We start from the raw sequence: 42,093 nt of genomic DNA on the forward strand, positions 1-42,093 counted from the left end.
GGGGCGACGGGTGCGGTCGGCGGCGTCGGCAGCGTGGTGGCGTCGAGTGCGGCGGCCAGCTCGGCGGGTGTCAGGGGAAGGTCCGGCAACGCGACACCGGCCGACCGCAGACGCAGCGCGGCGAGCGTCGCGACGGGGAGCCAGACGCCCATCGCGAGCAGTTCGTCGAGGTGACCGAGCAGGACGTCGCGGGTCGGGCCGTCGAAGGCGAGTCGCCCGTCGCGATCGAGGACGACGACCCGGTCGACGAGGTCGATGGCGGCGTCGAGGTTGTGCTCGACGAGCAGGATCGCGTGCCGCTTCCCGGTGCCGTCCGGTCCGGAGACGAGTGAACGGAGCGCTGCGTAGACCTCCTCGATCCCGGCCGGATCGAGGTTCGCCGTCGGCTCGTCGAGAACGAGGAGGTCGCTCCCCATGGCCAGGGCACAGGCGATCGCGAGTCGCTGTCGGCCGCCGCCCGAGAGTCGGTCGGGGTTCTCGGTCCGGCGCTCCCAGAGCCCGACCTGCCGAAGTGCCCGTTCAGCGCGGGACAGCACCTCCTCGACAGGGAGCAGGAGGTTCTCCGGGCCGAAGCACACCTCGTCGAGGACCGTTCCGGTGACGATCTGCGCGTCGGGGTCCTGGAACACCATCGCCACGTGCTCGCTCAGCTGCGCGACCGTCGAGGTGGACGTGTCGAGCCCGCCGGTGACCACAGCACCCTCGAACTCGGCCGGGACGGCGTGGGGGACGAGGCCGTTGAGGGCCAGCGCGAGCGTCGACTTCCCCGAGCCGCTCGGCCCGAGCAGGAGCACCACCTCACCGGGTGCGACCTCGAACGACACGTCGTCCGGGGTCCACTCCTCGCGCTCGTCATGACGGATGCGCACCCGCCGGACCACGGTGGCGGGGTGCGTCGGCGGTACGGGGTCCACTCAGGCCCGCGTGCCGGCCGAGCCGCGGTCGCGCTGCAGGGGTTTCGCGATGGACCGACCCACACCGGCTCTCGCGAGCGCCGCTGCGACCGCCCGCCCGAGCGCGGTGAAGGCGATCGGGCTGAGCACGAAGAGTGCGATGTAGACCGTCTGGGCGAGGGGCGCGAAGTGCTCGATCCCGAGGACGACGAGCACGGAGCCGCCGAAGACGAGTCCGGCGATGCCGGCTGCCAGGTAGAAGACCCATGCCCTCCAGACGCGGTAACGCGACACGGCGAAGGGGATCTCCTGCAGGAGCCCGATCGCGAGACCGGTGCCGAAGTAGCGGAAGAACCACTGCGGGCTGAACGCCGCGGAGACGAGGCCGGCGGTGAGCCCGGTCATGAGGGCCACACCACCACGTCGGAGGAGCGCCTGCGAGACGACGCCCGGCAGGAAGTACACGCCGATGATGAGGCCGTAGAGCACGGGGGCGGTCGCGGAGATCGTGCCGCCGACGTACCCGGAGACGACGAAGACGAGGCCGCCGCCGACGCCGATGGCGGCGCAGGTCAGCAGCAGTCGCGTACTCAGACGTTGCATGAGCCCACCTTCACGAGCAGCCGATCTCCTGAGGACAGCCTATCCTTTATCAGCCCGTCGAGACGCCGACGGACACCGCTCGGAACGGGGTCCGGAGCGCCCGATCCCGGCGGTCAGATCGAGCGTCGGCGCGGGGTCAGACGGACGCTCGGCAACGGCGGCGCCGGGATGCGGTCCGTACCGTGGCCGGCGACCGAACCGAAGCGCGGCGACCCCGCCTCCCAGTCCTCCCGGGCGGACTCGATGTCCTCGTGAGTGCGACCGACGAAGTTCCACCACATGACCAGCTCCTCCGGGAACGGCGTCCCTCCGAGGAGTACGAAACGGGCACCGGTCGCGCTCCGGAGCTCGAGTCGATCGCACCCGGGCGCCAGGTAGAGCAACGGGCCGGAGCCGAGTTCGACGCCGCCGACCTCGAGCGCCCCGTCGAGCACCAGCACGCCGTGCTCGAAGGACGGATCCACCGGCACCTCGACGACGGTGTCGGCCTCGAGCGTCACGTCGGCACCGAGCAGGGGCGAGTGGACGGTCGCGGTCGACGTCACGCCGCCCAGCGTGCCGACGAGGACGGTCGCCTCCAAGCCTGGAGCGCGGTGGACGGGCAGGTCCGTGTGCTGCTCGAACGCCGCCGACACCGAGGCGGCGGTCTCCGGGAGCGCCACCCACAGCTGGAGGCCGTGCATCGCGGCCGCCTCCTCGCCCACCGAGAACTCGGAGTGCGACACGCCTCGACCGCTCGTCATGAGGTTGAGCTCGCCCGGACGGACGACCACGTCGCTGCCCACGCTGTCGCGGTGGCGGATGTCGCCGACCAGCGGCCACGTCACGGTCTGCAGGCCGGTGTGCGGATGCGGCAGCACGCGCATCAGCGAGCGGTCCTCGTCGAAGCGGTCGAGGAAGCACCAGGCGCCGATCATCGGCAGCTCGCGCTGCGGGAGGGTGCGATGGACGCTCAGGCCGCGGACGCCGCCGAGGGGGACCTCGCGGGCCTCGAGGAGCCTCGTCCCGGATCCATCAGGTGCGTGGCAGACGCTGGGGACCGGGTCGGCGTCGAGTCTCGTCATGAGCGCCTCCTTATCACGGACAACGCTACTCCCGCTCGGCCTGACCTCGGCCCGCACCGACGTGGTTGACTGGGCGCGGGGCCCGTCCGGCTCCGCCGCTGCCGAGATTGGGGATCCCATGGGCCTGTTCGACAAGCATGAGGACGCACCGGAGCCGCTCGCCCGCGGCCTCTGGCACGACCGCATCGGCACGTTCGCGACCCGGAGCATCCAGACGCTCGCCATCGTCGCGGTCGCCGCGCTGATCGTCTTCGCGCTGACCCAGCTCTCGCTCGTGATGATCCCCGTCGTCATCGCGCTCATCCTCGCATCGGCGATCTACCCGCTCATGCGGTGGATGCGGTCGAAGGGGCTCCCGTCGATCCTCGCCACCTGGATCGCCCTCGTCTCGATCCTGGTCGTCCTCGGCGGCATCGGGTGGCTCATCGTCTGGGCCGTCCGCAGCCAGTGGGACGACCTCGTCGACTCCGCCTCGAAGGGCTTCGGCCAGCTGCAGGACTGGCTCGGCACCCTGCCGTTCGACATCGACGAGAAGCAGATCGAGGACGCCAAGCAGACCGCGGTCGACTTCCTCACCTCGAGCCAGTTCGGCAGCGGGGCGCTCGCCGGCGTCTCCGCGACGGCGAGCTTCCTCACCGGCCTGGTGCTCATGGTCGTCGTCCTGTTCTTCTTCCTCAAGGACGGGCCGCGGCTCTGGGAGTTCCTGCTCCGCCCCTTCACCGGAACCGCGTACGACCGTGCCAAGCGCATCGGCGGCAAGACGGTGGACACCCTCGGCGGGTACGTGCGCGGCACCGCCACGATCGCGGCCGTCGACGCGATCGGCATCGGCATCGGCCTCGCGATCATCGGGGTCCCGCTCGCCCTGCCGCTCAGCGTCATCGTGTTCCTGACCGCCTTCATCCCGATCGTCGGTGCGACCGCCGCGGGCATCCTGGCGGCGCTCGTCGCCCTCGTCGCCAACGGTCCGGTCGCCGCCCTGATCGTCGTCGGCATCGTCGTGCTCGTGAACCAGCTCGAGGGCAACTTCCTCCAGCCCGTCGTCATGGCACGCTCGCTCAAGCTGCACGCCCTCGTCGTCCTCCTCGCCCTGACCGCCGGCACCATCCTCGGCGGCATCGTCGGCGCGGTCCTCGCCGTCCCGATCGCCGCGGTCGCGTGGGGCATCATCGGCGTCTGGAACGGTCCGGACCAGCCGGCCGAGCCCATGCGGCAGAAGCGACCCGAGTCCGTCTGAGCGAGGCCGTCCGGGTCGTGGGTCCGCCCGCCGGATAGCATGTGATCGTGGACCCCCACGATCTCCTCGGCCTCGTCTTCGAGGTCTTCACCTGGATCGGCTTCGGCAGCGCCGTCGTCGTGCTGCTCGTCATGCTCATCGCGCGGGCGGCGGACGGCAGCTGGGTGGAGACGCACGGGGTCATCGTGGACCTGCCGGACGACGCGGGCGGCGGGGACGTCGATCGAGGTCCGGGGCGCGAGGTCCGCTGGATGACCGAGGCGGCCGAGCTGTACTCACGACCCGTCACGGATGCGGAGTTCGACGCCCTCCGCGACCCCGAGGAGCCGAACGTCTTCTACGCCCGCCGGGAACCGTCGCGCGCACGCTTCCGCCGGACGGCCGATCATACGAGGGCGCTCCGGCTGCTCTTCGGCGTGACCTTCGGCATCGGCGTCGTCTGCTCCATCGCCTCGATCGTCCTGCTGTTCGTCGCCGACACCGGGGCCTGACCACCTGGTCCTCCTTCCGGTCACTGAGCCTGTCGAAGTGCCCTCCGAGTGAATCTGCTTCCGGTTCCTGAGCACCCCCTCCCCGGTCCCTGAGCCTGTCGAAGGGCCATCCTCCCGGTCATTGAGCCTGTCGAAATGCCCCCGAGTGACCCCTGGTCCGGGCTCCGATCGTCCTGGCCACCCCCTCCCCGGTCCCTGAGCCTGTCGAAGGGCGACGCTCGGGTAGGCTGTCAGCACGAGCGTCGACACCTGGTCCGCTCGCTCTCCCGGAGGCATCGCATGACGGAACGGTGGGCCCGTGTCGCCCGCGGCACCGCCGCAGCCGCGTTCGCCACCTTCGCCGCCGCCCTCTCGCACACCATCGGCGGGGCCGCCGCACCGTCCGCGTTCGTGCTCCTGGTCGGTGGCACCTTCGCCGTCCTGGTCTGCGTCCTCCTCGCCGGCCGCCGCATCACCGCACTCGGGGTCATTGCCTCCGTGCTCGTGAGCCAGCTCGGCTACCACGCGCTCTTCACCCTCGTCCCGAGCACCGTCAGTGCCACGGTCGCATCCGGCGGTACGACCGGCCCCGCCGACTGGCACCGGCACGGGGTCGTCGAACTCGCGACCGGCGGCGTCACCGCGGCGCACACCCACGGCGACACCACGATGTGGGCGGCGCACCTTGTCGCGGCCGTCGCGACCATCGCAGCCATCCTGTTCGCGGAACGCGCGACACTCGCCGCGCTCGCCGCGCTGACCGTCCGGATCCTCGCCCGCCGTGCCGCACCGACGCACCTCGTCCCCGCGCCCCGTCGGGTGCGCTGGGTCCGCGTCAACCGTCGTCCCCGCAACCTCGGGGTGGTCCTGCTCCACCTGCGACACCGCGGTCCGCCGGCGCTCGCCGCCGCCTGACCGACGCACCACCCTCCGACCGGGACGGGTGCCGTGCGTTGCCGGTCGGCCCCGACGCAGCAGCACCCTTCGGCGCGCCATCCGGCGTGACCATCCCCTTTCCGCACGCTCGACGCCGTGCGGAGCAGTCGACAGGACGATCATGAACGCAACCACCCCCCGCCCCACCTTCCGCAAGCCCGCCGTGCTCGGTGCCATCGCCATCGGCGCCGGAGCGCTCCTCGCGGTCGGCGCACCGCTCGCCGCCAGCGCCCACGTCAGCGTCACGCCGACCTCCACCGCCGCCGGCTCCTACACGGTGCTGAGCTTCGCCGTCGGTCACGGCTGCGACGGCTCGCCCACGACGAGCCTCTCCTTCGAGATCCCGGAGGACATCAACGCCGTGACGCCGACGGTCAACCCGAACTGGACCATCGACAAGCAGATGGCCCCGCTCGCGAAGCCCATCACCGACAGTCACGGTGAGCAGCTCGCCGAGCGCGTCGGCACGGTCGTCTACACGGCCAAGACGCCCCTCGCCGACGGCTACCGCGACACCGTCTCCTTCCAGGTCCAGCTGCCGGCCGACGCCGAGGGCAAGACCCTCGTCTTCCCGGTGACGCAGACGTGCGAGGTCGGCCAGACCGACTGGACCGACGTCGCGAAGGACGGTCAGACCGAGGACGACCTCGAGTCGCCGGCGCCCGTCGTCGTCGTGACCGCTGCCGAGGCCGGCGACCACCACGGTGGCGCTGCCATGGACGACGACGGTGACGGCGACCACACCGAGGCCGCCGCCTCGACCGACGCCGGCACCACCGACGTGCTGGGCCGCGTGCTCGGCATCGCCGGTCTCGTCGTCGGTGCCGCCGGCATCGTGATCGCTGCCTCCGCACGCCGCGCAGCGTCCGACGCGAAGCGCCAGGCCTGATGACGGTCTCCCGTCGTCGCCGTCTCGTCGGCACCGCTGCGACCGCGTTCCTCGCGGTCGCAGCGGTGCTCGCCGTGGCCCAGCCGGCCTCAGCGCACAACAGCATCATCTCGACGACGCCGGCCGAGGGTTCGACGATCACGGAGCAGCCGGAGCAGCTCGTCATCACGACGAACGACAACCTGCTCGACCTCGGGGAAGCCGGCCAGTCCAACCAGATCCAGGTGACCGGTCCCGGCGACGAGCGGCTCTACTACGGCACCGCGTGCGCAGCGGTGAACGGACCTGCGCTCGTCATGCCGTTGCAGCTCGGGCAAGCCGGCGAGTACACCGTCGTCTGGCAGCTCGTCTCGACCGACGGCCACCCGCTGTCGGGCAGCTACACCTTCGAGTGGGCGCCGGCCGAGGGCCAGGAACTCGCCGCGGGGAGTGCGAAGCCCGCGTGCGCGACGAGCGGTGCTTCCACCGTCGAGCCCTCGTCGGAGGCGGGCGGTGTCGAGCCGGAGTCGTCCTCTGGCGGGCTCAGTGGCGATGTGTGGTGGATCGTCGGCGCGATCGGCGTCGTCCTGATCGCCGGCATCGGCGTGCTGCTCGTGACCCGGCGGAAGCCGGAGCCCATCTCGGACGACCAGGGCACGGACACCCCCGCGCCCTGAGCCGCTCCCGTTCCGGTCCCTGAGCGACACCCTGTCCGGTCCTGGGCCGGCACCCCGTGCGTTCCCTGAGCGCCACCCCGTTCGGTCCCTGAGCGGCACCCCGTTCGGTCCCTGAGCTTGTCGAAGGGCGGTCCGGTCGATGGTGTCCTCGGATGGCGAGGTGCTTCGTGGGCACTTCGACAGGCTCAGTGACCGGGTGAGGTGACATGCCTCGGTCCCTGAGCTTGTCGAAGGGCGGTCCGGGCGATGGTGCTGTCGGCTGGCGGGGCATCTCGTGGGCACTTCGACAGGCTCAGTGACCGGGTGAGGTGCCATGCCTCGGTCCCTGAGCTTGTCGAAGGGCGGTCCGGTCGATGGTGTCCTCGGATGGCGAGGTGCTTCGTGGGCACGTCGACAGGCTCAGTGACCGGGGGAGGTGACACGCTTCGGTCCCTGAGCTTGTCGAAGGGCGGTCCGGTCGATGGTGTCCTCGGATGGCGAGGTGCTTCGGGGGCACTTCGACAGGCTCAGTGACCGGGGGAGGATCGGGCGAGCGGGTTCCGGTCCCGACACAACGGAACAGCCCCGCCATCCTCGAGAGGATGACGGGGCTGTTCGGTTGTTACCGGTGTAGCGTGCGGGTGAACCCGCGGTCGGCTACTTTGCCGGCGGCATCAGCACCGAGTCGATGAGGTACACGGTCGCGTTGGCGGTCTTGACGCCACCGCAGATGACCTTGGCACCGTTGACGGTGATGTTGTCACCCGAGCCCTCGACCTTGACGGTTCCACCCTCGACGGTGGTCTGCTCACCGTCGATGTCGGACGGAGCGATCTGGCCGGGGATCACGTGGTACGTGAGGATCGAGGTCAGCGTCGCAGCGCCCTCAGGCGTCTTGAGGCTGTCGATCGTCGCGGCGTCGATCTTCTTGAACGCGTCGTCGACCGGGGCGAAGACGGTGAACTCGGAGCCGTTCAGCGTGTCGACGAGGTTGACGTCGGGGTTCAGCTGGCCGGAGACCGCAGCGGTGAGCGTGGTCAGCAGCGGGTTGTTGGACGCGGCGACGGCGACGGGGTCGGCCGACATGCCGGCGACGGAGCCAGCACCGTCCGGGACGGCGTCAGCGTAGGCGGCGCAGCCCGAGCCGACGAGGTCCGCTGCGGGGTCGGCGGTCATGCTCGACTCGGAGGGAGCGGAGCTCGGCTCCATCGAGGAACCGCTGTCGGAGCTGGAGCCGCTGGAACAGGCTGCGAGGCCGAAGGTCGCGACGGCGGCGAGTGCGAGCACTGCCATGTGGTTTCGCTTGATGGTACGCATGTGATTCTCCTTTGATGAGGTTTGGACCGGTTGTCGAGTGCCTCTCAGAACCGGCCCTCGATGACACTTCGGAGCCCCCACGGGGGTGGTTTGGAAAAAGATCCGATCGCGTGTCGGACGGGGTCGCGCATTAAGAGGAGCGAAATTCTTCGGATCCGTTCCTGCGGAGGGGCACCGGGGTGTCAGCCGCTGCGGCTACGATCGACGGATGAGCTGGAGCACCGAACCCGACTGGATCCCGGACGACGCGGACGCTCCCGACGACTTCGACGCCCCACCGCCCGACGACGCGTACCTCGGCGGTGGTGTCGCGTGGGGGAGCGGAGCGGTCGCTTCCACTCCGCCCGCAGCGGCTCCGGTGGCTGCCCGTGCGGCCGGCCAGAAGTTCGCCACGGCGCAGGAGGCACTCCACACCGTCTTCGGGTACGACGCGTTCCGCGGCGAGCAGCAGCAGATCATCGAGCAGGTCGCCGGTGGCGGCGACGCGGTCGTCCTCATGCCGACGGGTGGGGGCAAGAGCCTCTGTTATCAGATCCCCGCCCTGCTCCGACCGGGCACCGGCATCGTCGTCTCCCCGCTCATCGCCCTCATGCAAGACCAGGTCGACGCACTCCTCGCCGTCGGCGTCCGCGCCGCGTTCCTCAACTCGACGCAGGATCCCGCTGAGCGTTCGCGGGTCGAACAGGCCTACCTCGCCGGCGAGCTCGACCTCCTCTACGTCGCGCCCGAGCGCCTGAGCTCCGAGGCGACCCGGCGGTTCCTCGGCCAGGGCACCATCGCCCTGCTCGCGATCGACGAGGCGCACTGTGTGTCGCAGTGGGGGCACGACTTCCGCCCCGACTACCTCATGCTCGGCGAGCTCGCCGAACGCTGGCCCGACGTCCCGCGCATCGCGCTCACCGCGACCGCCACCGATGCGACGCACCAGGAGATCACGCAGCGGCTCCACCTCGGTGAGGCGAAGCACTTCGTCTCGAGCTTCGACCGACCGAACATCCAGTACCGGATCGTCGGCAAGAACGAGGTCCGCAAGCAGCTCGTCGCGTTCGTGAAGGAACAGCCGGCCGGCACCGCCGGGATCGTCTACTGCCTCAGCCGCAAGACGGTGGAGCAGACGGCGCAGCTCCTGCGCGACAACGGGGTGGACGCCGTGGCGTACCACGCCGGACTCGACGCCTCCGTGCGAGCGGCTGCGCAGTCCCGCTTCCTCCGCGAGGACGGTGTCGTGGTCGTCGCGACCATCGCCTTCGGGATGGGCATCGACAAGCCCGACGTCCGGTTCGTCGCCCACGTCGACCTCCCGAAGAGCGTCGAGGGCTACTACCAGGAGACCGGCCGTGCGGGGCGCGACGGCGAGCCGTCGATCGCCTGGCTCGCCTACGGCCTGCAGGACGTCGTCCAGCAGCGGCGCATGATCGCGGAATCACCGGGCGACCTCGCGCACCAGCGCAACCTCAGCGCCCACCTCGACGCGATGCTGGCCCTCTGCGAGACCGTCGACTGCCGCCGGGTCAACCTGCTGCGCTACTTCGGTCAGCCCTCCACGCCGTGCGGCAACTGCGACACCTGCCTCGAACCACCGGTCACCTGGGACGGCACCGTGCCGGCGCAGAAACTCCTCTCGACGATCGTGCGCCTGAAGCGCGAGCGCAACCAGTCCTTCGGCGCGGGGCAGATCATCGACATCCTCCGCGGCAAGCGGACCGACCGCGTCGCCCAGCAGCGGCACGACGAACTCGCGACCTTCGGCATCGGCGAGGACCTCAGCGACCAGGAGTGGCGCGGCGTGGTCCGTCAGTTGCTCGCACGCGACCTCCTGGCCACCGTCGGCGAGTACGGCACGCTCGGCCTCACCGACGGGAGCGCCGAGGTGCTCGCAGGGAACCGACCGGTGGCCATGCGTCGCGAGCCGGAACGTGCCGCCCGCTCCTCGTCGAGGTCGTCCTCCCGCTCGTCGAGTGCGAACGCCGAGCTCGAGCCGGCCGCGGCCGAGCTGTTCCAGGCCCTGCGTGCCTGGCGGGCCGGGGTCGCGAAGGAGCAGGGCGTCCCCGCCTACATCGTCTTCGGCGACGCGACGCTGCGCGAGGTCGCGACGGCGAAGCCCGACTCGCTCGGTGCGCTCGACGGCATCAGCGGCATCGGTGCGAAGAAGCTCGACGCCTACGGGCAGTCGCTCATCGAGGTCGTCGCCGCCAACGCCTGACGCCGCTCCTGGGAGCGAGCTGCGACAGCTGTGGGGGAGGACCAAGTCGATCGACGACGATGGGGCGGGCCCTTGTCCACATCCCACAGGCGCTTTCACCCATCGTTATGACAGTCCTACCATTGTGGGAGGTTTTCATGGGTGAAAGGCAGGACACAGCGATGGTCGACACAGCGATCCGGACGAGCGTCAGCGGTACGACGGCAGCGACGGTCGAGGTGGCGCCGTCCGACGCGAGGATCGACGTCCCCGCGCTCGCGCACCAGCTGCTCGGCACCTGGCCGGAGGCCCGTCTCGCGTCGCGTGCGCTCGCCGCCAAGCCGGAGATGCAGCGGATCGAGGGCCAGTCGATGGACGACCACCGCGACCGCGTCTTCCACCAGCTGAAGCTCCTCGTCGAGAACGGCCAGGTGCTCAAGGCGTTCCCGAAGCGCCTCGGCGGCGCCGACGACCACGGCGGCAACATCGCCGGGTTCGAGGAGCTCGTCCTCGCTGACCCGTCCCTCCAGATCAAGTCCGGTGTCCAGTGGGGCCTCTTCGGTGCGGCGATCCTGCACCTCGGCACCGAGCCGCACCACGACGCGTTCCTGCCCGGCGCGATGAACCTCGACGTCCCCGGTGCATTCGCGATGACGGAGTCCGGTCACGGCTCCGACGTCGCCTCGATCGCGACGACCGCGACGTACGACCCGGAGACCCAGGAGTTCGTCATCGACACCCCGTTCCGCGCGGCGTGGAAGGACTACCTCGGCAACGCGGCCGTGCACGGCAAGGCGGCGACCCTGTTCGCGCAGCTCATCACGAACGGCGTGAACCATGGCGTGCACTGCTTCTACGTGCCCATCCGCGACGACGAGGGCGCATTCCTCCCCGGGATCGGCGGCGAGGACGACGGCCTGAAGGGTGGGCTCAACGGCATCGACAACGGCCGGCTGCACTTCACCGGCGTCCGCGTGCCGCGCACCAACCTCCTCAACCGCTACGGCGACGTCGCCGAGGACGGCACCTACTCGTCGCCCATCAAGAGCCCCGGGCGTCGCTTCTTCACCATGCTCGGCACGCTCGTCCAGGGCCGGGTGTCCCTCGACGGCGCAGCGACGTCGGCCTCCGCCCTCGCCCTGCAGATCGCGATCACCTACGGCAGTGAGCGTCGGCAGTTCAACGCGGGCAGCGACACCCAGGAGGAGGTCATCCTCGACTACCAGCGCCACCAGCGCCGGCTCCTGCCGCGCCTCGCGACGACGTACGCGCAGATCTTCGCCCACGACCGGCTGCTCGTGAAGTTCGACGAGGTCTTCAGCGGCAAGGCCGACTCGGACGACGACCGTCAGGACCTCGAGACCCTCGCGGCGGCCCTCAAGCCGCTGTCGACCTGGCACGCGCTCGACACGCTCCAGGAGGCGCGCGAGGCGTGCGGCGGCAACGGCTTCCTCGCAGAGAACCGCCTCACCGGCCTGCGCGCCGACCTCGACGTCTACGCGACGTTCGAGGGTGACAACAACGTGCTGCTGCAGCTCGTCGCCAAGCGTCTCCTCACCGACTACAGCCGGAAGTTCGCGAAGGTCGACGCCGGTGCGCTCGCCCGCTACGTCGTCGAGCAGGCGACCGACCGCGCCGTGCACAGCAGCGGACTCCGGAGCCTCGCGCAGACCGTGAAGGACTTCGGGTCGACGGCACGCTCGGTGAGCCAGCTGCGCGACACGAACGTCCAGCGCGAGCTGCTGACGGAGCGCGTCGAATCGATGATCGCCGAGGTCGCGACGAAGCTGCGCGGCGCGAACAAGCTCTCGAAGCAGGCCGCGTCCGACCTGTTCAACGCACACCAGAACGAACTCATCGAGGCCGCGCGTGCGCACGGCGAGCTCCTCCAGTGGGAGGCGTTCACCGAGGGTGTCGAGCAGATCCAGGACCCCGGCACCAAGCAGGTGCTGACCTGGGTGCACGACCTCTTCGGGCTCTCGCTCATCGAGAAGCACCTCGCCTGGTACCTCATCCACGGGCGCCTCTCCCCGCAGCGCGGCCAGGCCGTCAGCGCGTACGTCGACCGCCTCATCGCCCGGTTGCGTCCGCACGCCCTCGACCTCGTCGAGGCCTTCGGCTTCGCGCCTGAGCATGTGCGCGCACCCATCGCGACCGGCCAGGAGGCGCAGCGCCAGCAGGAGGCCGCCGACTACTTCGCCGAGCTCCGTGCCTCGGGCGACGCTCCCGTCGACGAGAAGACGCTCACGAAGAAGTCCCGCTGACCGCAGCCGGTTGACAGGAGGCATATCGTCGTCGGCGCAAGGGTCCGGCGACGATATGCCTCACCTCGCGCTGCGCGATAGGGTGCCGACATGACGTTCAACGACAACGCCGACATCAGCGGGAACAAGGTCAAGCGACGGGGCCGCACGACCGGCATCGCCGTCGGTGGCGGCGCGGTCGGCGTCATCGTGATCGCCCTCATCTCGCAGTTCCTCGGGGTCGACGTCTCGGGCATCCTCGGCGGCGGCGGCATCGGCGGGGGCCAGCAGGAAGAGAGCCAGCTCTCCGACGAGTGCCAGACCGGTGCCGACGCGAACGCGAACGTCGACTGCCGCATGGGCGGTGCCTACTCGTCGCTCGACGCCTACTGGGCCGAGGAGCTGCCCGCGCTCGGCGTCGACTACACCTCGCCGGCGGACTTCATCATCTTCGACCAGCAGACGAACACGGGTTGCGGCGCCGCCACGAGCGCCACCGGCCCGTTCTACTGCCCGCCGGACCAGACCATCTACATCGACACCAGCTTCTACGCCGAACTGCGCGACCGCTTCGGTGCCTCGGGCGGACCGCTCGCCGAGATGTACGTCGTCGCCCACGAGTGGGGTCACCACATCCAGGCGCTCACCGGCATCATGGACCGCGCCGACCGCAGTGGTACGGGCCCGGCCTCCGACTCCGTCCGGATCGAAGTGCAGGCCGACTGCTTCGCCGGAGCATGGGTCGCCGCGGCGTCCGACACCGAGGACGCGAAGGGGGTCGCCTTCCTGAAGCCCGTGACCCAGCAGGAGATCGACGACGCCCTGAGCGCCGCGGCCGCCGTCGGTGACGACCGCATCCAGGAAGCCGCGACCGGCCAGGTGAACCCCGAGGCCTGGACCCACGGCTCCGCCGAGCAGCGCCAGCGCTGGTTCATGACCGGCTACCAGTCCGGTCCGTCCGCGTGCGACACCTTCTCGGTGTCCGCCGACCAGCTCTAGCCCGCGAGGGGTCCCGAATGGTCGGTTCCGCGTGTGCCGAGCCGGCCATTCGGGACCCCTCGCGAGCTGTGGGGCGATGGGTGCGGCATGCTAGATGAGACACGTGTCGTGAACACAGGAGGAAGTGGACCGTATGGGTGAGCCGTATCCCGAGATCGAGCCGTACGAGACCGGCATGCTCGACGTCGGCGACGGGCAGTCGCTGTACTGGGAGACCTCCGGCAACCCCGACGGCAAGCCCGTCGTGTTCCTCCACGGCGGCCCGGGCGGCGCGACGAGTCCGATCCACCGTCGGCTCTTCGACCCGAAGCGGTACCGCATCGTCCTCGTCGACCAGCGCGGCTGCGGCAAGAGCACCCCGCACGCGAGCGATCCGGCGGCCGACCTGTCGACGAACACCACCTGGCACCTCGTCGCCGACCTCGAGGTCCTCCGGAAGGCGCTGAAGATCAAGCGCTGGATGGTGTTCGGCGGGTCCTGGGGCTCGACCCTCGCGCTCGCGTACGCGCAGAAGCACACGAAGCGCGTCACCGAGCTCGTGCTCCGCGGTATCTTCACGCTGCGCGACGCCGAGCTCGACTGGTTCTACGAGGGCGGTGCCTCCGCGGTCTTCCCCGACCTGTGGGAGGGGTACCTCGAGCCGATCCCGGTCGGCGAGCGCCGCCACCTCATCGAGGCCTACCACCGCCGCCTGTTCGACGAGGACCCGGCCGTCCACGGTCCGGCGGCCGTCGCCTGGTCGCGGTGGGAGTCCTCGACGATCACCCTGCTCCCGCAGGAGGAGACCGTCGCCCGGTTCACCGACCCGCACTTCGCGGTGGCGTTCGCGCGCATCGAGAACCACTTCTTCACGAACAAGGGCTGGTTCGAACCCGAGCAGCTCATCCGCGATGCCGGCAAGCTCGCCGGAGTGCCCGGCGTGGTCGTCCAAGGCCGCTACGACATGTGCACCCCGGTCTTCACCGCGTGGGACCTGCACCGGGCCTGGCCGGAAGCGGACTTCACGATCGTCCCCGACGCCGGGCACGCCTTCGACGAGCCGGGCATCCTGTCGGCGCTCATCGACGCGACGGACCGCTTCGCGAAGGACTGAGGGACTGCTCCGGTCCCTGACGACGCCCTTCGACAGGCTCAGGGACCGGATTCGGCTCGGGGACCGGGGTCGGTTCAGGGACCGGGGTCGGTTCAGGGACCGGGGATGATCACTCCGTGAAGCGCGCCCGGCGGACGGCCTTGCCCACCCGCAGGGCTTCGCCGAGCGAGCGGCCGACGAGACCCTCGCGGGCGAAGCCGCTCAGCAGCTCGGCTGCGAGCGCGCCGCGGTCGACCTCGGGCTCCGGGCCGTCGTCGACGCCGTCGGCCGGGCCGGCGAAGCCGTCGTGGGCGAGCAGGATCGAGCCCTGGTGGCAGTGCCGGACGGCGTGGGCGACGCGCTCGTGCTCGCCGACGTCCTTGACGTCCCAGGCGGTCGCGGTCCACAGCACGGTCTGCAGGCCGGCTCGCTTGACGGCCTGCCAGGTCTCGATGCTCTGCGCGCCGTAGGGCGGCCGGAACCACTCGATCGGCTGGCCGCTCAACTGCTCAAGCTCCTGTTTCGCCGCGAGGGTGCGCCGGTAGGCGACCTCCTCGGAGAAGTCGGTGAGGCGCACGTGGTCGTCGCCGTGCAGCGCGAGTTCGTGCCCACCGGCGACGATGCGTTCGAGGAGCTCGGGGTGCTTCCGCGCGCGGCCGACGAGGACGAAGAACGTCGCGGTCGCGCCGGCTTCGGCGAGGGCGTCGAGGACCCCTGGTGTGCCGTCGGGACTCGGGCCGTCGCCGTAGGTCATGACGACCGTGCGCTCCTCGGTGGCCACACCGACAATGGAACCGTGGACGGGCAGCGAACCGGTGAGGCGTGCGAGCAGCGCCTGCCGAGCCTTCGTCATGTGTCCACCGCCCTGTGAGTCGATCCGTCCAACAGTACCTCGCTGCCGTGGCGAACGGGAGCGCGGGCGCGGCGGCGGAACGGGCGCAGGGAGGGCGGGTGTCAGGCCTGGACGAGCGTGGTGTCGAGCTCGCGCTGCTCCTCGAGCTGGGCGAGTGCACGGCGGAGTGCCGTGCTCGAGGTGCTCATCGTGTACGGGAAGTAGACGACCTCGACGCCGACCTTGGCGAACTCCGCTTCGAGACGGAGGCCCTCTGCGGTCCCGCGCCAATCGTCGCCCTTGAAGAAGATGTCGAACCGGAGCGCATCCCAGGCCTGGAGCTTGTCGTCCCAGGTCTCCTCGACGGCCTCGTCGACGAAACCGATGTGGCGGACGATCTCGAGACGCTCCGTCAGCGGGACGATGGGTTCGATGCGCTTGCGGGTGCGGAGCAGCTCATCCGAGACGACTCCGGCGATGAGGTAGTCGCACGCGCTCTTGGCGTGGCGCAGGATGTTCAGGTGACCGACGTGGAAGAGGTCGAAGGCCCCTGCGGCGTAGCCGACGCGTCCGACTGCACTGCGATCCGTCATGGTCTGCCCCCTGGCATGCTCGTGGTGGTGTGCGCACGGAGCCGTCGGGATCGACTCCGGCATTCGGCACATCCATCGGGCCTCTTGCGAGCCTATGAGGGTCATCAACGCTTGCCGAGTCCACTTTCGAGTGGCACCCGGACGGGGCGCAGGGGCGATCCCCGCGCAGTGCAGGCCAGCGTCAGGAGGAGAAGATGGCGCTCTTCATCGGGCGCCCCTGCACGAGCGCATCGGCGAGGGACCGACCGACCCAGCCTCGCGCCCGGAACTCGGCGAGCAGGGTCGCGGCGAGCGCCCCTCGGTCGACCTCGGGTTCGGCCCCGTCGTCGACACCGTCGGCCGGGCCGGCGAAGGCGTCGTGCGCCAGCAGGATCGTGCCGGGGCGGCAGTCGGACAGGGCGTGGGCGACGCGCTCCTCGGGGGCCACCGCACGTGCGTCCCAGGTGGTCGCCGACCAGAGGACGGATTCGAGACCGGCCCGACGGATGGCGCGCCAGGTCGCGAGATGTTGCGCGCCGTACGGCGGCCGGAACCATCGGACGGGCGTGCCGGCGAGGTCCTCGAGCTCGTGCTTCGCGTCGACGGTGCGACGGGTGACCTCCTCGGCGGTGAACGCCGTGAGACGACGGTGGTCGACACCGTGCAACGCGATCTCGTGCCCCTCCGCGGTGATCCGCGGGATGAGCTCCGGGTGACGGCGAGCGCTGCTCAGCAGGACGAAGAACGTGGCGGTCGCCTCGGCGTCGGCGAGGGATCGGAGGACGCCGTCCGTGCCGACCGGATGCGGCCCGTCGTCGTAGGTCAACACGACGGTCGGGGTGGAGGTCTCGACCTCGATGATCGAGCCCAGGACCGGCAGCGACCGCTTCACGCGATCCTTGAGCCGTGCTCCGAGGCCGCTCATGACCGCTCATCCCGCGCGTACTCCCGGAAGACCACGCCGAAGGCGCCGACGAACATGCCGCCACCCTTCCGGATGGCTCGCGCGCCGCGCGCCCGGTGATGGAGCGAGCCGGTGAGCGTCCCGAACACGGAACGTGCCACACCGACCGCGGCCCGAGCGGCACCGCCGACCGCCGCGACCACACGGATCCGCGCCCGGTCACGACGTCCTGCCGCGAAGTAACGCTCCACCGTGATCCTGGTGTTGCCATGGCTCCACGCGCGCTGCAACGCCCAGCGCTTCGTCGCGCGGTCCCGTTCGACGAAGTCGTGGGTGACGGACTCGTTGCACCAGACGATCCGTCCACCCCGCCGGACGAGGTGCTTGCTGAAGAGCGTGTCCTCACCACCGCCCAGTTCGAGCTTCGACTCGAACCGCACGCCGAGTGCCCGGACCTGGTCGAGGTCCAGGAGCAGGTTCCCCGCCGCGGCCTCGCCGATGACGGTGCCCGTCGTGCGCTGCACGCGGTCGAAGAACCCACCCGCGACGACCCACGGGTCGGTTCCCTCCGGCAGGTGCGACTGCACGCGGCCCATGACCGCCGCAGCGCCCGTCGCCCGCCACGTCTCGACGATCGGGAGCAGCCAGTGCTCGCCCGGTTCCTCGTCGTCGTCGATGAAGACGAGGAGCTCCGCCTGGTCTGCCTCCGAGAGCGCGCGGTTCCGTGCCGCCGCGATGCCCGGGGTCGGTTCGACCACGTAGCGGACGCCGGGCGTCGAACCGGCGACCTCCCTGGCGCTCGCCGCGGGGTCGTTGTCGATCACGAGGACCTCGGTGCTCACGACGGACGCGTCGGCGTCGCGGAGCCACCGGGTCTGCTCCAGCACCTTCGGCAGGCTCGCGGCGAGGGTCGCCGGGCGTCGGAAGGTGAGGATGCCGACGATGAGGCGGACCTCGGCCGCGCGGGCGTCGGGCCTGCCGGCGGACGACCCGGTCATCGCGCGGCCCCGACCGTGGGCGCTGGAGTCCCGCGTCGCGCGGCGATCGCTCGTCGGTAGGCCTCGACGTGTCGTGCGGCTCCGAGATCCCAATCGCGGTCGACGAACGTCACCGGGCCGCGCGCTGCGGCGCGGACGTGCTCCATCGCCGAGAGCAGTGCCTCGGCGTCGAGCTCACCGGAGAACCGATGCACCCAGCCGGGCCCGACCTCGGCTTCGAGGAGTCGGTTCACCGCGTTGTCCGGCACGAGCACCGGGCGGTCCAGTGACAGGGCAGCGAGGGTGCTGCCGGAGTTGTGCATGAAGCGGTACGGGAGGACCACGAGCTCCGACGAGGTCGCGATGTCCACGAGTTCGTCGTCACCGAGGAAGTGGAGGTCGAGGAGGACGTCGTCTCCCTCGCCCGCGAGCGCGGTCAGGGTGTCGGCGAGTTCGGTGGTCGACGGTTTGCCGCCGACGCGGAGCGAGAGTCCTCGGGTCGTGGCCGCCGCGGATCGGAACGCCTCGATGAGGGTCTCGACACCCTTGTAGCGGCGGATGAGGCCGAAGTAGCCGAACCGACCGTCCTGCTGTGCCGCGCGCGGGTGACGGGCGAACCATTCACGGTAATGGCCGTGGGGGATCAGGATGGACGGTTGGTCCTCGGGCAGGGTCGTCGTCTCGTTGAGCGTGATCCGGAAGTCCGTGCGTCGGTCGATGAGGCGGAGCAGCGCGACCTCGACCCGCGAGATGCCCTGCGGGAGTTCGACGTTGTGCACCGTCCTGACGATCGGGGTCCGGGTGATCGCGAGCCGGATGACGAGCAGCACGGTGAGGCACTGGCGGAGGAACTGCTTCAGCGGGGTGTGCCCCGACACGAGGATCTCGGGCCAGTGGATGTGGAACGCGTCGTACCGCCCGAGGAGCGCGCCCTTCCAGGTGAAGTTCTGCACCGAGACCCCGGGGACCGCGCGGAGGTGGTCGGCCAGCATCACGAGATACGGGTTCGTCGTCGGGCGTGGCACGGGGAACTGCTGCAGGACGGTCAGGTGTCCGCTCATGAACCCTCCAGGGGTCGGTGCTCGGGTGCATCGGTCGCGCTCGGCGTCCGTCGGTGCCTTCCGGCATCCGAGGGTCCGCTGCGAGATCGGGGAGGCGTCGGGTGGTGTGAGCCATTGTGACATGGGCGACGGCCGAGGTCGCGAGCCGGACGAGGCTGCACACGGAGCCGAGGCAGTACACTCGGGGCATCGAGCGCCGGGTGGCCGTCGTCGAGGAGAGGTACGGGCGTGAGCGAGCCGGCAGCAGAGCAGCAGACCCCCACGTCGAGCACACCCGACCCGCGGCGCCGACGCCGGGTGGTCGTCATCTCGGTGCTCGCGGCGGTCGTCGTCGTGGTGGTGGCCGTGGTCGTGGTGTTCGCGGTGAACGCCAACCGCGTCGGCACCGGCGACGTCGTGAACCCGCCGGCCATCACGGGCACCCCCACGCCGAGTCCGATCATCACCGACCCGGCCGAAGCGCTTCCCGAGCGCGACCCGGTCGCCGGCGACGCACCGGTCGAGATCGTCAGCGGCGTGACCGTCAGCCTGGGCACGCTCGAGGCCGTCGACGGTGAGGCGAACGCACCCGGTGAGACCGCGGGACCGGCGGTCCGGTTCACGGTCACGATCGTGAACGACACCGACGCGAGCATCGACCTCAGCACCGTCGTCGTCACCGCGTACTCCGGGGCCGACCGCGTACCCGCGGAGCCCCTCACCGAACCCGGTGCCGTGCCCTTCGAGTCGGAGGTCGCGGCCGGCGATACCGCGACCGCGACGTTCGTGTACACGGTGCCCGTCGAGCAGCGGGACGACGTCACGATCATCGTCGACTACCAGGCCGGCGTCCCCGCCGCCGTGTTCCAGGTCACCGCTCCCCGCTGACCCGATCCGCATCCGCGCTGACCCCCGCAGGATCCCCGGGAAATCGGACCTGTTTTGGGGGTGACGCCCCTGATGCCCCCCGCGTTATGGTTCACGAGCGAGGCACCCCTGCACCTGGCCGGCGATCGTGGATCCGAAACACGATCGCACCCCTCGGCCCGTCCGCGGAGCCCTGTCGCGCCCCGAGCCCGCCTCCAGCGAAACCCGAGAACCCGTGTCCAGATTTCTGCGATCCCAGGATCGACCGAGCGCGCACGCGCCGAGCCGCAACGACGCCCGCGGCGTCCCGTCCAAGCTGAAGAAGCCCCTGGCACTCGGCGTGATCGGTGCGGTGTTCGCCGCGCTGCTCACCTTCACCGCCACGGCGGCCCCGGCGGTGGCCGACACGGTCCCCCAGGGCGCAGGCGAGGCGTCGACCGTCTCGGCGGACGCGCTTCCCACGGTGCAGATCAACAAGACCGTGTGGTCGCAGGTCGTCGTCGGGAACACCGTCTACGCGGGTGGAACCTTCACCAAGGCCCGTCCGGCCGGCAACGCAGCCGGCGTCGGCGAGGTCGACCGCACCTACCTGCTCGCCTACGACCTCACCACCGGCGTGCTCATCAACTCCTTCGCTCCGGTCCTCAACGCCGAGGTCAAGGCCGTGACGGCCTCGCCGGACGGTAAGACCCTCTACGTCGTCGGTAGCTTCACGAAGGTCAACGGACAGGACCGCTCGCGCATCGCCGCGTTCGACACGGCGACCGGTGCCCTCAAGTCCTTCGCTCCGATCCTCAACTACATCGGCTACAGCGTCGCGGCGACGAACAGCACCGTGTACGTCGGTGGCGGCTTCACCAACGCCGCCGGCCAGACCCGCAAGGGAGCGGCGGCGTTCACCAACGCCGGTGCCCTCCTGCCCTGGGCTCCCGTCACCGAGGGCGGCGTCGTCCGCGCCCTCGCGATCGCTCCCGACCAGTCCAAGGTGATCCTCGGCGGAGCGTTCACGACGCTCAACGGCAGCAGCAATCCCGGCTACGGCCTCGGTGCCGTCGACGCGACCGCCGGCGCGCTCCTCCCGTGGAACGTCAACGGCCTCATCCGCAACGGTGGCGCGAACGCCGCGATCTACTCGCTCACGAGCGACGCGAACAACGTCTACGGGACCGGCTACGTCTTCGGTTCGGGCGGCAACCTCGAGGGTGCCTTCAACGCCGGCTGGGCGAACGGTGACATGAACTGGGTCGAGGACTGCCACGGCGACTCCTACTCGGTCGCCTCCCACGGCGACGCCGTCTACATCGCCGGCCACCCGCACTACTGCGGGAACATCGGCGGTTTCCCGCAGACGCAGCCGTGGACCTTCCAGAACGCACTGGCGTTCTCGAAGACCACCACCGGCACGGCCACGGCAGACCCGTACGGCTACTACAACTACGCCGGTCAGCCGACGCCAAGCATCCTGAGCTGGTTCCCGGACTTCACGCCGGGCAACGCGACGAACCAGAACCAGGGTCCGTGGAGCGTCGCCGCGAGCACGAACTACGTCGTCTACGGCGGAGAGTTCCTCGCCGTCAACAACAAGTCGCAGCAGGGACTGGTCCGGTTCGCGACGAAGGCGGTCGCACCGAACCTCGAGGGTCCGAAGCTCAAGGGGAGCGCCTTCCCCATCACCGCGATCTCCCTCGCCAGCGGCACCGTGCGCGTCTCCTGGAAGACGAACAACGACCGCGACAACGAACTCCTGAAGTACGAGCTGATCCGCAACAACCAGACGGCCACGCCGATCATGACGAAGTCCGTCCGCTCGACCTTCTGGAAGGTCAGCAACCTCATGTACACCGACAGCGGCCTCGCACCGGGGACGACCGTCAACTACCGCGTCAAGGTGACCGACCCGCTCGGCAACTCGACGATGAGCGACAACGTCCCGGTGACCGTGTCCGCCGACGGCTCGACGTCCGCGTACGCGCAGGCGGTCCTCGCGTCCGGTCCCACGTCGTTCTGGCCGCTCGGCGAAGCCAGCGGCACCGCCGGCTACGACTGGGCCACGGGCGACGACCTGACGCTCACGAACAACACGACGCGCGGGACGGCAGGCGCCATCATCGGCTCGAACACGACCGCGACGACGTTCGCCGGCACGAGCGACAGCGCCGCCTCGACGACGACGGCGCAGAAGGCGCCGAACACCTTCACCGCTGAGACGTGGATCAAGACGACCACCGACCGCGGCGGCAAGATCCTCGGATTCGGTGGGAACTCCACCGGGACCTCCGGCAACTACGACCGCATGATCTTCATGAACAACGACGGGCGCCTGATGTTCGGCGTCTACCCGGGCTCCGTCCGGACCGTGCAGTCCTCGAAGGCCTACAACGACGGCGAGTGGCACCACGTCGTCGCAACGCTCGGTGCGAACGGCATGCAGCTGTTCGTGGACGGCAAGAAGCTCGACAGCCGCACGGACACGACGAGCGGCCAGGACTTCACCGGCTACTGGCGGGTCGGCGGCGACAACCTCGGTGGTTGGCCGGGCTCGCGCTCGAGCGACTACTTCGCCGGCGCCATCGACGACACCGCGATCTACCCGACGGTCCTCGACCGCGACACGATCGTGAACCACTACGTGGCCTCCGGCCGGACCTCGCCGGTCCCGGCCGCTCCCACCGACGCATACGGTGCCGCGGTGTTCAACCTCGATCCGACGTCCTACTGGCGCTTCGATGAGACGACCGGCACCACGGCGAAGGACTCCGGCCGGAACGACGGCCCGGCGACCTACTACGGTGCCGTCGCGAAGGACCAGAACGGTGCGCTCGCCGGCGTCGCCGGGAACCGCTCCGCACAGTTCGGTCCCGATGGTTCGGGTGTCGCCAGCGACACCGCTTACTCCAACCCGACGAGCTACGCGCTCGAGGCGTGGTTCAACACCACGACCACCAACGGTGGGAAGATCATCGGTTTCGGCGCCAACCAGCAGGGCGGATCGGGCGGCTACGACCGACACGTCTACATGGAGAACGGCGGTCAGCTCACCTTCGGGACCTGGACGGGCCAGACCAACACGATCACGACGCCCGCCGCATACAACGACGGCACCTGGCACCACGTGGTGGCCGAGCAGTCGTCGGCGGGCATGAAGCTCTACGTCGACGGTGTCCTCCAGGGCACCAACCCGCAGACGAGCGCCCAGGACTACACCGGGTATTGGCGTGTGGGCTCCGACACGACGTGGGGCGGGACCGCCGGCACGTTCAGCGGACGCATCGACGAGGTGGCCGTCTACGCACAGCCGCTCACGTCGGCGCAGGTCACCCAGCACCACGACCTCGGCCTGGGCATCCTGCCGAACGTCGCTCCGACCGCCGGTTTCGCCGTCACGAACACCGACCTCACCGCGCACTTCGACGCTTCGAGCTCGGTCGACACCGATGGGACCATCGCGACCTACGCCTGGGACTTCGGCGACGGCACCACCGGCACCGGGGTGACGGCCGACCACGCCTACGCGGCAGCCGGAACCTACACGGTGACCCTCACCGTGACCGACAACCGCGGCGGCACGGGGACACTGCAGCACCCGGCGACCGTCGTCGCACCGAACGTCGCCCCCACGGCGTCGTTCACCGCAGCGGTCAACGCGCTGGGCGTCCAGTTCGACGCCAGCGCCTCCGTCGACACGGACGGCACGATCGCCTCGTACGCCTGGGACTTCGGCGACGGCACGACCGGGACCGGCGTCAACCCGGGCCACACGTACGCCGCCGCCGGCTCGTTCACCGTGCACCTGACGGTGACCGACGACAAGGGGCTCCTCGGAGAGACGAGCCAGGCGGTCGTCACGACCGTCCCCGTGAACCAGCCGCCGGTGGCCGCGTTCACGCCGACCGCGACGGGCCTCACGGTCACGGTCGACGGCTCGGCGTCGAGCGACCCGGACGGCACCATCGCCTCGTACGCCTGGAACTTCGGTGACGGCGCGACCGGCACCGGTGCGACGGCCGCTCACGCCTACGCCGCCGGCGGGACGTACACGCTCGCGCTGACGGTCACCGACAACGGTGGGGCCAGCACGACGACCTCGCAGTCCGTGACCGTCGTCGCTCCGCCCGCGGCGACCGTGCTGGCGAAGGACACCTTCGCCCGCTCGGTCACCGGCGGATGGGGTTCCGCCGATGTGGGAGGGGCCTGGACCCTCGATGCGGCGTCCAACTACTCCGTCGCAGGTGGCAGCGGTCTCATCTCGACCGCGGTCGGCCTGACCCGGACCGCCAAGCTGACCACGGTCGGCGCCACGGACACCGAGACGCAGGTCCGCCTGTCCTTCGACAAGAGCTCCACCGGTGGCGGAAACTACGCCTCGGTCATGGGCCGCGTCGTCGGAGCCGACAACTACGCCGCGCGGATCTGGATCCGGAACAACCAGGGCGTGCAGCTGCAGCTGATGAACGGCAACACGATCCTCAAGGCGGTGAACATCGACGGCTTGACCTACCTGCCCGGCACCCAGCTGCAGGTCCGCTTCCAGGCCGTCGGGACCTCGCCGACCGAGCTCAAGGCGAAGGTCTGGGCGATCGGATCCACGGAGCCCGCGGCCTGGCAGCTCACGGCCACGGACAGCACCGCATCGCTGCAGGCGGCCGGTTCGGTGAGCCTCCGCTCGTACATCTCGGGGACCGCCACCGGCGGCACCGTCGTGACGCGCTTCGGCAACCTGATCGCGCAGCCCTCCGGCTCGGTCACGGCCCCGCCGGCGAACGTGCCGCCCACCGCGGCGTTCACGCAGGCGGCGACGTTCCTGACCGCCTCCTTCGACGCTTCGACGTCGACCGACTCGGACGGCTCCATCGCGTCCTTCGTCTGGGACTTCGGAGACGGCGCCTCGGGGACGGGTGTCACCACGAGCCACGCCTACGCGGCCGCCGGTGCTTACCCGGTGAAGCTCACCGTGACCGACAACGCGGGAGCCTCCGCTACCAAGACCAGCACGGTCACGGTGCAGGCGCCGCCGCCGAACGTCGCACCGACCGCCGCCTTCACGACGAGCGTGACCGGCCTCGCCCTGACGACCGACGGGTCGGGATCCACCGACACCGACGGCACCGTCACCGCGTACGCCTGGGACTTCGGAGACGGGGCCACCGCCACCGGAGCGACCGCGAGCCACACGTACGCGGCCGACGGCACCTTCACGGTGACGCTGACCGTGACCGACAACGCCGGTGCCACCGCGGTGACCCAGAAGCAGGTCACCGTGGCCGGAACGGTCGTCGTGCCCCCGGTCACCCCGGCCACCGCGCAGGACGCCTTCGAGCGTCCGGCCGGTGCCGGGTGGGGGACGGCCGAGGCGGGTGGCGCCTGGACACCGGCGAACAACCCGTCCGCGTTCAGCCTCGCCGACGGCAAGGCCGTGATCACGACCCCGGCCGGCCAGACCCGGGCCACCACGCTCAACGGCGTGAGCCAGACGAGTTCCGACAGCAGCGTCAAGGTCTCGTTCGATCAGGGACCGACCGGCGGCGGCAACTACGTCTCCGTGATCGGCCGTCAGGTCGGTTCGGCGAACTACGCGGCGCGCGTCTGGATCCGCTCGAACAGCGGGGTGCAGCTGCAGCTCCTGCAGGGCGGGACCACGCTGTCCGCGGTCAACATCGCCGACCTCGTGTACGTCCCCGGCCAGCAGCTGCAGGTCCGCCTGCAGGTGTTCGGCACCTCGCCCACCACGGTGCGGGCGAAGGTCTGGGCGGCCGGCACGACCGAACCGACGAACTGGCAGCTGACGAGCGTCGACTCGACGGCCGCGCTGCAGGCGGCCGGCACGGTCGGACTGAACCAGTACATCTCGGGCACCGCGACCAACGGCCCGATCATCGCCCGGTTCGACGAGTACCTCGTCAAGCCGACGGTCTAGTCCACCGCGAACGAACGGCCGGTCGTCCTTCGGGATGACCGGCCGTTCGACGTGCGGGGAGGCGTTCATCGCAGCGGCGACGCCGAGGCGACGGCCTGCGTGCGTGACGGTGTACGTCAGCGACCGCGCGCGGCGGCCTTCGAGAGCCGGAGCCCGTCGACGACCCCGCGGACACCCGCACGGAGCGGGCTGCGGGTGCTGAGGAACTGCCGACGACCTCCCTGCAGGAGCACGGACCAGGCCACGGGGATGGTCGAGCGTCTCCAGGCCCGCACCTCGGCCGGTGGGAGGTGCTCGGCCGCGTAGAGGAGTCGGTTCCGGATGTTGAAGTAGTAGTAGGTCGTCGACTTGGCACGCGCCGAGGCGGCGTCCGAGCGGTCGTGGGTGCCGCCTTCGTCGTGGACCGCGGTGGCCTCCTCGACGACGGCCAGCGAACCGCCGACGGCGACCACTCGGTGCGACAGGTCGACGTCCTCCCAGTAGAGGAAGTAGGCGTCGTGGAAGCCGCCGGTGCGCGCCCAGAGTTCCACGCTCAGCATGAGACAGGCGCCGCTCAACCAGGGCGCCACGGCTGCCCCTGGGTGGTCCTCGCGTCGTCTCCGCGATCGGATCGTCCCGTCGTGCAGGTACAGATCCACCCCGTCGAACCAGAGGCTGCCGTCCGGTCGCTCGATCCGCGGAGCGAGCATCGTCATCGGCTGCTCAGCGCAACGATGCGAGAGCACGTCGAGCGCCTCGGGCGTGAGGGATGCGTCCGGGTTGAGGAGCAGCACCTGCTCGACGCCGAGTCCGATCGCCCGGGCGACGCCGAGGTTCATACCGGCACCGAACCCGAGGTTGTCGTCGGGCAGGAGGAGATCCCAGCGCTCCGCGTCGGCGAGCCGCGTGACGGCGTCGCGTGCGGCAGGGGAGGAGTAGTTGTCGACGACGACGGTCCGGAGGCCGGGTACGGCGCGGGTCAGGGTCGCGAGGTTCTGCTCGAGGAGTGCGGGGTCGCCGTAGTTCACGACGACGATGCCGATCCGCTCGGGTGAACGCACGGGTCCGGTCATGCTGTGTCTCCCCGGCGGTGCTCGGACGCGAGGACCGGGGGTCGTCCCGCCGTCGGGCCGTCGGTGCCGACCTTCAGGATGAGGGCGAGCCCCAGGAACAGGGTGAGCGTCGGGACGGAACTGTAGAGCGGACTGAAGAAGAGGTCCCAACAGGTCCGCACCCCCAGGAAGATGACGACAGCGCTCGCGTTGCGTCGTGCGATGCCGTGCCCGAGGCCGTAGATGGTCAGCCAGGCGATCAGCACGGCCAGGGCGAGCCCGATGAGGCCGAAGCGGACCCAGAGGTCGCCGATGGTGGAGTGGACCTCGAACCCGGTCCCGAACATGAAGCGTTCGACGTAGCCGTTGTTCGGGTCGTACCCGATGGAGGCCATGCCGGTCTTGGCGACCAGCACGTCGCTCAGGGAGGCGTAGGTGCCGCTCCCGTACCCATTCGGCTGGTGGAGGAAGAGGGCGGCGGTCGCGGCGAGCTCCGGTCGTCCGCCGAGGAGGATGGATCCCGACTGGTCGAGTTGCGCGACCGTGCGGCTCTGGGTCTCCGCGCCGAACACCCCGTCGAGGAGGAGGGCCTGGCCGATGTTGAACACGAACGCCGCGGCGATGCCGATCCCGATGATGACCCGGGCGGTCGACGCCTTGCGGCTCTTGCCGGCGGAGCGCATCTGCCAGGCGACGAGGCAGAGGGTCAGGAGCAGGATCGCGAACAGCGACCGCGAGTCGTTGAGGATCGACACGGCTGCGAGCGCGGCCACGACGGCGACCTCGATCCAACGGCGGCGGGTGGCCAGGGCCAGTCCGAGCAGGATCACGGTCAATGGCACCGAGTACTGGAACTTCCACACGTTCGACATGTAGGCGGTACCGCCAGGGCCGGCGATGACGGCACGGACGAGCAGCCCGAGGCCGTAGAACACGATGATGTGCGACGGCGTCAGCACCGTCCGGGTCCAGACGATGCACGCGACCGACACGAGCGGGCCGAGGAGCACGATGGTCGCGCCGATGGCGACGCCCTGGCCGGTCTGGTGGTCGTCGGCCATGGCGGCCGTGAGCCAGAGCCCCGACACCGCTGCAGCGATCCCTCCGAGGAGCAGGACCACCCCGCCGCGGTACCTCCGGAGCTCGCCCACCCAGAGGGGGAGCAGGATCAGGGCCACACCGAAGCCCACGGTGAAGCCCTGGAAGACCTGGAGGCGAGCGCCGAGGAGCACGAGGAACACGATGGCGATGATGCGGTGGACCGTCGCCATGGTCGGATCGGTCGGTGGTCGGAGGACGGGGAGCGGTTCGAGCCGCTCGTCCGCGGGTGCTCCGACGACGCCGGGTGATACGGGACGGGGCCGCGCCGCGCGCCACCGCGGGACGGCGGCGGCCTTCGGGCCCGCGTTCGTCTTCGGGTCCAGGTTCGTCTTCGGGTCACTGAGCGACATCGACGGGCTCCGCTTCCGCAGCGAGCCGGCGTCGCTTCGCGAGGTCGCGCTGGACGTACCAGAGGTTCGGGACGACCTGGCAGATCGCGACGGCGACCGCGGATCCGACGATGGGACCTGCGGCCCCGAGGACGGGGATGAGCACCCAGGAGAGGCCGAGGTTGAGCGGCACCATGAACAGGATGGGGAGGACCTGGAACTGGAGGCCCTTCGCGTCCGTCATGTACATGCCGACCGGGTACTTCGCGGCTTGGAGGGCGACGAACACGACGTAGGAGATGAGGATCGGCCAGCCGAGGGTGATCTCGCCGTCGGAGACGAACCCGGCGATCCACGGGGAGATCGCCGCGAGGACGATCGCGAGGGCGAGCCCGCCGCCGAGGAACCACAGCGTCGGGACGAGCGGCGATTCCACGCGCTTCGCGGACCGCGCCTTCGCATAGATCGGCCACAGCGCCAGCCCGGCCGCACCGATCGTCTGGATGACGAGGCCGAAGAGCTGCGTCGCGAGGTTGTACTGGGCGAGTTCCGGTCCGGTCGTCAGGTGGCTGAGCAGCAACCGGTCGGTCTGCATGGCGATGGGCAACGCGATCATCTGGACGACCATCGGCCAGGCGAGGGCGAACGCGGGGACGCCCGGAGCGCTGCGGAGCTTCGGCACCTCCTTCATCGCCTGCCAGACCTGCGGGCTGATCGAGCGCGCGGCAAGTACCAGGCAGACGGCGGCGACGATCCCGCTCGCGGCGTAGGAGAGGACGGCGACGAAGGAGCCGCCGTCGAAGCCGGTGACGACGAAGAGCCACACGCCGAGGAAGATCGCCGGAGCGGCGATCGCCTGCGTCGCGACCTGGGTGCTCGTCTTGCCGACGCCGATGAGGATGCGTTGACCGACGGTCATCGGCAGGACGAGTCCGAACGTCGCGAGGCAGAGGAACGCCGCGACGCTGCCGCCGTCGGGTGCGAGGCCGTTGCCGAGGATCGCCGGCCACAGGTCGAGGACGGTGATGAGGATGGCGACGAGCATGATGACCGCGCCCGACACGGTGAGGATCCGGAACGCCGTCACGATCGAACGCCGCACCTGCAGGTCGCGCCTCGGGTCGTCGGATCCGGCGATGGCGTTGATGACGACGGCGGCGATGCCGAGGTCGGCGAACGGCAGCAGGGCCGGCAGGCTCGTCAACAGCCCGTACTGGGCGTAGGCGCCGGAGCCGAAGTGTTCGATGATCATCCGGCTCGTGAAGATGCCGAGGACGCCGGAGAGCCCCATCACGAAGATCTTCGCGATGGCCGTCTGGCTGACGGAGGCCCAGATGCCGCCCCTGCCGCGCGCCATCAGCGATCACCGCCAGCGTCACGGAACAGCCAGGTGTCGGCGGCAAGACGGCCGTCACGGGCGGGAAGGTCCGCGAGCACGTCCTCCGGGGTCCGGGTGCTGGCGATCGTCGCGAGGATGGCCTCGGCGAGTGCCACCGCGTCGTCCCCCGGCTCGACGACCCGGTGGCCGTGCTCGTCCAGCCAGCCGGCGATGCCGGTCTCGGTCGTGGTCACCACGAGGCAGCCGGCGGCGAGGCCCTCGACGATCGGCAGGCCGACCTGCTCGCGCCAGTCGGGACGCGGCTGGGACGGCAGCACGAGCGTGCGGCTCGCGGCGAGGGTGTCGAAGATCACGGAGCGTGCCGGGTCGCGGTGGAAGGTGACCGACGGGTGGCGGTCGCTGAGTGCGGCCGCCGCGGGCTCGAGCTCGCCGGAGCCGAGGATGACGAGGCAGGCGCGCGGTTCGCGCTGCAGGACGGTCGACCACGCGTCGACGAGCAGGGGGAATCCCTTCCGCCCGACGAGGGCCCCGAGGAAGACGATCTGCAGAGGGTCCCGGACGACCTCGCTCCGCGCCGGCATGGGCGCGGGCAGGGCTTCGATGACCGTGGACTCGAGGTCGGGTCGCAGGGGCAGGACCCGGGCGTGCAGATCGCGGGCCCCCGTCGTCCCGTAGACGATCCGGTCGAGACGACGCCACACCCGACCGGCGGCCCATCGCTGCGCCCGGAGTTTGAGGCGGGACCTGAGGCGGGCGGGACGGGCGGACATCGGCTCGAGGTTCTCGATGGCGTACGTCACCACGAGCGGCCGTGTTCCCCGGAGGCGTCCTCGCAGGTCGAGGGCGAGCAGGGTGCTGAGCGTGGCGATGGCGGAGGACAGTTGGAGCGGCTCGTTGACCTCGAGCGCGGTCACGCCGGAGCGGACGAGCAGCCGTGCTGCGGCCATCGGCTCGGCCTGGACGAGCTCGACGCCCGGAGCGACGCTCGGATCGAAGTCGTAGCGGCGACGACGGTAGACGATGCTCGCAGGCGCCAGTTCACGGGCGCGTTCGAGGTGCGCGGTGCGGACGACCTCGTACAGCCTGGCGCGGGGATGGCTCAGGCGAGCGGGTGTTGGCATCGTTCGTCGGTCCCTTCGGGCGCGTCGTCGGGCAGCGGCTCAGCGGCCGGCCATGGACGGCGTGCGCGCCGAGTCGTTCGCCGCGGGGGCGGCCGTTCCCGTCGCGGCGGGGCCGAGCGCACCGGCGTCGGGAGCCGACCGGTACGAGTTGTAGCGGTAGTAGGAACTCGTCTCGTCCTGCTTGAGGCCGTTGAGGACCAGCCCGATCGTGCGGGCGTTCGCGCCGTCGAGCGTCTCGAGCGCGCGGTGGAGCTGCTGGCGGCGGGTGGACTTGTACCGGGACACGACGATCGCACCGTCGGTCATGTGCGTGAGCCAGAGCGGGTCGGTGACCGGGATGATCGGCGCGGTGTCGATGATGACGAAGTCGTACGACTCCTTGGCGCGGTCCACCAGCTGGCGCATCGCGTCGGAGGCGAGGAGCTGGCTCGGGTTCGGCGGCACCCCACCGGAGGCGAGGACGTCGAGGTTGCCCCGACCCCAGGGCTGCACGGCCTCCTCGAGGGTGATGTCGCCGACGAGGACACTGGTCAGTCCGACCTCGCCTTCGATCTGCGTGTAGCCGGCGATCGAGGGGCGGCGGAGGTCGGCGTCGATGAGGAGGACGCGCGGTGCGCGTTCGGTCATCGCGAGGGCGAGGCCGAGCGCGACGGTGCTCTTGCCCTCACCGGGGAGTGCGGAGGTGACGATGACGGAGGTGATCCGTTCGTCGACGTCGGCGAAACTGAGGTTCGTCGCGAGACTCCGGAAGCCCTCGGCGATCATGCCGTTCGGGTTCCGCATCATCGCCTGCGTCGGCAGCTCACCCTTCCGCGTGCGGGCGACCGTCGTGAGGACGGGGGTGTCGGAGACCTGCTGCAGCTCGCGCAGCGACCGGATCCTCGTGTCGAGGAGCTCCCGGCCGAAGGCGTACAGCACGCCGATCAGCAGGCCGCCGAGTCCGCCGCCGGCGACGAGGAGTTTGGTGTTGGGCGCGAAGGCGAAGATGGGGAGCTTGGCCGGTGCGATGATCGTGAGCTGGACGGCGGGGCGGTCCTGATCGTCCCTCGGGGAGATGCCGTCCACTGCGGAGGACAGGGAGTTCGCAACGGCCGCCGCGATGCTCTGCGCCTGCTCGGCGCTCGTCGACACTGCGGAGATCTCGACGATCACGGTGTTGAGGGGAGCGTCGGCGCTGACCGACTCCGCGAGGTCCTGGACACTCATGTCGAGGCCGAGCTCGTTGATGACCGGCTCGAGCACGATCGGGGAGGACGCGAGGACGGCGTAGGACTGCACGAGGTTCTGCACGTACGTGGATCCCTGCACCAGTTCGGTCGTGGAGTTACCGGCCTCGGTGGTCACGAACACGCTCGTCGTGGAACGGTACTGCGGTGCCATGGTCTGTGCGAAGACGTAGGCTCCGGTCGCGCCGACGAGTGCAAGCACCACGATGACGATCCACTGCTTGCGCAGCGTTGCGATGTAGTCGCCGAGATCCATCTGACTCCCCCTGGTTTGTTGACACCCAACACCTCAGCGTACCGACGATTTTCGGGTTTATCAGGGGAAAGACGCCCCCACTCAGGGGGGTACGGGCCGTTTGATGACCCCCAGTCCGAGGGTGTCCACCCCCGCGGATGACCCCCGTTCGACGGGGTGCACGGAGGCCTCGGACCGCTTCGGTGAAGGGGGTGCAGCGCTCACGCTACGATTGTCGGAATTCTTCCCCCGAGCGAAAACCGAAGGACGTCATGGCGCGGATCCTCGTAGTGTGCAGTGCCAACGTCTGTCGCTCCCCGCTCGCGGAACAGCTCCTCCAAGCCCGACTCTCGACCATTCCCGGCTTCGACCGCCTCGTCTGCTCGAGCGCCGGCATCGAGGTCAGTCGCGGGCACGAGATGTGCGCTGACGCGGCCGCGGTCCTCGGCCTGCCGTCGGAGGGACCGAAGGCGGCAGCTCATCGTGCACGCCGCGTCACCAAGTCGATGATCGGTGGTGCGGGGCTCGTGCTGACCGCGAGCCGCGCCGAGCGCTCCGCCCTCGCCAAACTCTCTCCCGAGGCCCGTTCGAAGGTCTTCACCCTCCGCGAGGCGGCAGCGCTCGCCGAAGCGCCCGACCAGGCGATCGCCACCTGGCGCCCCGGTGCCGGCACGACGGCCGATCAGCGTCTGTCCGACCTGGCGGCCCTGCTCAACGCCCGTCGCGGTCTCGCTCCTGCTCCGAAGCCGGAGCGCACCGGGTTGTTCGCGCGATTCGGGAGCGACGTCGACCCGCTCGACATCGCCGACGGACACAACCTCGGCAAGCGGGCGCACCGGACGACCCTGCGGTCCGTCCAGCGCTCGGTCGAGCGGTTCGGCGCCGCCGTGGAAGCCCTCACGCGGTAGCGGTTCGAGGGTCATCACTACCCCTGTCTTTGGGGGTACGCAGGGCGCGATTTTCCCGTTTTCCGACGAATGTTGGGCGGTAGGCTCTTCAGCATTCCAGCCGAGACACGCTTCGTGTCCGCGCCGCCCGAACGGCGCCTGGAGCGATGAGGAGAAGCTCGATGGGGGACAACGCTGCACGGCGTCAGGAGCAGCCGACGGTTCGCATCCTCGGCACGCACGGGATCCCGGCGGCCTACGGAGGGTTCGAGACGGCAGCCGAGAACATCGCCGTCTTCCTCCGGGATCAGGGGTGGCGCGTCATCGTCTACTGCCAGTCCGACGGCCACGGGCCGATCGTCGAGGACGAGTGGCGCGGCATCGAACGCGTGACGATCCCCGTCGGTCCAGACGGGTGGAAGGGCACCTCGCTGTTCGACCTGAAGTCGATCAGACACGCCTCGCGGTTCGACGACGTCTGCCTCACGTTCGGCTACAACACCGCCGTCTTCAACGTCCTGCAGCGTCTCAAAGGCATCCCGAACGTCATCAACATGGACGGCATCGAATGGTCACGGGCGCGCTGGGGGTTCATGAAGCAGGCGATCCTCTACGTGAACGAACGCATCGCGTGCTGGGTCGGGAACACGCTCATCGCCGACCACCCCGAGATCGAGACCTACCTCGCGAAGAAGGCGAAGCGGTCGAAGCTGACGACGATCACCTACGGCGCACACCGTGTCGACTCGGCACCGGTCGCACCGCTGACGGCCCACGGGCTGACGCCGGGGGAGTACCTGACGCTGATCTGCCGCCCGATCCCGGAGAACACGATCCTGGAGCTCGTGCAGGCGTTCTCGGCCGAACGACGTGGCGTCACCCTCGCCGTCTTCGGCACCTACACCCCGGAGACGGACCCGTACCACCGCGCCGTCCTCGACGCCGCGAGTGACGAGGTCGCGTTCGTCGGGTCGGTCTACGACCCAGAGGAGCTCGCCGCCCTCCGATTCCACGCGCTCGGCTACCTCCACGGGCACACCGTGGGCGGCACGAACCCCTCGCTCGTCGAGGCGATGGCCGCCGGGAACGCCGTGATCGCCCACGACAACCCGTACAACCGATGGGTCGCCGGCGACGGCGCCCTCTACTTCACCACCGCCCGTGATGCCGCCGCACGGATCGGCGAGCTGCTCCAGAACCCCGCCCGCCGTGCCGCCCTGTCCTCCGCCGCGTCCGCGCGGCACGCCGAGGAGTTCACCTGGGAGCACGTCGCCGGCCAATACGAAACCGTCCTGCAGACCTACCTTGGAGGTGCACGTGTCGCACGTGTCTGAAACGAACGCCCCGGCCGCGGAAGTGCCCATCGAGACGGCCCGCGTGCGGGTCGGCGTGATCGGTCTCGGCAAGATGGGCCTCTCCCACCTCGCCATGATCAAGGCCCACCCGTGGGTGAGCGTCGACGCGGTCGTCGACTCGACCGGCTACATCCTCGACGTCCTCGGCAAGTACACCGGCCTCAAGACCTTCACCTCGGTGGACGAGATGCTGGCCTCGGTCGAGCTCGACGCGGTCATCATCGCGACGCCGACGAAGTTCCACGCACCCATGGTGAAGTCGGTGCTCGAGCGCGGTCTCCACATCTTCTGCGAGAAGCCGCTCAGCCTGAGCGCGGCCGACTCCGACGAGCTCGCCGCACTGGCCGAGCGTCGCGGCGTCGTGACCCAGGTCGGGTACCACAACCGCTTCGTGGGCGCGTTCCGCGAGGTCAAGCGTCTGCTCGACCTCGGTGCCATCGGTCGCGTCACGCACATCCAGGCGGAGGCCTACGGTCCCGTCGTGTTGAAGTCGCGCGGCTCGACCTGGCGGAGCAACCGCAACGAGGGCGGCGGCTGCCTCTACGACTACGCCGCCCACCCGGTCGACCTCCTCACCTGGTACGCCGGCGAGCCGATCGGCGTCGGCGGCACCGTCCTCGGCAGCGTGTTCTCCGAGCACACCGAGGACGAGGTCTTCTCGACTCTCTTCTTCGACGCCGGGGTCAGCGCGCAGCTCTCCGTCAACTGGTCGGACGAGTCCTACCGCAAGATGACCACGCAGATCACCATCACCGGGACCGCCGGTCGCATCCACGCCGACCGGCAGGAATGCCAGGTCTACCTGCGCGACACCGCGCCCGAGATCGAGGGCTACGAGACCGGCTGGAACGTCAAGTACACGACCGAACTCACCGACGAGGTCTGGTACTACCTGCGCGGCGAGGAGTACAGCGCCCAGCTGGACCACTTCGTCACCCGGGTCGTCGAGGGTGCCGTGCTGGGGACGAACTCCTTCACCAGCGCGGCCGCCACCGACCACGTCCTCGAACTCCTCACCATCGACGCGGCGGCAGGCCCGTCCACCCGAGCCGCGACGGCCGCACCCGCTCCCGTCGCGAAGAAGAAAGGCCTCCTCCCATGGCGACGAGCGTAGAGACCCAGACCGGCGCGGCCGCTGCCCCGAAGCTTCCCCGGCTCCTGTTCGGGGACAACCAGTTCTTCGGCGTCAACCACATGTCGGAGGAGAAGGCGCGCGCTCAGGCCATGCGCTTCCAGGACACCGGCGCGATCATGGACGTGCTCGACGTCGCGTACGACGAGGGAATCACCTCCTTCATGTGCACGACGCACGACCGGATCGCCGAGGTCGCGGAGCGGGTACGGCTCGACCCGACGCGATACGCCGACTTCACGTTCCAACCGTGCATGCCGTATGCGCACAAGTACGCGGACGCCGTCACGGAGAACGGCATGCTCGGTGCGCTCAAGCGCTTCCTGCCGGAAGAGGGCCTGATGAACGCCGCCCTGCGTGGCGGCAAGGCGTTCGCCACGAAGGACGTCGAGGGGATCATCACGCTGCTCATCGACGCCGAGATGGCGATGTTCCGCGGCGTCAAGACGCCGGTGATCTGGCTGCAGAACGTCGTCGTGGACCTCCTGCTCGGCCTCGGGTTCAAGGACGCGTTCGCCATCTTCGACCACCACGTGCGCACGAAGTACCACGCGCAGCCCGGGTTCATCACGATGAACCTGCCCCTGCTGCTCGACGCCCTGGACGAGGCCGGCCTCGAGAACCCGATCGTGTGCTCGAACATCAACAAGATCGGCTTCCGCATGTCGGGCGGTATCGAGGGGTACCAGCGGGTGCTCGAGGAGCGTCGGTTCCGTGCCGTCGCGATGTCCGTCTACGCGTCCGGCGCGATCCCGCCGCGCGAGGCGATCGAGTGGCTCTCCGAGCAGCCGAACATCGAGTCGATGGTGTTCGGGGCCTCCAGCCGGCAGAACATCCAGAGCACGCGCCGCCTGGTCGACGAGTTCTTCGGGGCCTGATCGGGCGCGGGCCCAGCTGACACGAGGAACGGCCCCTGGCATGCCAGGGGCCGTTCCTCGTGTCGTGGTCGGTGCGTCGGTGACCTCGCCGTCAGACGCGGACGCGCCGGACGGACTCGACCACCTGGATGATCTCGGATCGGTAGCGCTCCGGGGAGAACTGCTCCTGCGCCGAGCGGCGGGCCCGGTCGGCGATCCGTGCGCTCCGGTCCGGGTCGTCGAGGAGCTCGGCGACCGCTGCGGCCATGGCCTCGGCGTCACCCGCCGGCACGAGAAGACCGGTCACGCCGTCCTCGATGCTCTCCAGATGGCCGAGCGCTGCCGATGCGACGACGGGTCGCAGGGCCAGCTGGGCCTCGACCACGGCGTTGCCGAAGGGTTCCCGGAGCGAGGGGGCGACGACGAGGTGCGCGCGCTCCAGCGCCGGCCAGATCGGGGAGACGTAACCCGAGAAGGTGACCGCGCCACGGAGGTCCGGTTGGTCGGCACGGTCCCGGAGCTGCTGCTCGAACCACTCGTACCCCTCGAACGGCGTGCCCGCGATCTCGATCCGCACGTCGCGTCCGGCACGGCGCAGGATCCCGACTGCGTCGAGCGCGATGTCGGGCCCCTTCCGCGGGGAGAGCCTGGCCACGATCGCGAGTCGATGCGGTTCGGAGCCGATCGGCGCCGGCGTGGGGTCGACGTCGGGGCCGGCGACGCCGTTGAAGACGAGCCGGACCTTCCGGGCGAGTCCGGGCGCGGCCGTGGTGGTCGCCTCGACCGCCGCGCGGCTGATGACGATGAGCGCGTCGGCGAGGATCAGCGGTGAGTTCAGCGCGAACCGGACCAGCCTGCCGTCCGCGGTCTCCGCCTCGTGCACGTGGCAGACGACCGGTGTGCGCGTCAGGCGCGCGGCGAGGATCCACCACGGGAGCGTCACCGTGTTGACGTAGACCGCGGTCGGCGCGATCTCCTCGATGACCCTCCGCAGGAAGCGGACGGAGCGCAGGCCTTCCATCGCGAGCGAGGCGACGCCGCCCAGCGAGGCGTTGGCCCGCCGGAGGACGGGGAAGGGGACGAACCGGACCTCCGCGCCGCGGGCGAGCAACCTCGGGACCAGCTTGCCGTCGGCGGGGAGGGCGACGATCACCCGGTACCCGCGCCCGACGAACGCGCTGATGCTCTCGAGCATCTGCAGGTCCGAGCCGTAGACGTCACCCGACGGGTTCGCGATGAGGACCGTCTGACCGGCATCGGTGGCCGAGGTGCCGGCGAGCGCGTGAGCGTCCAGGGTGGTCTCCGATGCGTCGATGGCGGTCACCGGCCGAGCGCGACGGGCTGGCCGCCGGACGCGGTCCCGACCGAGCCGAGCCGCTCCATGTCACGGAACCACTTCACCGACGCGAGCAGCAGGTGGCCGGCGTTGGCGAGGAACATGAGGGTGTAGGCGGCGAAGAACACCTGCGGGGCACCCAGGAGCACGAAGATCAGGCAGAGGAAGCCGTAGTCGGTCGGGATGACGAGCAGCGAGCGCAGGATGGTGCTGTGGCCGTTCTCCGGAGCCGGGTCGGCGCCGTAGACGCGCTTGAGCTGCTCGTTGAGGATGATCGCGAAGAACGCGACGGCCGCCACGACGCAGTAGCCGATGGGGATGAGCAACAGCGCAGGGGTCGGCAGCTCGAAGAACCGGAACGCGCTGATGAGGACGGCGAGGTGGAGGGACGAGATCTTCGTCGCATCGATGACGTGGTCGAGCCACTCACCGGACGGTGATCCGCCGCCGCGCAGTCGTGCGACCTGGCCGTCGGCCGAGTCGAAGGCGTACCCGATCGCGAGACAGAGCCACACGCCGACACCGAGACCGATGCTCGGGGGCAGGGTCGCGAGCATGATGATGCCGCTGAACGTGAAGACCGCACTGATCACGGTGACCATGTTCGGCGTGAGACCGAGCTGGTACGCCGCCGCGGCGAGGTAGCGACCCGCCTTGCGGTTGACGTAGATCGAGTACGCCGGAGCGCCTCGCGTCCGCTTCTTCTGTGCACCGGCGAGACGGGCGACGATGTCGGAGTACCGCTCGGCGACTTCGGGGTCTTCCGTGGGCTGAGTCATGGGGGCAGTTCGGGTCATGCCGGTCCTTGTGTTCTCATGTGGGTGCTGCAGGCGATCGCTGATTCGGGTGAGCGGTCGTGAGCGGTCGGGCGACGAAGGCGCGCCCGGGTTCGGGTGTTCCGCGACCGGACGGGTGCCGGAGTGCGGGAATCGTGGCGGGGCGCGCACGGTGCCGGACGTGATGCGCCGACGGCTCGGGTAAGTCGTCGCTGCAGTGCGTCGCGGGCGGGTTCGGGTGTGCGGGTCTCGCCAGTGAGCAGCTGTGCGATCGAGCCGTTTTCGGGTGACTCGCCGTGCGACTGCGGGCGGTGATGGTGACGACTGTATCGAAGTGTTGCCCCCTCTGGAAGGGGATTTGTCCTCTTTTCGCAGGACACCCCTCGCTTTGGGGGCATCACCGACAGCAGTCCTGACATCAGTACGCGCCGACCGGTTTGAGCACGACCTTGACGGTCTGCCACATGATCATCAGGTCGCCCGTGATGGACCAGTTCTCGACGTAGTAGAGGTCCAGGCGGACGCTCTCCTCCCACGTCAGGTCGGAGCGCCCGGAGACCTGCCACATGCCGGTGAGGCCCGGCTTGATGTGCAGACGCCGGTGGACGTCCTTCTCGTACTCGGCGACCTCGCTCGCCAGCGGCGGCCGGGGCCCGACGAGACTCATGTCGCCGGTGAGGATGTTCCACAGCTGCGGCAACTCGTCGAGGGAGTACTTGCGCAGGATGCGACCGACGCGGGTGACGCGCGGGTCGTTCTTCATCTTGAAGAGCACGCCGTTGCCCTCGCTCTGCGCCATGAGGGCGGGGAGGACGGCTTCGGCGTCGGTGACCATGGATCGGAACTTGAACATCGTGAAGCGCTCACCGTTCCTGCCGACGCGTTCCTGCCGGAAGAGGACCGGGCCCGGGCTGTCGAGCCTGACGGCGAGGGCGACGAGGGCCAGCAGCGGCGAGATGAGGAGGATCCCGAGGCTCGTGAGCCCGACGTCGAGTGCGCGCTTCATGATGTGGTGACCGCCCTCGAACTGCGGGATCTCCACGTGGATGAGCGGCAGCTCCTCCACCGGGCGGAAGTGGATGCGGGGCCCGGCCACGTCGGTGAGTCGGGCCGCGAGCACGAGCTCGGTCGCCGTGCCCTCGAGGTCCCACCCGAGTCGGCGGACGTAGTCGCTGCCGCCGTCGACGGGGCCGGCGATGATGACCGCGTCGGCGGTGAGGTTCGCGGCGGCCTGGGCGACGCCGTCGATGTGCGCGATGACCGGGACGGAGGTTCCCCGGCTCGAGAACGGCTCGGCCGTCTCCTGGTCGACCACGGCCGCACCGACGACGGTGTAGCTCATGCTGTGCTGCTTGGCGACCTGTTCGAGGACGTACGCGACGTCGTCACGCCGGCCGACGACGACCGTCCGTGCGGTGTACTCACCGACGCGACGACGGCTGAGCAGCCATCTGCGCCACATCCAGCGGGAGGCGAGGAGCGCGAGTGTCCCCGCGGGGAGCGCGAGGATGAAGTAGCCCCGGGCGATGTCGATCTTCAGGATCAGGAAGACGATGGCGAGGATGCCGAAGGCGAACGCGCTCGCGTTGACGACGCGCTTGTACTCGGCGACACCGGAACCGATGATGCGGCTGTCCCGGGTCCTGGTGAAGCCGAGGAAGGCGAGCCACACGAGCACGATGACGCCCGACAGCAGGATGTAGAGCTGCTGGGCCTCGGGGCCGACCGGGTCGTCGCCGAACCGCACGACGAAGGCGGCTGAGACGGCGAAGAGTGCGATGACGCTGTCGGTGAGGATGAGCCAGCGACGGTAGCGCTTCGACCACTCGCGCTGCGTCATGGACTTGACCGCGACGGTGGAGGACTCCGCGCCGAGCGCAGCAGCTCGGCGTCGGACGAGTGCGATGGGTCCCGTGATCGGGAAGGCGTTGTCGTTCACGTCGGCGCTCATGCTCGGGTCGACCCTTCGGAGCGGAACTGGGCGAACGCCGCGCTTCGGGTGCGCGGACGGATCTGTCGGGAGGACCGACGGCGGTTCGGGTACGTCGTCATTGGGTTGCTATCCACTTGTGGGGTTCGGGTGCGGTTCGGGTGCGCGATGCGCAAGGGCGGTTCGGGCCGCCCGCGGAGAACGCGACGTCGCTCGTGTGCCCACGACCGACCGGTGAAACCGGTCGAGATGAGCGTCCCCCTTGGATATCCCTCAACTGTAGGAAGCGGGGGTCATCGGCGGATCCCCCACTCCAGGGGGGTCGCCGCCCCCAATGCTGGGGGTGTGGGGGTCCTTCGACGCGCGATTCCGTCGTCATCGGCCGAGATGACGACGGACCTCGTCGGTCGCTCTCGTCGCCGCCCGGTGGGGGACAGCACGGTCCGCCGACGTCACGCCGGTGGTGGGTGGCGGCTCGGCCGTACGCTCAGCGACTACATTGGTGCCATGGATGGAGCGCGCGCGACCGATGGCGTGATCGCCGACGCCGCCCGCGATCCCATGGCCGATTGGCCCACCGGGCGCCTCCTCTCCACGGCGTCGCGACTGATCGAGCACACCTGGCAGCAGGCCCTCGACGGCATCGGGGTGACCCACGCCGGTCTCATCGTGCTGCACCTGCTCGACAGTGGCCCCGCCAGCCAGAAGGAGCTCGCCCGGCGAGCCCGCGTGCAGAACCAGACGATGTCGCGCACGCTCGACCGACTGGAGCGGGCCGGCCACATCGAGCGCATCGCCGCGGCCGACGACCGTCGTCGTCACGTGGTGAGCCGGACGCTCGCGGGCGATGAGGCCTGGCTGGCCGCACACCGGCTCGAGGCCGACGTCTTCCCCGAACTTCCCGACGAGTCGGCGTTGCGGTCGCAGCTGCTTGCGATCATCCGTTCGGGCGAGTCCTCCCGTTGGTCACCCGAGGACGTCGAACCCGCCTGACCCGCCTGCCGGGCCGCCCTTCGACAGGCTCAGGGACCGTTCCAGGTCCGGGTGCACCTCTCCCGGTCGCTGAGCTTGTCGAAGCGCCCACGGGGAACCTCCGTGATGCGAGGGTGTCCGGCCGGGGCGGCTCTTCGACAGGCTCAGGGACCGTTCCAGGTCCGGGTGCACCTCTCCCGGTCGCTGAGCTTGTCGAAGCGCCCACGGGGAACCTCCATGATGCGAGGGCTTCCGGCCTGGGTGGCCCTTCGGGTGTCTGCTCAGGGGCTGATCTGCGCGCGCCCGTGCCCCGTCCGGGGGGATTCGAGCTGGTGCTCCGAGACGAGAGTGGCTAGTGTGATCAAAGTTTCTATTGTGACTGTTGTGACAGGATGACGGCCGCGACCCGCCGAGGTCGCCGTGATCGTGTCGTCGGACTGGAGAATGATGACCCCCGCACGAACGCCCGGTGCGCAGTACGGCCGCCGCCGTCCCTGGCTGGCGATGGCCCTGTCCGTCGGCGTCGTCACCGCATCACTCACCGTCGGTGCCCTGCCCGCCCACGCGGACGACTACCCGAGCTGGGCCGATGTCGAAGCGGCCAAGTCGAGTGAGTCCGCGAAGGCCGCTGAGATCACGAACATCACCGCGCTCATCACCTCGCTGCAGGAGCAGTCCGACGCCGCGTTCCGCACGGCGCAGATCGCCGCGGAGGCCTACCGTCAGGCGCAGGACGCCGTGACGGAGGCGACCGCCCGCGAGTCGGCGCTGCGCGAGCAGGCCGAGGCCGCTGCGGCCGCCGCCAAGGTCTCGAAGCAGC

At 69.9% G+C, this 42,093-nt stretch carries 33 protein-coding genes and 1 pseudogene; 17 read left to right on the forward strand and 17 right to left on the reverse strand.

The window, feature by feature from the left end; all coding sequences use genetic code 11:
* The 3 genes from IFT89_RS12355 to IFT89_RS12365 all read right to left on the reverse strand — a co-directional run.
* Positions 1-869: energy-coupling factor ABC transporter ATP-binding protein (locus IFT89_RS12355; protein ID WP_307783500.1), on the reverse strand; the 869-nt coding region annotated here is incomplete at its 3' end.
* 45 nt (positions 870-914) lie between these two features.
* Entirely contained in the window at positions 915-1,496 is a 582-nt protein-coding gene (locus IFT89_RS12360) for an ECF transporter S component (RefSeq protein ID WP_079705103.1), read from the reverse strand.
* 113 nt (positions 1,497-1,609) lie between these two features.
* On the reverse strand, positions 1,610-2,560 hold the full coding sequence (locus tag IFT89_RS12365) for a pirin family protein (RefSeq protein WP_202939097.1): 951 nt from the start codon (positions 2,558-2,560) through the stop codon (positions 1,610-1,612).
* 118 nt (positions 2,561-2,678) lie between these two features.
* Here IFT89_RS12365 and IFT89_RS12370 point away from each other — a divergent pair, with 118 nt between their 5' ends.
* The 5 genes from IFT89_RS12370 to IFT89_RS12390 all read left to right on the forward strand — a co-directional run bounded on the left by IFT89_RS12370 (position 2,679) and on the right by IFT89_RS12390 (position 6,748).
* Complete coding sequence (locus IFT89_RS12370; RefSeq protein WP_079705105.1) at positions 2,679-3,797, forward strand: AI-2E family transporter; 1,119 nt, start codon at positions 2,679-2,681, stop codon at positions 3,795-3,797.
* Between the two features lie 47 nt (positions 3,798-3,844).
* Positions 3,845-4,288, forward strand: coding sequence for a DUF3592 domain-containing protein (locus IFT89_RS12375; RefSeq protein WP_192018741.1), 444 nt, complete (start codon positions 3,845-3,847; stop codon positions 4,286-4,288).
* 279 nt (positions 4,289-4,567) lie between these two features.
* The gene (locus IFT89_RS12380) at positions 4,568-5,182 is read left to right on the forward strand and encodes a hypothetical protein (RefSeq protein WP_137242289.1); all 615 of its coding nucleotides are present in this window, start codon (positions 4,568-4,570) and stop codon (positions 5,180-5,182) included.
* 142 nt (positions 5,183-5,324) lie between these two features.
* On the forward strand, positions 5,325-6,092 hold the full coding sequence (locus IFT89_RS12385; protein ID WP_202939098.1) for a YcnI family copper-binding membrane protein: 768 nt from the start codon (positions 5,325-5,327) through the stop codon (positions 6,090-6,092).
* The gene (locus tag IFT89_RS12390; protein WP_202939099.1) at positions 6,092-6,748 is read left to right on the forward strand and encodes a copper resistance CopC family protein; all 657 of its coding nucleotides are present in this window, start codon (positions 6,092-6,094) and stop codon (positions 6,746-6,748) included. The genes IFT89_RS12385 and IFT89_RS12390 overlap by 1 nt, the downstream gene beginning before the upstream one ends.
* Positions 6,749-7,384: 636 nt before the next feature.
* Here IFT89_RS12390 and IFT89_RS12395 read toward each other — a convergent pair.
* A complete protein-coding gene (locus tag IFT89_RS12395; protein WP_137242286.1) occupies positions 7,385-8,044 on the reverse strand; it encodes a fasciclin domain-containing protein in 660 nt (219 codons plus the stop codon).
* A 208-nt stretch (positions 8,045-8,252) separates the two neighbouring features.
* Between IFT89_RS12395 and recQ the strand changes: the two genes are divergently transcribed.
* The 4 genes from recQ (at position 8,253) to pip (ending at position 14,561) form a co-directional block, all read left to right on the forward strand.
* A complete protein-coding gene (recQ, locus tag IFT89_RS12400; protein WP_202939100.1) occupies positions 8,253-10,247 on the forward strand; it encodes a DNA helicase RecQ in 1,995 nt (664 codons plus the stop codon).
* A gap of 161 nt (positions 10,248-10,408) precedes the next feature.
* Positions 10,409-12,490, forward strand: a complete 2,082-nt coding sequence (locus IFT89_RS12405; RefSeq protein ID WP_124768703.1) for an acyl-CoA dehydrogenase family protein — start codon at positions 10,409-10,411, stop codon at positions 12,488-12,490.
* 90 nt (positions 12,491-12,580) lie between these two features.
* A complete protein-coding gene (gene ypfJ, locus IFT89_RS12410) occupies positions 12,581-13,468 on the forward strand; it encodes a KPN_02809 family neutral zinc metallopeptidase (RefSeq protein ID WP_086474588.1) in 888 nt (295 codons plus the stop codon).
* A 133-nt stretch (positions 13,469-13,601) separates the two neighbouring features.
* On the forward strand, positions 13,602-14,561 hold the full coding sequence (pip, locus tag IFT89_RS12415) for a prolyl aminopeptidase (protein ID WP_202939101.1): 960 nt from the start codon (positions 13,602-13,604) through the stop codon (positions 14,559-14,561).
* Positions 14,562-14,670: 109 nt separating this feature from the next.
* Here the strand turns inward: pip and IFT89_RS12420 are convergent, their stop codons facing one another.
* The 5 genes from IFT89_RS12420 to IFT89_RS12440 form a co-directional block, all read right to left on the reverse strand.
* Complete coding sequence (locus tag IFT89_RS12420) at positions 14,671-15,393, reverse strand: polysaccharide deacetylase family protein (protein WP_086474587.1); 723 nt, start codon at positions 15,391-15,393, stop codon at positions 14,671-14,673.
* Positions 15,394-15,494: 101 nt separating this feature from the next.
* The gene (locus tag IFT89_RS12425; RefSeq protein ID WP_194643912.1) at positions 15,495-15,965 is read right to left on the reverse strand and encodes an adenylyltransferase/cytidyltransferase family protein; all 471 of its coding nucleotides are present in this window, start codon (positions 15,963-15,965) and stop codon (positions 15,495-15,497) included.
* Positions 15,966-16,146: 181 nt separating this feature from the next.
* A complete protein-coding gene (locus IFT89_RS12430; protein ID WP_137242281.1) occupies positions 16,147-16,869 on the reverse strand; it encodes a polysaccharide deacetylase family protein in 723 nt (240 codons plus the stop codon).
* On the reverse strand, positions 16,866-17,846 hold the full coding sequence (locus tag IFT89_RS12435; RefSeq protein WP_137242280.1) for a glycosyltransferase family 2 protein: 981 nt from the start codon (positions 17,844-17,846) through the stop codon (positions 16,866-16,868). Before IFT89_RS12435 ends, IFT89_RS12430 begins: the two co-directional genes overlap by 4 nt.
* Positions 17,843-18,886, reverse strand: a complete 1,044-nt coding sequence (locus IFT89_RS12440; RefSeq protein ID WP_137242279.1) for a glycosyl transferase — start codon at positions 18,884-18,886, stop codon at positions 17,843-17,845. The genes IFT89_RS12435 and IFT89_RS12440 overlap by 4 nt, the downstream gene beginning before the upstream one ends.
* A gap of 228 nt (positions 18,887-19,114) precedes the next feature.
* On the opposite strand from IFT89_RS12440, the gene IFT89_RS12445 reads away from it, so the two are divergent.
* Together IFT89_RS12445 and IFT89_RS12450 are read left to right on the forward strand one after the other, a co-directional pair.
* Positions 19,115-19,753, forward strand: a complete 639-nt coding sequence (locus tag IFT89_RS12445; RefSeq protein ID WP_194643914.1) for a hypothetical protein — start codon at positions 19,115-19,117, stop codon at positions 19,751-19,753.
* Positions 19,754-19,967: 214 nt separating this feature from the next.
* A complete protein-coding gene (locus tag IFT89_RS12450; protein ID WP_137242277.1) occupies positions 19,968-25,646 on the forward strand; it encodes a PKD domain-containing protein in 5,679 nt (1,892 codons plus the stop codon).
* A 116-nt stretch (positions 25,647-25,762) separates the two neighbouring features.
* On the opposite strand, the gene IFT89_RS12455 is transcribed toward IFT89_RS12450, so the two are convergent.
* From IFT89_RS12455 to IFT89_RS12475, 5 genes are read right to left on the reverse strand one after another with little or no spacing between them, the layout of a single operon-like run.
* Positions 25,763-26,698: a glycosyltransferase gene (locus tag IFT89_RS12455; protein ID WP_137242276.1), complete on the reverse strand. Its 936-nt coding sequence runs from the start codon at positions 26,696-26,698 to the stop codon at positions 25,763-25,765.
* Positions 26,695-28,128, reverse strand: coding sequence for a hypothetical protein (locus IFT89_RS12460; protein ID WP_137242275.1), 1,434 nt, complete (start codon positions 28,126-28,128; stop codon positions 26,695-26,697). The genes IFT89_RS12455 and IFT89_RS12460 overlap by 4 nt, the downstream gene beginning before the upstream one ends.
* Positions 28,115-29,464: an oligosaccharide flippase family protein gene (locus tag IFT89_RS12465; RefSeq protein WP_137242274.1), complete on the reverse strand. Its 1,350-nt coding sequence runs from the start codon at positions 29,462-29,464 to the stop codon at positions 28,115-28,117. The genes IFT89_RS12460 and IFT89_RS12465 overlap by 14 nt, the downstream gene beginning before the upstream one ends.
* Complete coding sequence (locus IFT89_RS12470; RefSeq protein WP_137242273.1) at positions 29,464-30,567, reverse strand: glycosyltransferase family 4 protein; 1,104 nt, start codon at positions 30,565-30,567, stop codon at positions 29,464-29,466. Before IFT89_RS12470 ends, IFT89_RS12465 begins: the two co-directional genes overlap by 1 nt.
* A gap of 39 nt (positions 30,568-30,606) precedes the next feature.
* On the reverse strand, positions 30,607-32,049 hold the full coding sequence (locus IFT89_RS12475) for a polysaccharide biosynthesis tyrosine autokinase (protein WP_079705124.1): 1,443 nt from the start codon (positions 32,047-32,049) through the stop codon (positions 30,607-30,609).
* Between the two features lie 251 nt (positions 32,050-32,300).
* On the opposite strand from IFT89_RS12475, the gene IFT89_RS12480 reads away from it, so the two are divergent.
* The 4 genes from IFT89_RS12480 to IFT89_RS12495 all read left to right on the forward strand — a co-directional run bounded on the left by IFT89_RS12480 (position 32,301) and on the right by IFT89_RS12495 (position 36,280).
* On the forward strand, positions 32,301-32,936 hold the full coding sequence (locus IFT89_RS12480; protein ID WP_161578552.1) for an arsenate reductase/protein-tyrosine-phosphatase family protein: 636 nt from the start codon (positions 32,301-32,303) through the stop codon (positions 32,934-32,936).
* A gap of 161 nt (positions 32,937-33,097) precedes the next feature.
* On the forward strand, positions 33,098-34,249 hold the full coding sequence (locus tag IFT89_RS12485) for a DUF1972 domain-containing protein (RefSeq protein WP_162852290.1): 1,152 nt from the start codon (positions 33,098-33,100) through the stop codon (positions 34,247-34,249).
* Complete coding sequence (locus IFT89_RS12490; RefSeq protein ID WP_202939102.1) at positions 34,242-35,384, forward strand: Gfo/Idh/MocA family protein; 1,143 nt, start codon at positions 34,242-34,244, stop codon at positions 35,382-35,384. Before IFT89_RS12485 ends, IFT89_RS12490 begins: the two co-directional genes overlap by 8 nt.
* Positions 35,369-36,280 (forward strand): hypothetical protein, encoded by a 912-nt coding sequence (locus tag IFT89_RS12495; RefSeq protein ID WP_202939103.1) that lies wholly within the window; start codon positions 35,369-35,371, stop codon positions 36,278-36,280. Before IFT89_RS12490 ends, IFT89_RS12495 begins: the two co-directional genes overlap by 16 nt.
* Before the next feature lie 91 nt (positions 36,281-36,371).
* On the opposite strand, the gene IFT89_RS12500 is transcribed toward IFT89_RS12495, so the two are convergent.
* The 3 genes from IFT89_RS12500 to IFT89_RS12510 form a co-directional block, all read right to left on the reverse strand.
* A complete protein-coding gene (locus IFT89_RS12500; protein WP_191940543.1) occupies positions 36,372-37,583 on the reverse strand; it encodes a glycosyltransferase family 4 protein in 1,212 nt (403 codons plus the stop codon).
* Complete coding sequence (locus IFT89_RS12505; protein WP_138946426.1) at positions 37,580-38,374, reverse strand: CDP-alcohol phosphatidyltransferase family protein; 795 nt, start codon at positions 38,372-38,374, stop codon at positions 37,580-37,582. The genes IFT89_RS12500 and IFT89_RS12505 overlap by 4 nt, the downstream gene beginning before the upstream one ends.
* A gap of 415 nt (positions 38,375-38,789) precedes the next feature.
* A complete protein-coding gene (locus tag IFT89_RS12510) occupies positions 38,790-40,322 on the reverse strand; it encodes a sugar transferase (protein ID WP_228501503.1) in 1,533 nt (510 codons plus the stop codon).
* A gap of 486 nt (positions 40,323-40,808) precedes the next feature.
* On the opposite strand from IFT89_RS12510, the gene IFT89_RS12515 reads away from it, so the two are divergent.
* Complete coding sequence (locus IFT89_RS12515) at positions 40,809-41,294, forward strand: MarR family winged helix-turn-helix transcriptional regulator (protein WP_202939104.1); 486 nt, start codon at positions 40,809-40,811, stop codon at positions 41,292-41,294.
* Positions 41,295-41,720: 426 nt separating this feature from the next.
* Positions 41,721-42,093: pseudogene (locus IFT89_RS12520) on the forward strand (hypothetical protein); the annotation flags it as partial.

This window comes from Plantibacter sp. CFBP 13570 (genome assembly GCF_014841395.1).
GTDB classification, from domain to species: Bacteria; Actinomycetota; Actinomycetes; order Actinomycetales; family Microbacteriaceae; genus Plantibacter; species Plantibacter auratus.

Bases quoted from the DNA above. Each gene is read 5' to 3' on its own strand.
- IFT89_RS12455 (WP_137242276.1), bottom strand. From the start codon at position 26,698: ATGACCGGACCCGTGCGTTCACCCGAGCGGATCGGCATCGTCGTCGTG.
- pip (WP_202939101.1), top strand. From the start codon at position 13,602: ATGGGTGAGCCGTATCCCGAGATCGAGCCGTACGAGACCGGCATGCTC.
- IFT89_RS12380 (WP_137242289.1), top strand. From the start codon at position 4,568: ATGACGGAACGGTGGGCCCGTGTCGCCCGCGGCACCGCCGCAGCCGCG.
- IFT89_RS12505 (WP_138946426.1), bottom strand. From the start codon at position 38,374: ATGACTCAGCCCACGGAAGACCCCGAAGTCGCCGAGCGGTACTCCGAC.
- IFT89_RS12370 (WP_079705105.1), top strand. From the start codon at position 2,679: ATGGGCCTGTTCGACAAGCATGAGGACGCACCGGAGCCGCTCGCCCGC.
- IFT89_RS12465 (WP_137242274.1), bottom strand. From the start codon at position 29,464: ATGGCGCGCGGCAGGGGCGGCATCTGGGCCTCCGTCAGCCAGACGGCC.
- IFT89_RS12460 (WP_137242275.1), bottom strand. From the start codon at position 28,128: ATGTCGCTCAGTGACCCGAAGACGAACCTGGACCCGAAGACGAACGCG.
- IFT89_RS12390 (WP_202939099.1), top strand. From the start codon at position 6,092: ATGACGGTCTCCCGTCGTCGCCGTCTCGTCGGCACCGCTGCGACCGCG.
- IFT89_RS12425 (WP_194643912.1), bottom strand. From the start codon at position 15,965: ATGACGGATCGCAGTGCAGTCGGACGCGTCGGCTACGCCGCAGGGGCC.
- IFT89_RS12360 (WP_079705103.1), bottom strand. From the start codon at position 1,496: ATGCAACGTCTGAGTACGCGACTGCTGCTGACCTGCGCCGCCATCGGC.
- IFT89_RS12405 (WP_124768703.1), top strand. From the start codon at position 10,409: ATGGTCGACACAGCGATCCGGACGAGCGTCAGCGGTACGACGGCAGCG.
- IFT89_RS12420 (WP_086474587.1), bottom strand. From the start codon at position 15,393: ATGACGAAGGCTCGGCAGGCGCTGCTCGCACGCCTCACCGGTTCGCTG.
- recQ (WP_202939100.1), top strand. From the start codon at position 8,253: ATGAGCTGGAGCACCGAACCCGACTGGATCCCGGACGACGCGGACGCT.
- IFT89_RS12365 (WP_202939097.1), bottom strand. From the start codon at position 2,560: ATGACGAGACTCGACGCCGACCCGGTCCCCAGCGTCTGCCACGCACCT.
- IFT89_RS12430 (WP_137242281.1), bottom strand. From the start codon at position 16,869: ATGAGCGGCCTCGGAGCACGGCTCAAGGATCGCGTGAAGCGGTCGCTG.
- IFT89_RS12435 (WP_137242280.1), bottom strand. From the start codon at position 17,846: ATGACCGGGTCGTCCGCCGGCAGGCCCGACGCCCGCGCGGCCGAGGTC.
- IFT89_RS12395 (WP_137242286.1), bottom strand. From the start codon at position 8,044: ATGCGTACCATCAAGCGAAACCACATGGCAGTGCTCGCACTCGCCGCC.
- IFT89_RS12440 (WP_137242279.1), bottom strand. From the start codon at position 18,886: ATGAGCGGACACCTGACCGTCCTGCAGCAGTTCCCCGTGCCACGCCCG.
- IFT89_RS12495 (WP_202939103.1), top strand. From the start codon at position 35,369: ATGGCGACGAGCGTAGAGACCCAGACCGGCGCGGCCGCTGCCCCGAAG.
- IFT89_RS12480 (WP_161578552.1), top strand. From the start codon at position 32,301: ATGGCGCGGATCCTCGTAGTGTGCAGTGCCAACGTCTGTCGCTCCCCG.
- IFT89_RS12510 (WP_228501503.1), bottom strand. From the start codon at position 40,322: ATGAGCGCCGACGTGAACGACAACGCCTTCCCGATCACGGGACCCATC.
- IFT89_RS12515 (WP_202939104.1), top strand. From the start codon at position 40,809: ATGGATGGAGCGCGCGCGACCGATGGCGTGATCGCCGACGCCGCCCGC.
- IFT89_RS12475 (WP_079705124.1), bottom strand. From the start codon at position 32,049: ATGGATCTCGGCGACTACATCGCAACGCTGCGCAAGCAGTGGATCGTC.
- IFT89_RS12470 (WP_137242273.1), bottom strand. From the start codon at position 30,567: ATGCCAACACCCGCTCGCCTGAGCCATCCCCGCGCCAGGCTGTACGAG.
- IFT89_RS12385 (WP_202939098.1), top strand. From the start codon at position 5,325: ATGAACGCAACCACCCCCCGCCCCACCTTCCGCAAGCCCGCCGTGCTC.
- ypfJ (WP_086474588.1), top strand. From the start codon at position 12,581: ATGACGTTCAACGACAACGCCGACATCAGCGGGAACAAGGTCAAGCGA.
- IFT89_RS12485 (WP_162852290.1), top strand. From the start codon at position 33,098: ATGGGGGACAACGCTGCACGGCGTCAGGAGCAGCCGACGGTTCGCATC.